The sequence below is a fragment of the Novosphingobium sp. UBA6272 genome (assembly GCF_002440635.1).
Taxonomy (GTDB): domain Bacteria; phylum Pseudomonadota; class Alphaproteobacteria; order Sphingomonadales; family Sphingomonadaceae; genus Novosphingobium.
Map to the genome: position 1 here is coordinate 1 of NZ_DJUW01000031.1, position 41,608 is coordinate 41,608.

Below are 41,608 nucleotides of genomic sequence, written 5' to 3' on the forward strand. Positions count from 1 at the left end.
CTATGCCTACAACATGGGTCCGGTGCTGTTCAAACCGACCCTGACGGTTGCCCCGCAGACCTTTCGCACCACGCGTGAAGGCGCGCTGGCCTATTTCGTCGGCGGCGACGCGGCCTATCCCAGCGACACCGGTTTCGCGCTCAAGGGCTGGCGCCAGTGCAAGAGCGAGAACGCCGGGATCGTGATCACTGGCAACAGCGCGATCTCGATGGGCAATGTCACGATGTGGGATGCCAAGGGCAACTTGACCAAGGTCGACAAGACCTGGGGCTATGTCCGCGATGGTGACGGCAAGCTGCGCATCGTTCTGCACCACTCATCGCTGCCCTACACGGCCAAGTAAGTTCCTTCGCGTCGCACAGTCCCTCTGGCGCGAAACACGCGGCGGGCGGTTTCAGAACCGCTCGCCGCGTACCACTTCCACGTCGTAGACCGCGATCACCAGGCCGTAGCGCTCGATATCGGGGGCCAACCGCTCCAGCAGCGCCGCCACCTTCTGCTTGTTTGACAGCGCCACGAACATCCGTTTGGCCACTGTGCCAAAACCCTCATCGCGCCAGGCCCCGGTTCTCCCCAGGCCGGACTCGACCGGCAGGATCGAATGGTGAACTATTTCAGCAGCAGCTGCCTGCTCGATCAGCCAATCGCACAGCGGGGCATCGATCAGAATGTCGATCCGCTTGCGGGTGTGAGTCGTGATCATCGTGCTTGCTCCTAAGTCAGGACCAGCGGGGCCAGCTGGATCACCAGCGGAATTCCCAGCAGGATGTTGAACGGGAAAGTGACCGCCAGCGACATTGACAGGTAAATCCCCGGGTCGGCATCGGGCAAGGCCAGGCGGACCGCAGCGGGCACCGCAATGTAGGACGCACTGGCCGCCAGCATGGCCAGCGCCGCGCCGGTCCCGGGATCAAGCCCGAGCAGTGCAGCCACGCCCAGCCCGATCGCGCCGTTGACCAGCGGCAGGGCAATCCCCAAGGCTGCCATTCGCCAGTTCAGCGCCCGGCTTTCGCGCAGCCGCCGCATCGCGATCAGCCCCATGTCGAGCAGGAACAGGCAGAGCAGACCGGTGAAGCCGGTGACGAAGACCGGGGCGATCGGCTCAAACCGCGTCTTGCCGATCGCCAGGCCGATCAGGAACGAGCCAAGCAGCAGCACGACCGAGCCGTTGAGCAGCACTTCGCGCAGCAGCTTGCCGCGCTGTCCTCTTGACAGGGTGCCGCTGCCGCGTGCCAGCAAAAGGCCGGTGATGACCGCCGGGGTTTCCATCAGCGCCATGACTGCGACCATGTAGCCGGCCGGCGCAATCCCGCTGCGGGTGAGCGCGTCGGAAGCGGTCACGAAGGTGACGATCGAGACCGAACCATAGTGTGCCGCGACCGCCCCGGCATTCAACCGGTCAAGCCGGGCAAAGCCGCGCAGCAGTGCGAAGGCCATTAGCGGCAACGCGAAGCTCAGCGCCATGCCTGCGGCGGATACCTGCAGCAGTTGCGGGGTGAACCCGGCCTGGGATACCTGGACCCCGCCTTTCAGTCCGATCGCCGCCATCAGGTACAGCGACAGGCTCTTGGCGAGCGGTTCTGGTACCGACAGATCGGATCGCGCCGCCGCAGCAAGTGCGCCGAGCACGAAAAACAGGATGACGGGGGATAGCAGGGTCTCGAAGGCGGGCACGGCAGGTTCCTTGTCCGGTTTCGAGACCGGGCCCAGACCTTATCCGTGCCTGCCTGTCAACACCCGGCTTCCCCAAAGTGCAGGTCAGTGCTGCCGGATCACGGCCAGAAAGGCCTCGCCATAGGCCTCCAGCTTGCGCGCGCCGACACCGCCCAGTTCGCCCAGCGCGGAGAGCGTCGCGGGGCGGCTTGTGGCCATTTCGCGCAGAGTGGAATCGTGGAAGATCACATAGGGCGGCAGTCCGGCTTCGGCGGCCAGATCGCGGCGCAATGCACGCAGGGCCTCGAACAGCGGATCGCCCGCCGGATTGACCCCGCCCGGCCGTTCACGCCGGCTCTTGCGGCTGCGTTCGGCTTTGGGGGCGAGTGCGATCAGCACCGCCGCATCGCCCTTCAGCACGGCCTTGGCATCGCCGCCCAGCGCCAGCCCGCCGTGTTCGGTCGGCACCAGGCTGCCGCGCGCCTGCAAGGCCCTGGCAAGCGGCCGCAGCAGATGCGCCTCCTCGCTCGCTACGATCCCGAACACGCTGAGCTGATCATGCCCGCGCTGGCTGATCCGCTCGTCGCCCGCGCCGGTCAGAACTTTTTCGATATGGCCAAAGCCATAGGTCTGCCCGGTGCGATAGACTGCCGAAAGCAGCTTTTGCGCCAAGGTGGTGGCATCGACTACCCCCGGTGCCTCAAGGCAGTTGTCGCAGTTTCCGCAAGTTTGCGGCGGATCCTCGCCGAAGTGGCGCAGCAGCAGCGCACGGCGGCAGCCGGCGGTCTCGACCAGCTGGGCCATCGCGTCGATCCGCTTGCGCTCGCCCTCGCGGCGGACCTCTTCCACTTCGCCGAGCCGGTGGCGGGCGCGGGCGAAATCTTCCGCCGCCCACAGCAGCAGCGCGACCGAGGCATCGCCGTCGCGCCCGGCGCGGCCGGTTTCCTGGTAATAGCTTTCGATCGACTTAGGCACACCGGCATGGGCAACGAAGCGCACGTCCGGCTTGTCGATCCCCATCCCGAAAGCAACCGTCGCAACCATCACCATGTCTTCCGAGGCGACGAATGCGGCCTGGTTGACGGCGCGGACCTCAGCCGGGAGACCCGCGTGATAGGGCAGCACCTGGCGTCCGGTCGCAGCGCTGAGCTTTTCGGCGAGGTCTTCGGTCTTCTTGCGGGTCGGGGCATAGACGATCCCCGGCCCCGGCTGCTCGGCCATCAGCGCGGTCAGCTGGCGGGTGATCGTGTCGCGGTGGCGGACGATGTAGCGGATGTTGGGCCGGTCGAACCCGGCGACGATCAGGCCTTCCTCGGCAATGCCAAGCTGGGCCAGGATATCGGCGCGGGTCGCGGCGTCGGCGGTGGCGGTCAGCGCCAGCCGCGGCACATCGGGGTGCGCGTCCATCAAAGGGCGGAGCAGGCGGTAGTCGGGGCGGAAATCGTGACCCCATTCCGAGACGCAGTGCGCCTCGTCGATCGCGAACAGGCTGACCGGGGCCTTGGACAGCAGCTCGCGGAAATGGCCCTGACTGGCCCGTTCGGGGGCCACGTAGAGCAGATCGAGCTCGCCCGCGCGGAACGCATCGATCGCCGCTTCGCGGTATTCTTCGCTATCGGCGCTGGTCAGGCTGGCGGCGCGGATCCCGTTGGCCTGGGCGCTGCGCAGCTGATCGTGCATCAGCGCGATCAGCGGGCTGATCACCACGCAGGTTCCCGGCAAGGCGACGGCGGGCAGCTGGTAGGTCAGGCTCTTGCCCGCCCCGGTCGGCATTACTGCCAGCGTGCTCTGCCCGGCCATGACCCGCGCAACGACCTGATCCTGCACCCCGCGAAAGGTTGAGAAGCCGAAGGTGGTGTGAAGCTGATCGAGGAGATCGGGCGCGGTCATTGCCCTCTCGCCTAGCGGGCTATCGCCGGACGGGGAAGGGCGCGGACCGCGTTCTCTCCACAACGGACTCTTCGGCAGCGGTAAAGGCGCTGCGTCCGCTTGGCGCATCGGCAGCAACCGCGCTGGTGAAAAAGGCCAGTCCCTTGCCGGTCTTCGGATCCCACCACAGCCCGGCTTTCAGGCCATAGGCATCGCCGGAATGGCCAATCCGGAGCCGCCCATCGCCGAACAGGTCATCGTGGCAGCCCGGGCCGCCTGCGCCAATCGTGTGGAAGGCCAGGCCATAACCGCAGAAGAAGCCGCTGGCGGTGCCGTCTTCGCCCAAACCGTTGCTGCCGGTAAAGCGCCAGGCCGGGCGGGTCAGTTCGGCCATGCTCTTGCGGCTGAGAAAGCCCGGTGCGCCGCGTGCCAGCACCTGGCCAAGCCGGGCGAGATCGCGCATCGAAATTCTGAGGCCGCCCTGAGGTGAATAGAGCGCGCCATTCTCACCCGGGCGGTAGTCGGTCAGGCGGCAGAGCGACCCCGGCGCGGTGAACACCGGGCAGGCCGGCGGCAGCCCGTGCAGATCGTCGCGCGCCACTTCGCCGCTGGCCCGGTAGAGCACCACCGCGCGTCTGTAGGCCCCGTCCGAACAGCCCGCTCCCCAGTTGAAACAGGCATCGAGTTTCAGCGGCTTCAGCACCAGCCGATGCATCGCCACGTCGAACCGCTCGCCGGTGACCTTTTCGATCACGCTGCCCACCACCGGAAAGTTGAGGTTGGTATAGTGGAACCAGTCCGATCCGGGCGCATGGTTCTGGTCCCAGACCCGCGGATCGGCCAGCCGCTCCTTCAGCGTCGCGCCCAGCGGGATCAGGTAGAGATCGTCGCCATCGATCAGGCTCGACCGGTGCGAAAGCAGCAGGCGCAGGGTGATGACCCGCTCGGGGAAGGCCGGATTGCGGACGGGGTAGCCAAGGTAATCCGACACGTCGCGATCGAGATCGAGCTGGCCCGCCTCGACCAGCCGCATCACCCCCAGCGCGGTGACCAGCTTGGAGATCGAGGCGATCCGGACCGGATCGTCGGCGCTGACCAGCCGTTCGGCCGCCCGGTCGGCAAAGCCTTCGGCCAGAACGGGCGTGATTTTGGCGCGGTCAAATCGCACGGCAACCGAAGCGGGCTTGTAGTCCAGCCGTTCAGCCATAACGCTGGCATTTACCGGCGCGGCCAGGGCTGCCAGTATCAGGAAGAACCGCGTCGATTTCATGCAAGCAGGCTATGGAGCTTTGGCTTAGCTGTCGAGCCGGTATCGGGGAGAATTGCGCAATGCGTCTGGCTACCGTCCTGCTTTTGAGTGCTGCTGTTCTGGCCTTTCCTGCCCATGCCAATGACAGCGAGGCTGCGATCAACCTTGGCGGGATCGAGCTGGTCCAGAACCGCGATGTGTCGATGGATTCCGAAGATCTCTATATCGCCAAGGACGAGGTCCGGGTTCGCTATCGCTATACCAATCATTCGGCCAGGGACCTTGAGCTGACGATCTCCTTCCCGCTGCCGCCAATCAAAGCCGCCGACGAGGAGCTCTATGGTGACCAGGCAGTGCCCGATTTCACCAAGCTGGAATTCCACACCGCGGTCGATGGCAAGCCGGTCAAGTTCCAGGTGATGAAGCGTGCCGAGATCAAGGGCCGCGACGTGACCCAGCGGCTGGCTCAGCTCGGCTGGCCGCTGGAATGGATCACCGGCAGCGGCGATCAGCCGCGCTTCGTCGGCAAACTGACCGCAGCCGAAAAGGCCGCCCGGGTGGCCGATGGCCTGCTCCGCAAGACCGAGAATGGCGATCACTTCCCGACCTGGGATGTGGTCACCCATGTCACCCGCAAGCAGGTATTTCCGGCCGGGCGTACGGTTGAAGTGACGCACCGCTATGCGCCGATGATCGGCGGCTCGGTTGCAGGCAGCCTGCTTCCCGGGGTGCGCGAGGAATTCCCCGGCAACATCAGGCAATACTGCATCGACAAGGCCTTCCTCGCCGCCTTCGACAAGAAGCTCGCCGCCCGCAAGGGCGATGACAGCGTGCCGATGGCCTACAGCGAAACCTGGATCGGCTACGTTCTCTCCTCGGGCCGCAACTGGCGCGGGCCGATCAAGGACTTCCGGCTGGTGGTCGACAAGGGCAAGCCTGAGAACATGGTCAGCTTCTGCATGAACGGGGTGAAAAAGATCAGTCCCACCCAGTTCGAAGTGCGCCGCAAGAATTTCGAGCCCAAGGGCGATCTGGAAGTGCTGATCGTGGAGTGGCCGAGTATTGAGGATTGAGGCAAACGATCGGCAAGATCCTCCCCATTTGTGCCATTCGCCAAAATCGGGGAGGATCTTGCAAGGTCAATCCAGATTGGGCCGCAGCCACCGCTCCGCCACGCTCAGTTCGATCCCGCGCCTTTTGGCATAGTCTTCCACCTGATCGCGGCCGATCCGCGCGACTCCGAAGTACGAGCTTTCGGGGTGGGCGAAGTAGAAGCCGCTTACCGCCGCGGTCGGCAGCATGGCCTGGCTTTCGGTCAGTGTGATCCCGGTCTTCTCGGTCGCGCCGAGCAGGTCGAACAGGATCGGCTTGAGCGAGTGGTCGGGGCAGGCCGGATAGCCGGGGGCGGGGCGGATGCCGCGATATTGTTCGCGGATCAGCGCCTCGTTGGTCAGCTGCTCGCCCGGGGCATAGCCCCACAACGTGGTCCGCACGTGCTGATGCAGCCGCTCGGCAAAGGCTTCGGCGAAGCGATCGGCCAAGGCCTTCAGCAGGATATCCGAATAGTCGTCGTGCGCGGCCTGGAACCGCGCCAGGTGCGGCTCGATCCCGTGGATGCCTACCGCGAAGCCGCCGATCCAGTCGCCATCGGGGTCGATGAAATCGGCCAGACAATAGTTCGCCCGGTCGCGGCTCTTGCGGATCTGCTGGCGCAGGAAGGGCAGGCGGACCTGGCGCTCCTCTTCGGTCAGATAGACCATCACGTCGTCCTCTTCGCGGGCGCAGGGCCAGAAGCCCGCCACACCGCGCGCGGTCAGCCACTTTTCGCTGACGATCTTGTCGAGCATCGCCAGGGCATCGGCATGGAGCGAGCGGGCGCTTTCGCCGACCACTTCATCGGACAGGATCGCCGGATAGGTCCCGGCCAGTTCCCAGGCGCGGAAGAACGGGGTCCAGTCGAACACCGCGACCAGATCGGCCAGGTCCCAGTCCTCGAACACGTGCAGGCCGGGCTGCTCGGGCGGCGGAGCCTTCTCGCTGAGGTCGGCCTTGAACATGTTGGCGCGGGCATCGGCCAGGCTGAGCAGGACCGAGGCGTCCTTGCCCGAGCGGACATCGCGGACATGCTGGTATTCGTCGGCCGTGGCCTTGATGAAAGGCTCGGCCTGGGTATCGGACAGCAGCTGGCTGGCCACCCCGACCGCGCGGCTGGCATCGAGAACGTGAATCACCGGCCCGTCATAGGCCGGGTCGATCTTCAGCGCGGTGTGGACCTTGCTGGTGGTCGCCCCGCCGATCAGCAGCGGAATGGTGAACCCGGCGCGCTGCATTTCCTCGGCGACGGTGACCATCTCGTCTAGGCTCGGGGTGATCAGGCCGGATAGCCCGATCATGTCGGCCTTCTCGGTCCTGGCGGTGTCGAGAATCTTGGACCAGGGCACCATCACGCCAAGATCGATCACTTCGTAGCCATTGCACTGCAGCACGACCCCGACGATGTTCTTGCCGATATCGTGGACGTCGCCCTTCACGGTCGCCATCACGATCTTGCCCTTGGGCTTGGAGGCTGCGGTCTTCTCCGCCTCGATGAACGGGATCAGGTGAGCGACCGCCTTCTTCATCACGCGGGCCGATTTGACCACCTGCGGCAGGAACATTTTCCCAGCCCCGAACAGGTCGCCAACGGTGTTCATGCCATCCATCAGCGGGCCTTCGATCACCTCGATCGGGCGGCCGCCGCGGGCGAAGATTTCCTGCCGGGCCAGCTCGGTGTCATCGACGATGTGGGCGTCGATCCCCTTGACCAGGGCATGTTCGATCCGCCGCACGACCTCCCAGCCGCGCCATTCCTCGGCCTCCTTTTCGGCCTTGGCATCGGTCCCGCGAAAGCTTTCGGCCATCGCGATCAGGCGTTCGGTTGCGCTTTTTGTCTGGTCCCCACCCACCCCGCGGGCCAGGATCACGTCCTCGCAGGCTTCGCGCAGCGCAGGGTCGATCGTATCGTAGATGTCGATCTGGCCGGCGTTGACGATCGCCATATCCAGCCCGGCGCGGATCGCGTGGTACAGGAACACGCTGTGCATCGCCCGGCGGACCGGCTCGTTGCCGCGGAAGCTGAACGACAGGTTGGACAGCCCGCCGGAAGTATGAACATGCGGGCAGCGCTGCTTGATTTCGGCCACCGCCTCGATGAAGTCGAGCGCGTAGCGATCATGCTCTTCCATACCGGTCGCAACCGCGAAGATGTTCGGGTCGAATATGATGTCTTCGGCCGGGAAGCCGATCCCGGTCAGCAGCTTGTAAGCGCGTTCGCAGATCTCGACCTTGCGCTCCTTCGTGTCGGCCTGGCCCTTCTCGTCGAAAGCCATGACCACCACTGCCGCACCATAGGCCATGCATTTGCGGGCGTGTTCGAGGAACTGCTCCTCGCCTTCCTTCATCGAGATCGAGTTGACCACCGGCTTGCCCGAAACGCATTTCAGCCCGGCCTCGATCACTTCCCACTTCGAGCTGTCGATCATCACCGGCACGCGGGCGATGTCGGGCTCGGCGGCGATCAGCTTGAGGAAGGTGGTCATCGCATCGACCGCGTCGAGCAGACCCTCGTCCATGTTTACGTCGATGATCTGCGCGCCGTTCTCGACCTGTTGGCGTGCGACCTCGACCGCCTTGGGATAGTCGCCGGCGAGGATCAGTTTCTTGAACGCGGCCGAGCCGGTGACGTTGGTGCGTTCGCCGATGTTGACGAAGGAGGCTACTTGCTGGGTCATGGTAATCAGGCCGCCATTACGAAGGGTTCGAGCCCGGCCAGGCGAGTGACTGGTGGGGGTGTGGGCAGGGCGCGCGGGGGCAGGGCCTGGGCTGAGCGGGCGATCGCCGCGATATGCTCTGGGGTCGATCCGCAGCAGCCGCCCAGCACGTTGACCTGCCCCGCCTCGGCCCATTCGCGGACCAGCGCGGCGGTGGTTTCGGGCTGCTCGTCATACTGCCCCAGCTCGTTGGGCAGGCCGGCATTCGGATAGACCATGATCAGCGTGTCGGCGATTCCGCTCAGCGCGCGGACGTGCGGGCGCAGCTGGGTCGCGCCGAAGCTGCAGTTGAGGCCAATCGTGACCGGGCGGGCGTGGCGCACCGCGTACCAGAAGGCCTCGACCGTATGGCCCGACAGGTTGCGACCGGACAGGTCGGTCAGCGTCATCGACAGCATCAGCGGCACCTCGCGGCCCAGCTCGGCCTCGAGCTGCTTGACCGCCATGATCCCGGCCTTGGCGTTGAGCGTATCGAACACCGTCTCGATCAGGATGAAGTCGGCGCCGCCTTCGACCAGCGCGCGGGCCTGTTCCAGATAGACGTCGACCAGGAAGTCCCAGTCGATCTCGCGGAAGCCGGGATCGTTGACATCGGGGCTGAGCGACAGGGTCTTGTTGGTCGGCCCGATCGCGCCGGCGACAAAGCGGGGGCGGCCGTCGCGGGCGGTGAACTCGTCGGCAACGCGGCGGGCCAGCTGCGCGCTGGCCAGGTTGATTTCGCGGACCAGATGTTCGGCGCCGTAATCGGCCTGGCTGATCCGGTTGGCCGAAAAGGTGTTGGTTTCGGCGATATCGGCCCCGGCTTCGAAATAGGCGCGGTGGATCGATTCGGGCACTTCGGGCTTGGTCAGCGCCAGGATGTCGTTGTTGCCCTTCTGGTCCTTGCTCAGGCCCAGGCTGCCGGCATAGTCGGCCTCGGACAGCTTCCAGCGCTGGATTTCGGTTCCGAAGGCGCCGTCAACGATCAGGATGCGCTTGGCCGCTTCGGCCAGCAGGGTTTCACGCGGGCTCATGCTTGGGCTTCCTTGGGACGCAGGCCGAGCAGGTGGCAGATCGCATAGCTCAGCTCGGCGCGGTTGAGGGTGTAGAAATGGAAATCACGCACGCCCCCGGCATAGAGCCGGCGGCAGAATTCGGCGCAGACTGTGGCGGCGACCAGCTGGCGGCTGGCAGGACGGGCGTCGAGTCCTTCGAACAGGCCGTCCATCCAGCCCGGAATACTCGCCCCGCAGGCCCGGGCGAACTTGCGGGCCTGGGCGACATTGGTGACAGGGAGGATCCCCGGGTAGACCGGGGCATCAATCCCGGCTGCCACCAATCGATCACGGAACCGGAAGAATACCTCCGGCTCGAAGAAGAACTGCGTTATCGCGCTTGAGGCACCGGCATCGAATTTGCGCTTCAGGTTGTCGATATCGGCAGCGGCACTGGCCGAATCCGGGTGTGCTTCGGGATAGGCAGCGACCGAAATTTCAAACGGAGCGATTGCTTTGAGCCCGGCGACCAGCTCGGCGGCATTGGCATAGCCTTGGGGATGCGGCGTGAAGGGTACACCCGGTGCACCCATGTCGCCGCGCAGCGCGACGATATGCCGCACTCCCGCCTGCCAATAGGCCTCTGCCACGGCGCGTATCTCATCCCTGCTGGAATCGACACAGGTCAGGTGCGCGGCAGCGGGAAGGTGTGCCTCGGCGATGATCCGCGAGACTGTGGCATGCGTCCGGTCACGGGTCGATCCGCCAGCACCATAGGTGACCGAAACGAAGCGCGGCTCAAGCGGGGCCAGGGTCTGGACCACCTTCCACAGCTGCTCGCGCAGCTCGTCGGTAGCGGGCGGAAAGAATTCGAACGACACCCCGATATCGCCGGGAAGCCCGGCAAACAGCGGCGTATCAAGCGCGGTGCGCGCCTCACGCAGGGCATCGAAACTGGGGGTCATTTGTCGGCAGCCTTGGCTTGAGTGGGGGCGTTGCGCTTGGCGGGAGGGCGGTCCGTGCGCGATCCGGTCCAGATTTTGACCGTTAGCGGCTTGCCGGGCAAGGCGAGCGGCGGCGCAGCGCGGAAACCGGCTTCGGCCAGCAGGCCAAGCATCTGTTCGTCGGAAAAGCCAAGGCGGGCATGGGCGTGCTGGCTGCGCAGTTCCTCGCGGTCGTGCGCCGCGAAATCGACGATCGCGATGGTCCCGCCGGGGCGGCAGACCCGGGCCGCTTCGCTCAGCGCCGGGGCCGGTTCCTGCGCATAGTGCAGCACCTGGTGGAACACCACGGTGTCAAAGCTTTGCGCAGCGAATGGCAGCGCGGTGAAATCACCCTGGACCAGATCGAGCCGGTCGGCTGGCAGGTCCTGCAAGCGGGTCCGGGCCAGGCGGAGCATTTCGGGGCTCTTGTCGAGCCCGGTCACCCGCGCGGCGCGGGGGCTGAGCAGTTCGGCGATCCGTCCGGTGCCGGTGCCGACATCGAGCAGCGCGCCAAGCCTGTCTCCACCGAGCGCCTCAAGCAGTGCGGCCTCAACCGGGCCGTCGGGCGAATGCAGCCCGCGCAGTTCGTCCCATTCGGCAGCATAGCGCGCGAAATAGGCCTGGGCAGCGCTCTCGCGCGCCGCACGGATCGCGGCGAGGTGGCGGCGGTCTTCGGCGCAGCGTGCGGCAAATTGGGCATCGTCCTGTTCGGCCGTGGCAAGCAGGCGGGCGGCGGCAGCGCCGAGGGGCGGCGCGCGGTCTTCCCCGATCGCGCTGCGCAGGAACACCCAGGCGCCTTCCTTGCGCCGTTCGGCAAGGCCGGCATCGCACAGGATCCGGATATGGCGCGATACGCGCGGCTGGCTTTGCCCCAGCACCAGCGCCAGTTCACCCACCGCCAGCTCCATCGCTGCCAGCAGGCGCATGATCCTGAGCCGCGTCGGGTCGGCCAGGGCGCGAAGGGTGGGTTCGATCCGCATTTGGACATCATATAAAGAAATCTTTATATCCGATCAACAGGCGATCGTGGAAATCGCGTTTTGCGCGATTTTGCGGGCTTGGCAGGCGATTCCGCTGGGGCTAGACTCGCGGGATTGCGGCAATGGTGCCGCTGGGCCGCACAGTCTTGAAAGGTCGTTTCCATGAAGAAGTTTGTTGCCCTGGCTTTCGCTACCACTGCGGCGCTCGCGCTGGCCGCCTGCGGTCAGTCGGAAACGGCCAAGGAAGATGCCCAGGCTGACAATGTCGAAATGCCCGCCGAAGAAGCGGTCGGCGATGTCGCGGCGACCCCGGTGGCCGATGCCTCGGCCGCAGCCGGCGCAGAAGCGGCGACCAGCAGCGCCGCTGCTGAACCCGCCAAGCAGTAAGCGCAGTTCAGCGCATAGATGGGCGGGCGAACAGCTGGGGCTGTTCGCCCGCTATTTGAATGCTCCGCTTCGGCTCTGCCTCGGCGACCGCAGCGCTTTTCCTTTGCGCAGGCGGCGCTATGGTGAGGCCATGCGCTGGATCATACCCCTTTCGCTGGCCCTGGCCCTTGCCGCCTGCGGCGATGACAACCGTCAGGCCGGCGGCGTGACCAAGAGCGAGGCCGAGGCGCTCGACGATGCCGCCGAAATGGTCGAGCAGTCGCGCCCGCCGCTCGAATCCCCTGCGCCGCAGCCGAGTGCTGAGCCGAGCGGTTGATTTTGCCGCTTGGCCCCGTAATGGAGCTTAAGCGATCGATTAAACTGGCGGAGGATTCGCGGAAACCATGGGCATGCTCGAAGGCAAGGTGGTCGCCGTAACCGGCGCCGGGCGCGGGGTCGGACGGGAAATCGCGCTGCTCTGCGCCAAGCACGGCGCGGCGGTGGTGGTCAACGATCCGGGTGTCGGCGGCGGGGGTGAAGGCGGCGATGCCGGTCCGGCCCAGGAAACCGCGAACGATATCCTGGCAGCAGGCGGCAAGGCGCACGCCAACCTGGCCTCGGTCGCCGACCCGGTCGGCGCGACCAGCATTGTCGAGGACGCAGTCCAGCGGTTCGGCCGGATCGATGCGGTGGTCAACAACGCCGGGATCCTGCGCGATGCGATCTGGCACAAGATGAGTTTCGAAGACTGGCGCGCAGTGATCGACGTGCACCTCAACGGTGCTTTCCTGGTTTCCAAAGCGGCCACGCCCTATTTCCGCGAGCAGCAGAGCGGCAGCTTCATCCACTTCACCAGCACCAGCGGGCTGATCGGCAATATCGGACAGGCCAACTACAGCGCCGCCAAGCTGGGCATTGTCGGCTTGTCGCAGTCGATCGCGCTCGACATGGCCCGCGCCGGGGTGCGCTCGAACTGCATCGCACCCTTCGCCTGGAGCCGGATGACCGCCTCGATCCCTGCGGAGACGCCCGAGCAGAAGGAACGGGTCGAGCGGCTCAAGACGATGAGCGCCGACAAGATCGCGCCCTTGGTGGTCTATCTCGCCTCCGATGCGAGTCAGGACGTGACCAACCAGATCTTCTCGGTCCGCAAGAACGAGATCACGCTCTACAACAAACCGCGACCGATCCGTTCGATGGCCAAGCTGGAAGGCTGGACCCCCGAGGCGATCGCTGCCGAGCTGATCCCCAGCTTCAAGCCCAGCATGGCCCGCGGCGACGAGGTTTCTGCGCACGTCTTCCCCTACGATCCGATCTGAGGCGAACCCAATGGACCAGGATATCTTCGATCAGTTCATCGAACAGCTGCGCCGCTATGTCCGTGAGCGGCTGATCCCGGCCGAAGAGCAGGTCATCGCCGAGGACCGCATCCCCGACGATATCCTGACCGAAATGCGCGAGATGGGCCTGTTTGGCATCACCATCCCTGAAGAGTTTGGCGGCGCGGGGATGAATATCAGCCAGTATATCGAAACGGTGAAGCAGCTGAGCTATGCCTCGCCGGCCTACCGCTCGACCGTGTCGATCAACATCGGGATGACCGGCAGTGCGATCAAGAATTTCGGCACGCCAGAGCAGAAAGCCGAATGGTTGCCGCGCATCGCCAGCGGCGAGATTGCCTGCTTCGGCCTGACCGAGCCCGGCTCCGGATCGGACAGCGCGGCGATGCAGACGACTGCTGTCAGGGATGGCAACGGCTACAAGCTCAACGGCACCAAGCGTTACATCACCAACAGTCCGCATGCCCGCATTGGCCTGATCATGGCGCGCACCAACAAGGAAGCGCTGCCCAAGAACGCCCACGTCTCGGCCTTCATCGTCGACATGACCACGCCGGGAATCACCATCGGCAAGCCCGACAAGAAGATGGGCCAGTCCGGCGCGCATATCGCCGATGTGATCATGGAAGACGTGGTCATTCCCGGCTCGGCGCTGGTCGGCGGTGAGGAAGGGCGCGGTTTCCAGATCGCGATGCAGAGCCTCGACAACGGGCGGCTGTCGGTTGCGGGGATGAGCGTGGGCATGGGCCGCCGCGCGCTCGATACCGCGATCCGCTATGCCACCGAACGCAAGGCCTTTGGTGAACCGATTGCCAATTTCCAGCTGATCCAGGCCATGCTGGCGGACAGCGAGGCCGAGCTTTACGCCGCCGAATGCATGGTCGCCGATGCCTGCGCGCGCGCCGACCGGGGCGAAAACGTGATGCGCAAGGCCGCCGCGGCCAAGCTGTTCGCCAGCGAAACCTGCGGGCGCGTGGTCGATCGCTGCGTTCAGGTGTTCGGCGGGGCCGGCTATCTGGCCGAATACCCGGCGGAACGCTTCTTCCGCGATGCCCGGATCCTGCGAATCTACGAAGGCACCAGCCAGATCATGCAGTTGCAGATCGCCAAGCACCTGCTGCGCGAATTTGCGGCCGAAGGAGCAGTGTGGTGATCCTCCCCGGCACGGGGAGGGGGACCGCCGCCGCAGGCGGGGGTGGAGGGGTACGCGCGAGTGATCCTGACCTGCCCGGCACCCTCGGGATCACCTGCCCGTACCCCTCCACCATGCTTCGCATGGTCCCCCTCCCCATGCTGGGGAGGAACTGATGTACGATCTCCTCTCCGGCCTCAAAATCGTCGAGGTTTCCAGCTTCGTCGCCTCGCCCACCGCCGGGCTTTACTGCGCGCAGATGGGTGCAGAGGTGGTGCGGATCGATCACAAGGCCGGCGGGCTCGACTACGATCGCTACATGATGACGGCTGAGGGCCGCTCGCTATCGTGGGAGAACCTAAACCGCGCCAAGAAGAGCCTCGCGCTTGATCTGAACAGCGGTGAAGGACGCGAGCTGGCGGCGGACATGGTCCGCAAGACCGGGCAGATGATCACCAACCTGCCGGTCAGCAGTTTCCTCAGCCACGAGAAGCTGGCCGAAGGCCGCGAAGACCTGGTTTCGGTGCGGATCATGGGCTGGCACGATGGTCGTCAGGCAATGGACTTCACCGTCAACGCTGCCTCGGGCTATCCGCTGATGACCGGACCGGAAGACTGGGACCCGGCGACCGCGCCGCCGGTCAACCAGGTGCTGCCAGCGTGGGATTTCATCACCGGGGCCTACTGCGCTTTCGCACTGCTGGCCGGGCTGCGCCACCGCGATGCGACGGGCAAGGGTGCGGAAATGCGCGTGCCTTTGGGCGATGTCGCGATCGGGACCATGTTCAACGCCGGTGCAGGGGCGGAAATGCTCTATCGCGGGGCCGACCGCGAGCGGCTCGGCAATGCCATCTGGGGTGCCTTCGGGCGCGATTTCCTGAGCAAGGACGGCAAGCGCTTCATGGTCGCCGCGCTGACGCCAAAGCAATGGAAGGCGACGGTCGAGGCCTTTGGTCTCGCAGCCGAAGTCGCTGCGCTCGAAACCGAACTCGGCGTCGATTTTGCCGCCAGCGACCATGCCCGCTTCGTCAATCGCCACCGCCTGTTCGCGCTGTTCCAGCAGGCCGCGGACCGGTTCGACTATGCCGATCTGGCCGAACGGCTGGGCAAGGCCGGGGCCACTTTCGAACGCTATCGCACCATGTTCGAAGCCGCGCAGGACCCGGAGCTTGTCATGAACAATCCGCTGTTCGGCCCTTCCCCCGCCAATCCCAGTGGTTTCGCTTATCCCGCCACCCGCTCCTTCGCCAACCTGCCGAGCGAGGTGGTCGGCGACCCCAAGCCGGCGCCATACCTGGGCGAGCACAGCGAAGAGGTGCTGGCCGAACGGCTCGGCCTCTCCTCGGGCGAGATCGCCAGGCTGATCGATCGCGGGATTGTTGCGACATCGGATAAAGACAAGAAATGACCCACACACAAAGCCCGCTCAGCCTGAGCCTGTCGAATGCCGCACACAGCGCTTGCCCATTGCGGGGCCTTCGACAGGCTCAGGCTGAGCGGGATATTGAGGTTAGGAAATCAGCATGACCCAGCTTCGCCGCGCCGCCATTGTCGCTCCGATCCGCACTGCCGTCGGCAAGTTCGGCGGAGCGCTGTCTTCGCTGACCGCCGGTCAGCTGGGTGCGACGATCCTGAAGGCGCTCATGGAGCGCACAAAGATCGATCCCGGCCGCGTCGACGACGTGGTGTTCAGCCAGGGCTATGGCAATGGCGAGGCACCGTGCATCGGCCACTGGTCGTGGCTGCTGGCCGGCCTGCCCGAACATGTTCCCGGCTATCAGCTGGATCGCCGCTGCGGATCGGGGCTGCAAGCCATCGTCAACGCGGCGATGATGGTCCAGACCGGGCACAGCGACGTGGTGGTCGCGGGCGGCTGCGAAAGCATGTCCAACGTCGAGCATTACAGCACCGATGTGCGCAAGGGCGTGCGCGCTGGCAACCTGACGCTGCACGACCGGCTGACCCGCGGCCGGGTGATGAGCCAGCCGATCGAACGTTACGGCGTAATTTCGGGCATGATCGAAACCGCCGAGAACCTGGCCAAGGACTGGAACATCAGCCGCGAAGCCTGCGATGCTTATGCCGCGCGCAGCCACCAGCGCGCCGCCGCAGCCTGGGCCGAGGGCAAGTTCGCCGACGAGCTCGTCCCGGTCGAGATCCCGCAGAAGAAGGGCGAGTCCGTAATCTTCGCGCACGACGAAGGCTACCGCGCCGATGCCACCGCCGAATCGCTCGGCAAGCTGCGCGCGCTGGAAAACGGCGTGGTTACCGCCGGCAACGCCAGCCAGCAGAACGACGCCGCCGCCGCTTGCCTGGTGGTGGCCGAGGACAAGCTTGAAGAGCTGGGGCTGGAACCGATCGCGTGGTTCCACTCGTGGGCGGCGGCGGGCTGCGATCCCAGCCGGATGGGCTTTGGCCCGGTGCCGGCGACCGAGCGGCTGTTTGCCCGCAATGGCCTGTCGTGGAACGACATTGGCCTGATCGAGCTCAACGAGGCTTTCGCGCCGCAAGTCCTCGCCTGCCTCAAGGGCTGGGGCTGGTCGGACGATGACAGCCGCCACCACATGCTCAACGTCAACGGCTCGGGCATTTCACTGGGTCATCCGATCGGTGCCACCGGAGGCCGGATCCTGGCCAACCTGACCCGCGAGATGCAGCGCCGCGACGTGAAATACGGGCTGGAGACGATGTGCATCGGTGGCGGGCAGGGGATCGCCGCGGTGTTTGAAAAGGCATGAGGCCACGGGGCCGGTTTTCCTACTCCGCGGGACTATGCCACAGTCGCGCAATGGCCCGCTGCCCCGACCGTCCCTGCCGCCCGCCACGATCACGCAAGGTGACCAGCGGTGACAGTGGGTGTCACAGGGTGACACAGGGTGACACAGGGTGACGCACAGTGAGCGAAGGTGATTTCAACTCCATGGACCCTGTCATGAATGTGAACTTCCAGCTCGATGCGGCACGAACCTATCGCGATGCGGCGCGGGCTGCGGCCGGACGAATCGACCCGGCCAACCAGCGCGCGCACCACGGCTTTGCCTGGATCGCAACCAGCGTCGCCGCGCTCGAGGCGGTGGTCGGCTGGCTCGAATCAAACGGCGGCGGAACCGCGCTTGACCGGCAGGTGGCGGTGCTGGCCTTCGCCGAAACGCTGGGGCAACTGGTCGGCGGGTTGCCGATGGGCCAGAACGAGCTGCTCCGTCCGGCCGACCTTGGCCTGGGCCAGAGCGCCCGCGACCTGGCCCAGGCCTGCGCGGAGCTGGTCGAAGCCGATCACGCCGAAGTCCGCGATGCGGTGGCCGCGGCGCTGGCCGAAGGGCAGTGGCCAAGCGAAGGCCTGAACGATGCCGAGCTCGACACGATCCGCGACCAGTTCCGCCGCTTCACCGATGCCGAAATCCTCCCGCACGCGCACAAGTGGCACCTCGCCAACGACCTGATCCCCGATTCCACCGTCCAGGCCATGGCCGATCTCGGCACCTTCGGCGCCACGATCCCGGAGGAGTTCGGCGGGCTGGGCCTGAGCAAACTGGTGATGTGCCTGATCACCGAGGAACTGTCGCGCGGGTGGATCGGGGCGGGCTCGCTCGGCACCCGCAGCGAGATTGCCGGCGAACTGATCGCGATGGGCGGCACGCCGGAGCAGCAGGCCCATTGGCTCCCCCGGATCGCCAGCGGAGAGATCCTGCCCACAGCCGTCTTCACCGAGCCCGACACCGGCTCCGACCTCGGCTCGCTGCAAACCCGCGCGCGGCTGGTGGACGGCGAATGGGTGATCGACGGGGCCAAGACCTGGATTACCCACGCCAGCCGCTCTGACCTGATGACATTGCTGTGCCGCACACTGCCTGACGCCAAGGGCTATGCCGGCCTCTCCATGTTGCTGGTCCCCAAACCGCGCGGGGCCGATGGCGATCCGTTCCCGGCCGAAGGGATGAGCGGGAGCGAGATCGAGGTGCTCGGCTATCGCGGAATGCGCGAATATGCGCTGCAGTTCGATGGCATGCGCGCGCCCGGCGATGCGCTGCTCGGCGGCGAACAGGGGCAGGGCTTCAAGCAGCTGATGCGGACCTTCGAGGCCGCCCGGATCCAGACCGCCGCTCGCGCGGTCGGCGTCGCCAGGCGCGCGCTGGAACTGGGGCTTGGCTATGCGCTGAGCCGCAAGCAGTTCGGCAGGGCGATCGTCCAGTTCCCGCGCGTGGCCGACAAGCTGGCGATGAGCCTCGCCGATTTCGTCGCCTCGCGCGAGCTGACCTATGCCGCCGCCCGCGCCAAGGACACCGGCAAGCGCTGTGATATCGAAGCCGGCATGGCCAAGCTGCTCGCCGCCCGCGCGGCCTGGTCCAATGCCGATGCGGCGCTGCAGATCCATGGCGGCAACGGCTATGCGATGGAGTACGAGATCAGCCGCGTGCTGTGCGACGCGCGGATCCTCAACATCTTCGAAGGCGCAGCGGAAATACAGGCCCAGGTGATCGCGCGCGGCCTGCTGGAAGGCCGCAATTGAGCGGCCCCTGGCAGGCCTGGATCGGGCGTGAGGAGCGCCGCGAGGACCGGGTCGATCCCGGTCACTTCGCCCGCTGGTGCGCTACGCTCGATCGCATCGCACCGGCTGACGGCACGGTGCCGCAAGGCTTTCACTGGTGCCTGTGCCTGCCCGATGCCCCCACCGCCGCGCTTGGGCCGGATGGGCATCCTCTACGCGATGACGGCCCGGCCAGCTTTCTGCCGCCCTTGCCAGAGCTGCCACGGCGAATGTGGGCGTCGAGCAAGCTCGCTTTCCATCAGCCCCTGCGGGTTGGCGAAGCTGTCAGCCGCCGCTCACGGGTGCTGTCGATCACCGCCAAAAGCGGCGGCAGCGGAGAGCTGGTGTTCGTCGAGATCGAGCATGAGACCGAAGGTGAGCGGGGCCTGGCGGTGCGGGAACAGCAGACCCTGGTTTATCGCGCCCCGCCAGGGCCGGGCACGCCGCCCAGTCCGCCTGCCCTGGGTGACGGCGCATTCGATCCGGGCGTTTGCCGGGCGCACCGCGCGCTGGTCCCCAGCGAGACCTTGCTGTTTCGCTATTCGGCGCTGACTTTCAACAGCCACCGGATCCATTACGATCTGCCCTATGCTGCAGGCGCAGAGAACTATCGCGGGCTGGTGGTGCATGGCCCGCTGACCGCTAGTCTACTGCTCGATCTGGCGCAGCGCGAGCTGGGCGATAATGCGCTCAAATCGTTTGCTTTTCGCGGCGTGTCTCCGGCGATCTGCGGAGAAATGCTGCACCTGATGCTGCGCAGCAAAGATGCAGCATTCGAGCTTGGGGCGTTTGCGGCAGACGGCCGTCAGGTGATGAGCGCCTCGGCATCTGTTTGACGCTCGCAAAGGCGCAAAGGCGCAAAGAGGTTTCGTCCGCGGCGAAGCCGCCTTTCAAGGGAAGCGTTGTGTCCAGCCGAAGGGTGGGAATGACAGGGGCCTGGCGGCCAGCCAAAAATCTCTTCGCGCCTTTGCGCCTTGGCGAGCGCCCCTTCAGTCCAGCCGCACTTTCCCACGCCCTGCCTTCACCGCGCCGCGGATCTTCTTGCCCGCCAGCCGCTCGGTCTTGCCCACCCGGTTGAGCCGGGTCTTGGCGCGCTTTTCGGGCAAGTCGAAGGCTTCCTCGATCAGCTTGGTCATGCGGTCGCGGGCGTCGGCGCGATTGGCCTCCTGGGTGCGAAAGCGCTGGGCCGAGAGCAGCAGCTCGCCCTTGGCGGTCATCCGGCTACCGGCCAGCTGCCGGAACCGCGCAAACACTTCGGGCGGCAAGCGCAGCGCATAGATATCGAGCCGCAACTGCACCGCAGTCGCCACCTTGTTGACGTTCTGCCCGCCGGGCCCGGAGGCGGCGATGAAGCTTTCGCTTACCAGCGCCAGCGCGCGCTGGACGGTATCATGCGCCGAGGTCGTCATCGCTGAAACCCAGGGCGATGAAATCGGCCGGGATCGGCGCCACTGCGGTGACGGGCTCCTTGCCTTCGCGGGGAATGGTCAGGGCACGGGCGTGGAGCATTGTCCGCGCGGCCTTGCCCCCCTTCTTGCCGTCGCCATAGACCGGATCGCCAACCAGGGCGTGGCCGAGCCCGTGTTCGGCATGGACCCGGATCTGGTGGGTGCGCCCGGTCTCCGGGCGGAACTCGACCAGTGTCATCCCGTCCCGCTCGGCCAGCTTGCGCCAGTGGGTGACGGCCTCCTTGCCCTTCTTCGCGGCGATCATCCGCCAGCCCTTTTCGGCGCTGGAGATCTTGCTGAGCGACAGCGCGATCGTGCCTTCCTCGCCCTCGACTGGTCCGGAAACGATCCCGAGGTAGACCTTCTCCACTCCGCGCGCCTCGAAAGCAGCGTTGAAGCGCTTCAGCGCCTTGGGGTTGCGCGCAAACAGCAGGCAGCCAGAGGTATCGGTATCGAGCCGGTGGACCGGAACCGGGGACCGGGCAAAGCCCAGCCGCAGTTCGGCGGCGCGGTCTTCCAGGCAAGCGCCACCGGCGCGCGGTTTTTCGATCGGCAGCCCGGCGGGCTTGTCGATAACCAAAGCTTCGCCGTCTTCAAACAGGATCGACAGGGGTTTCATTGCAGGGCCTCCGCTATGCGGCGCACCGCTTCTGATAATCTGGCCTCGTCGGCCGCGAAACTGATCCGGAATCCGTCCCGGCCGCCGAATGCCGATGCCGGAACCACGGCTATGCCATGCTCCAGCAAGTGCAGGCACAGCGCCTCGTCATCCCCGAACCGCGCCATCAGCGGGGCGGCATCGACCATGCAATAGAACGCGCCGTCGGGGACCGGAGTGGACAGGCCGGGCACCGCATTGATCGCCGCAACCACCATGTCGCGCCGCGCCCGGAACCGCTCGCACCAGTCGCGCAGGAAGTCCTGCGGGCCTTCGAAAGCGGCGACGGCGGCGGCCTGGCTGATCGAGGCGGCATTGCCGGAAGAGTGCGATTGCAGCCGGCCCATGGCCTTGATCAGCCATTCCGGCCCGGCGGCGACCCCGATCCGGAAGCCGGTCATCGCATGGCTCTTGGAGACGCCGGACACGGTCAGGATACGATCGGCGAGGTCCGGGCACTCCGCCGCCAGAGTGGCGTGGGTGCCGGGCGTGTAGCGCAGCGGCGCGTAGATATCGTCGCTCATCACCAGCACCTGGGGATGGCGGCACAGCACTTCGCCTAGCGCGCGCAGCTCTTCGGCACGATAGGTCGCGCCGGTCGGGTTGCCGGGACTGTTGAGCAGCAGCCAACGGGTCTGCGGAGTGATCGCCGCTTCAAGCTGCGCCGGGGTGATGCGAAAGCCGCCAGCAGCCGTGGTCGGCAAATCGAACACTTGAGCTCCGGCGAAACGGACGATCTCGGGATAGGAGACCCACCACGGACTGGGGATCAGCACGGCATCGCCCGGATCGAGCGTCGCCAGCAGCGCATGGAAGATTGCCTGCTTGCCCCCGGCGCTGACAATCACCTGACTGGGAGGAACTTCGATCCCCAGATCGCGCTTGAAGTGCAGCGCGGCGGCGCTGCGCAGGGCAGCGGTGCCCGGTACGGCGGTATATTTGGTATCCCCGGCATCGAGTGCGGCCTTGGCCGCCGCGATGACATGCGGCGGGGTGGCGAAATCAGGCTCGCCGACCGACAGCGAGATCACGTCTTTGCCCGCCGCGCGAAGTTTGATCGCCCGGTCGGTGATAGCGGTGGTCCGCGATGCAGCGATGCGCGACAGCGCCTGGCTCAGCGTCACAGCAATACCGCCGGGATCAGGCCGCGCAGCGCATTGCCGATCAGGAACCCGTCCTTCAGGTCATCGAGAGTCAGCTCTGCCTCGATCGCCCGGCCGCTTTCCAGCAGCGAGCGGCGCAACACGCCGGGCAGCAGGCCGAGCTGCGCGGGCGGGGTCAGCAAGTGGCCGTCGCGCTCGACGAACAGGTTGGTGAAGCAGCCCTCGGTCAGCCGGCCATCGTCGCGCAGCAGCAGCGCCTCGTCCGCCCCGGCAGCCTTGGCCGCGGCCAGCCCGACATCGTAGAAACCACGGTCGCTGCTCTTGTGGCGCAAGCGCCAGTCGCCCGCATCGATCGGCAGCGGCAGCACCGCGCAGCGCGCCGGCAGATTCAGCTCTGCGGGGAGCGGCCCCAGCTCCAGCGAATAGGCCCCGCTGCGCGAAGCCAGCAGCCGCAGCCGTGCCGGATCCTCGGCATCGAAGCACAGTGCCTGGATCGCGTTGCGCACCGCATGGCGATCGAAGGCAAAGCCCAATTCCGCAGCGCTGGCCATGATCCGCTCGAGATGCAGCTCAAGCAGCGGCACGCCTTCGTCGGGGGTAAAGCGCATCGTCTCGATCAGGTCAGCCCCGGCGGCGTGGAGCCGGACGAATCCGCCCTTGATCAGGCATTCGCGCCATTCGGACAGCGCCTCGCTATCCGCAACGATCGCGCCGCCGACGCCCAGCACCGCCCGGCCGCGGCCGTTCTCGCCCGGGGTCAGCCGCAGGGTGCGGATCGCGACATTGAAAGCGGCGTCGCCATTGGCGTCGATCCGCCCGATCGCCCCGCAATAGGGACCGCGCGCATCGCGTTCGATCTGGTCGATCAGCTCCATCGCCCGGATCTTGGGCGCACCGGTGATCGATCCGCAGGGAAACAGCGCGCGGACCATGTCGATCGGTCCCTTGCCGGGCAACAGGTGGGCGCGGACCGTGGTGGTCATGGTGTGGACGGTGGGATAGCTCTCAACCGCAAAGGGCCGCTCGACCTTGACCGTCCCCGCTTCGGCCACCCGCGACAAGTCGTTGCGGAGCAGGTCGACGATCATCAGGTTCTCGGCCCGGTCCTTGTCCGATGCTGAAAGCTCCGCTGCCAGCGCGGCATCTTCCGCCGCGTCGCGGCCGCGCGGGCGGGTGCCCTTCATCGGCTTGGCGGTGACGGCGCCGTCCTTCTCGGCGAAGAACAGTTCGGGCGAGCAGGACAGCAGCCAGTGCGACCCGTCATAAACCACCCCGCCATAGCCGGCCCGTGCCGCCGGGCGCAGTGCGGCATAAAGCGCCAGCGGATCGCCGCGAAACGATCCGGCGAGGTGGAAGGTAAGGTTGGCCTGATAGATGTCCCCCGCCGAGATCGCTTCCTGCAAAGCGGCGAAGGCGGCCATGTAGCCCCCGGGCGAGATCTGCGGCTCGAGCGGGCCAATCTGCGCAATTCCGGGTTCGGCGCGGGCGGCGAGCCAGTCCGGCATCGCCTCGGCGGGAACGGTCTCGTAGTGCTTGAATGCCCCGAACCAGACCAGCGGCCCCATCGCGCCGGAGCGGGCGTCGGCCAGCGGCATCAGCCGTTCTTCCAGCGCCAGCCCGGCTTCGTAAGCGATGTATCCGGCCAGTTCGAAGCCCTGATCGCGCAGTTCGGCGAGGCGTTCCAGCGCCGGGACAACCTCGGCCGCGCGGCGCGCCACCACCACTTCGGACGGCGTGCGATAGACGCGGGCGGAACTGGCCCCGCTGGGCCGGGCATCGTCAAGCAGGATGAAGGGTTCGGTCATGATCGGGGCGCTTCTAGCCGCCTATCGCCGCTCATGCAAAAAGCCACTCGCACAAGGGGCTAGGCCGTTCTATCTGTGGCGCAAAGCTGAATCACACCCCGGAGCACATCCCCTATGGACGACATCTTCATCGGCCTTGCTGCCAACGGCGAACGCCAGAACCTGCGCCTTGGCCGCGCCAACCGCCATGGCCTGATCGCGGGGGCAACCGGCACCGGCAAGACCGTGACGTTGCAGACCCTGGCCGAACAATTCTCGGCCGCCGGGGTGCCGGTGTTCATGGCCGACGTCAAAGGCGACCTTGCCGGGGTTGCGATGGCCGGCAGCCACGATTTCAAGCATGCCGACAAGATCGAGGGCCGCGCCAAGGAACTGGGCATCGACCCGTTCGAATATCATGACAATCCGGCGGTGTTCTGGGACCTCTATGGCGAGAGCGGTCACCCGATCCGGACCACCATTTCGGAAATGGGCCCGCTTTTGCTCGGGCGCCTGCTGGGCCTCAACGAGACCCAGGAAGGCGTGCTCAACATCGCGTTCAAGTGGGCCGACGACAACGGCCTGCTGCTGCTCGACATGGATGACTTGCAGCAGACCCTGATCCATTGCGCGGAAAACGCGGGTGAACTGGCCACGACCTATGGCAACATCTCGAAGGCTTCGGTCGGGACGATCCAGCGCCAGTTGCTGGCTTTCGAAAGCCAGGGCGCGGACCGCTTCTTTGGCGAGCCGGCGTTCGAGATCAACGATTTCATCCGCTGCGACGAGAGCGGCAAGGGCGTGATCAACGTGCTCGCCGCCGACAAGCTGATGCAGAGCCCCAAGCTCTACGCAACCTTCCTGCTGTGGCTGCTGTCCGAACTGTTCGAGGCGCTGCCCGAAGTCGGCGATCCCGAAAAGCCGGTGCTGGTGTTCTTCTTCGACGAAGCGCACCTGCTGTTCGAGGACGCACCCGAGGCGCTGTTCGACAAGGTCGAGCAGGTGGTCCGCCTGATCCGCTCGAAGGGCGTCGGGGTCTATTTCATCAGCCAGAACCCGATCGATATCCCGGAAAAGATCGCCGGCCAGCTTGGCAACCGGGTCCAGCACGCGCTGCGCGCCTTTACCCCACGTGACCAGAAGGCAATCAAGGCGGCGGCCGAGACGTTCCGGATCAATCCCGAACTCGACGTCGAAACCGCGATTACCGAGCTCAAGACCGGCGAGGCGCTGGTCTCCACGCTTGACGAGGAGGGCGCGCCGACGATCGTCCAGCGCACGCTGATCGCTCCGCCGCGCTCGCGCCTGGGCCCGATCACGCCCAAGGAGCGCGCGATCATCCAGTCGATCAGTCCGTTTGACGGCAAATACGATGCCGCGGTCAACCGCGAGAGTGCGGCCGAAGTGCTCGCCCAGAAGGCGCAGGATGCCGCCGCCGCCGCCCAGGTGGTTGAAGAGCAGGGCGAGGAAGCCCAGCGCGCCCAGCCCCGCGCGACCCCGTCGATGTGGGAAAAGGCCGGCAAGGCGGCGTTCGGTGCCGCCGCTGCCTCGGCCGGGACCATGGTTGCGCGCAAGATCAGCGGCCGCAAATCGAGCAGCTCGCCGATGGCATCGGCAGCCAGCGCAGCGGCCGGTTCGCTAGGCACCGCGCTGGGCGGGCAGATGCTGGGCCGGTTCGCGCGCGGGCTGCTGGGGGCGCTGCTGCGCTGACCAAGGGTGCCATTGGGCGCGCGTGACCGTCGCTGGTCGAACCGGCTCGGCACTTGGTCGAGCCGGACGGTTGCATTCGCGAGCGAAGTGAGGTCTGGAACCGGCCATAACGGTCGCTTTTCCGGAGAATCCATTGCGTACCCTTCTGCTCGCCGCTTCGGCGTTGACGCTGGCGCTTGCCGCCGCTGCCCCTGCCACGATCGCTGCCGCCGATGCCGAAACCCAGGCCGCGCTGGCCCTGGCTCCGGTTCCGCCGGGCAAGCTGACCGACGCGGCGCGGCCGACCGCCTACCGCATCGATCTGACCATCGATCCCAATAAGGAGCGCTTCTCCGGCAAGGTCGAGATCGACGCGGTGCTGAAGGATTCGGCGCGGTTCATCGATCTGCATGGCCGCGATCTCAAGATGGGCAGCGCCGTCGCTCTGGCCGGGGGCAAGCGCTATCCGGCGCGCTATTTCGAGCTTGATCCGAGCGGCGTGGCCCGGCTGACTTTTTCCGAAGCACTGCCGGCGGGGCCGGTGACGCTGCAATTCGACTATGACGCGCCATTCAACAGTGGCCCGGCCGGCATGTTCCGGGTCAAGGTCGGCGAAGACTGGTACAGCTGGACCCAGTTCCAGTCGATCGATGCCCGCGCCGCCTTTCCGGGCTTCGATGAACCGGGCTTCAAGGTGCCCTTCACGGTAACCCTGCGGACCCTTCCGGGACAGATGGCGGTGAGCAATGCGCCGCAGGTATCGACCACGCGCGAGGGCGGGATGGACGTTCACCGATTCGCCCCGACCCTGCCGATGCCGACCTATCTGATGGCCTTCATGGTCGGCCCCTTCGCTTCGGTTTCGGGGACCGTCCCGGCCACGCCGCAGCGCCAGGCCCCGCTGCCGATCCGGATCGTCACGACCAAGCAGAACGCAGCCAAGATGGACTTCGCGCTGCAGGGCACCAAGGGGATCGTCAAGCACCTTGAGGCCTATTTTGGCCAGGCCTTCCCCTATCCCAAGCTCGACCAGATCACCACGCCGATCCTGCCGGGGGCGATGGAGAATGCCGGGGCGGACCTTTACAACGATTCGATCCTGATCATGGACGAAAAGGCCTCCACTTCGCAGAAGCGGACCTTTGGCATGGTCGTGGCGCATGAACTGGCACACCAGTGGTTCGGCGATCTCGTCACGCCGGCCTGGTGGGACGACATCTGGCTCAACGAGAGCTTTGCCAATTGGATGGGCTTTAGAATCGGGCACGAATGGCGGCCCAACCTCAACATCCGGGCCGGGGCGCTGGCCGAAGGCTTCAATGCGATGGGTACTGACGCGCTGGTCGCCGGCCGCGCGATCCATCAGCCGATCCCGACCAATGCCCAGATCGACGAAGCGTTCGATTCGATCACCTATGGCAAGGGTGGCCACGTGGTGGCGATGATCGCCGGCTACATGGGCGATACCAAGTTCCGTGACGGGGTGCGCCGCTACATGGCCGCACACAAATATGGCAATGCCACCAGCGCCGATTTCTTCCGCGCCATGGCCGAGGTTTCGGGCGATCCCCGAATCCTGCCGGCAATGCAGAGCTTCACTGACCAGCAGGGCGTGCCGCTGGTGACCTTCGCCGCCGATGGCAAGGGCGGCTATTCGGTCAGCCAAAGCCGCTATGCCCGGCTCGGTGCGCAGGCTCCGGCGATCCGCTGGGGCATTCCGCTCTGCGTCCGCCGCGCCGCTTCCAAGCAACAATGCCAGTTGCTTGATCAGGCCAGTGGCAGCGTCAGGGTAGCCGGGCGCGGGGCGCTGATCCCCAATGCCGGGGGCACCGGCTATTACCGCTTCGAACTGCCAGCTGCGGAATGGAACGCGCTGATCGCGGTGGCCGACAAGCTGCCGGGTGGAGAGGCGCTGGCGCTCGACGATTCGCTGTTCGCCAGCTTCCAGGCCGGCCGCGCCAGCCCCGATCAGCTTATCGCCGGGGCGGTCAAGCTGGCCGCAAATCCGGATAGCTACGCCAGCGAAGCCGGGGTCGGCAGCCTTGAATGGTTCTACCGCAACGGGCTGCTCGATGCGGATGGAGAGCAGGGCTATCGCCGCCTGATCCGGCAGCTGTTCGCACCCAAGGTTGCGGCGATGGGCTTCGATCCGCGGGCAGGCGCTTACGCCGCCGAGGATCCGGAAAAGTCGCAGAAGCGGATTCAGGCCGTCGGAAAGCTGGCCGGCGCGGGCCACGATGCGGCGTTGCGCAAGAAGATCGGCGATGCGGCGCGGGCCTATCTGGCCGGCGATACCAAGGCGCTCGACCCGTCATGGTTCGGGATCGGCTTCGAAATCGTGGTTGAAGAAGGCGGCCTTGCCGCCGCCAAGCAACTGGCCGAGGCCGGCCTCGCTTCACAGGACCCGCTGTTCCGGCCCAATGCGCTGGGCGCAGTCGCCACCTCAGGCAAGGAAGATATCGGGCGCTGGGTGCTCGATTCCTTCACCGACAGCCGCCTGCGCCGCAGCGAACGGCTCGGCATGATCCGCGGCGTTGTTGCCAACAAGGGCACCCGCGACATGGGCTTTGCCTGGCTTCAGGCGAATTATCAGGACCTTGTTGCGGGCGGCGGCGGGATTTTCTTCGCATCGCGCCTGCCGGGCATGGTCGGCGGCTACTGTTCGGCCGCCAAGGCCGACGAGATTGCCGCGTTCCTGCGCCCCAAGCTGGCCGGCAAGACCGGCGCGCTCGAGCTGGAACGCACGATCGAGCGGGTCCGTTCATGCGGCGTGCTCAAGGATGCGCGCGGGGCCGAGCTTTCGGCGGCGTTCAAGAAGGTAAAGTAAGCGGCGGGATCAAAGCGGCAGCGCGAGAGTGGCGGTCAGCCCCCTCACCGCGCCGTCATCGCCCCGGCGGTTGGCCAGGGTCAGCCCTCCGCCATGTTGTTCTGCGATCGCGCGGGCGAGGGTCAGGCCTAGTCCCGCCCCGCCGGTTTCGCTGTTGCGCGATGGTTCGCCGCGGGTGAAAGGCTGCAGCATCGCCGCGATCCGGTCATCGGGGATTCCGGGGCCGTCGTCGTCAATCCGGATCAGCACTTCGCTACCCGAGCGGTCGATGGCGATCCGCGCCGTCTGGCCATAGCGCAGCGCGTTGACGACAAGATTGCGGATCGCGCGCCGCACCCAGGTGGCGCGCAGCGGCAGGACCAGCCGTTCGGCCGGCTCGAAGCTGACCGCTTCGCCCATGTCCTCGAATTCCTCGGCGATCTGGCCGACCAGGGCATTGAGCTCGGTCTGCTCGAGCGGGTCGCTCGGCCGGCCGACCCGGGCCAGACTCAGGATATCGTCGAGGCTGCGGGTGATGTCCTCGATCGTCGCCGCCATCTTGCTGCGCTCGGTATCGTCTTCCACGCTTTCGATCCGCACCCGCAGAGCGGACAGCGGGGTCTTGAGGTCGTGCCCGATCGCGCCGAGCATCACGTCCTTTTCATCGAGCAACGCGGCGATCCGTTGTTCCATCGCGTTGTGCGCCACGATCAGGCGGCGCACGTCATCAGGCCCTTGCGGGACGAGCAGCCCCGCGCCTTCGCGGTTGGCGCCGAATTGCTCAAGTCGATGAGTCAGCGCGGCCAGCGGCTTGGTCATCCGGCTGACAATCAGCGCAATCGCGCCGACCATCAGGCCGTAGAGCAGCAGGGTCTGGGCGAGCAGCGAGAAAACCAGTGCCGGTTCGCCCCTGGGCACCGGAACCCGCACCGTCAGCCAGCGCCGCGCCTGTGGCAATTCCAGCGCCACGGCCATCAGGTGGTGCGGCCGGCCCGGATCGCGGCCGAGAATTCTGGAGCGCCGCTCTAGCCGGGAAAGCAGGCGCGGATCGTCGCTCAACGGACGGTCGATCACCACGACCTGGCCGAGATCAAGCCCCTGGCTTTCGACGATTTCGCGCAGCTCTTCCTCGGCGTCCGGGTGGCGGCGACCGTTGCCCAGCGCAGGCGCGGCGGCGCTGCTTTCGACCCGCAACTGGCGTTCCCCTTGCGGCCGGCGCGGGCCTTCGCCCTGATGGCGGAATGGTCCGCCGATGAGGCCTTCGTCGCGGGCGGCCCCGAACAGGCGCAGCGCGGCGGTGTGGATCAGCGCCGCCTCGCGCCGCTCGGCCTGGGCGCGGTAGAGCAGCACTGCGCTGATCCCCTGGGCCAGCAGCAGCGCCAGTGCGATGGCCAGCAGCAGCTGCCCCTGCAGGCTGCGCGGCCAGATGAGCCCCCTGATCCGCCGCATCATTCCCTCCGCGTCGGCTCGCGGCGGACATCGGCGGCCAGCATGTAGCCGCCGCCCCAGACGGTCTGGATCAGGGCGGGATTGCGGCTGTCGACCTCGATCTTGCGGCGCAGACGGCTGACCTGATTGTCGACCGCGCGGTCGAACAGGTGCGCCTCGCGGCCCTGGACCATGTCGAGCAGGCGGTCGCGATCGAGCACCTGGCGGGGGTGTTCGACGAAGGCCAGCAGCAGGCGGAACTCGACCGAGGAAATCGCCACCACCGCTCCTTCGGGATCGGTCAGCTTGCGCTTAAGCGGATCGAGCCGCCAGCCATCGAACAGGAAATCCTCCTCCTCGGCCGGCGCCTGCGCGCCTTTGCTGGCGCGGCGCAGCACCGAGCGGATCCGCGCGACCAGCTCGCGCGGCTCGAACGGCTTAGTGACATAGTCGTCGGCGCCGATTTCGAGGCCCACGATCCGGTCGGTGGCTTCGGTCCGGGCGGTCAGCAGGATGGTCGGGATCGCCTGGCTTTCAGCCAGGTGGCGGCACAGCGAAAGGCCGTCCTCGCCGGGCATCATGATGTCGAGCAGGACCAGATCGGGCGGTTCGTCGCGCAGCCGGGTGCGCGCTTCGGCGGCGCTGGCGGCCTGGTCGACGACAAACCCCTGGCGAGCAAGATACTCGGCCAGGGGTTCGCGCAGGGTCCGCTCGTCATCGACAAGGAGCAGGCGGGTTGCGGCGCTCTGATCCATGTTAACTGGTCGGTTCCGGGGTTCGGGTCAGTTGGCTGGCGGCGGAGGCGGGGGCATGTCGCCATGGCCGGCGTGCGCACCCGGGCCGCGCTTGCCGCCCATCTTCTGGCGCATCTGCGCATGATGCGCCTTGCGCTCTTCGGGGGTCAGCTTGCCGTCCTTGTTGGCATCGGCATGATCGAACATCATGGCGTGCCCGGCGACGAATTCGTCCTTGCTGACTGCGCCGTCCTTGTTGGTATCGGCCATCCGCATCATCATCATGCCGCGCTTGCCGCCATGTTCACCGCGCTTGCCCATCCGGCCTTCGCCGCCCTTGCGCTCACGCGCGGCGGAGAATTCGGCGCGGCTGACCGAACCATCCTTATTAGTATCGAGCCGGTCGAACATTGCAGTCTGCTTGGTGGCCTGATGCGCGGCGCGGTCAGCCTCGTCGAGCTTGCCGTCCTTGTTGGCGTCCATCATGGCAAACATTTCGCCGGCCTTGGCCTGGGCTTCGGCCTTGGTCACGGTCTTGTCACCCATCGGATCGCCCATCGGGCCCTGACCCTGGGCAATCGCGGTACCGGCAAGGCCGGTGGTCAGCAGGGCCAGGCCCAGAATGGTCTTCTTCATGTCGCGAACTCCTTGTCGCAGGAAAAGCAGGAGAAGCCACGGGGCGGGCAAGGGGAGGGGGAGAACCCGGCCCCATGGCTTCCTGTATTCCGTCTAGACCCGGGATGTCGCGCATTTATGCCGCGGGGCAAGCACTTTGTGTCAAATTGTCGCAGACTGCGGCACCCGTTCATCCGGGGGCAAGCGGTTCAGCGCGGGCGGTGCTGCGTGCCCATGCCGGCAGTTATGAACAGTGCGCTTGCCTTGCCGGAGATATCGGCGGTGTGCCACACGCCCGGAGGGTTGATCGCATAGTCCCCCGAACCGATCGTCACCGTGTCGGCAGTGCCGTCGGGAAATTCGCGGTGAAGTGTCATGGTCCCCGATAGGCACAGCACCACTTCATCCCCGACCGGGTGCATTTCCCAGCTGTCCCAGCTCTCCGCAAATTCGGAAAAGCTGACCAGCCGACCCTCCGCGCCGTCGGACGCGTTGCGTTCGGCATAGGCCTGATACCAATCCATGCCGGTGAAGGGCGGCTGCGGTACGGCCTTGGCACCAAGGCCAAGGTGCAATGGCCTGCTGGCGATCGCAATTCCAGTCACTGATTCAGCCCATCACAAATGCATTGAGCTTGTTCCCATCGGGATCGCGAAAATAGCCGGCGTAGAACCCGTCGCCGCGTGGGCCCGGGGCGCCTTCGTCGCTGCCGCCGTTGGCCAGCGCGATCGCGTAAAGCCGGTCGACCTGGGCATTGTCGCGCGCTTCGATCGCGACCATCACCCCGTTGCCGACGCTGGCTGCCTGTCCGTCAAAGGGCTTGGTTGCGGCAATCCCGCAGCCGCCGCCGGGCGTGCCCCAGGCGATGAAGCTATCGAATTCCATCATCCGCCCGGTGCCCATCTCGGCAGCGATCGCATCATAGAACTTCGCAGCGCGGGGCAGGTCATTGGTGCCCACGGTTACATATCCGATCATCGAATCGACTCCTCTGTTCGCAATGAGAACATGATAGGAACATCAACCATGAGTCAAGCGCGACCTAGCCCCGGCTGAGCGGCGCGCAGGCCTCTTTCAACCAGGCCAGCGCCGCACCTTCCAGCTGCGGGGCGAGGATCGTCTCGACCTGGGCGTGGTAATCGTCCCACCACTTGAGCTCTTCGCGGGTCAGCAGGGCGGTTTCGACCAGTGTCTTGTCGATCGGGGCCCAGGTCAGGTTCTCGAACCCGAAGTATTCGCCTTCCGCTCCGGCAATCTCGCGGCGTTCGACCAGCACCAGATTCTCGATCCGGATTCCGAAATCGCCGGCCTTGTAATAGCCGGGCTCGTTCGAAAGGATCATGCCGGGGAGCAGCTCGGTGCCGGTTCCGGCCTGGCCGCCGCTGGCCTTGGCGATCCGCTGCGGACCTTCGTGGACCGAAAGGAAGCTGCCGACCCCATGGCCGGTGCCGTGGGCATAGTCGACCCCGGCCTGCCACAGCGCATAGCGCGCGCAGGTATCGAGCTGGGCGCCGACCGTGCCTTTGGGGAACACCGCCAGCGCCAGCATGATGTGGCCCTTGAGCACGCGGGTGAAGCGGTCCTTGTGCTCGGCGGTCGGCTCACCCGGCCCGACCCAGACGGTGCGGGTGATATCGGTGGTCCCGTCGAGGTACTGCCCGCCCGAGTCGACCAGGTAGATCGAATTGGGGGCGATGGTCAGGTTGGATTCCTCATCGACCCGGTAATGCGGGCTGGCGGCGTGCGGCCCCGCGGCCGAGATCGTATCGAACGACAGATCGCGCAGCAGGTCGCTCTCATCGCGGAAGGCGCGCAGCTTGGCCGCAGCGGAAAGTTCGGTCTCGCCGCCCTTGGGAGCTTCGACGCTCAGCCAATGGAGGAATTTCGCAATCGCCGCGCCGTCGCGGGACTGGGCGGCGCGCTGGCCGGCCTGCTCGACCGGGTTCTTCTGCGCCTTGGGCAGCACGGTCGGGTCGGTGATCTCGACTACCTGCGCTCCGGCTCCGCTCAGCACGCCGAATACGGCCTGGACCGAGCGTTCCGGATCGACCGCGACCTTCTTTCCGGCGAGCGCCTGCAATTGCGGCACGAAGGCTTCGCGCGGGCGGATGGTGACCGCATTGCCCAGGTGGGCGCGCAGTTCGGGCGTGACCTTTTCCTCGGCGATGAACAGCTCGGCCGTGCCGTCGGCATGGGCCAGCACGAACGACAGCGCCACGGGGGTGCGATCGACATCGGTGCCGCGCAGGTTGAGCAGCCATGCCACCCCGTCCAGTGCCGAGACGACCGCGGCATCAAGGCCCTTGGCGCTCAGCCATTCGGCCACCTGGCTGCGTTTGGCCTCGCTCGACTGGCCGGCATATTCGTTGCCGTGGACCAGCGCCGGGGCCGGCGAGGGCGCGGGCTGGTCGGCCCAGATCGCGTCGATCGGATTTCCGTCGACCGGTTCGAGCGTGGCGCCTTTGGCCTGCAGCGCCCTGGCGGTTGCTTCGGCCCAGGGCTTGCCATGGAGCCAAGGGTCGAACCCGATCTTCATTCCCGAAGCGGCATTGTCCGCCAGCCAGGCCGCCACCGTGGTTTCCAGCGAGGACTGGTATTCGAACAGGCGTCCATCGACCTGCTCGCGCACTTGCAGCGTATAGCGACCGTCAACAAAGATCGCCGCCTTGTCGCCCAGTACCGCCGCGGTTCCGGCCGATCCGCCAAAGCCGGTCAGCCAGGCCAGCCGCTGGGCATAGGCGCCGACATATTCGCTCATATGCTCGTCAGAGATCGGGATCACGAACCCATCGAGCCCGCGGGTCTTCAGTTCCTTGCGCAGTGCATCGAGGCGCGCTTCATGGGTATTCATCAGCATGGCTTGCAGTCCTTCTGACCCCACCATAGAGCGAGGGCATGAGCATTGCCACACCCCCTGTTGCCGCAAAGAAATCCCACAGCGTGACCCATCACGGGATCACCGTGACCGACGATTACGCCTGGCTGCGCGATCCGAACTATCCGGAGGTGACCGATCCCGCGATCCTTGCGCACCTCAATGCCGAAAACGCCTGGTTCGAAAGCCGCATGGCCGGGCAGCAGGGGCGGATCGACGCATTGTTCAAGGAAATGCGCGCGCGGATCAAGGAGGCTGACAAGTCGGTCCCGCAGAAGGACGGCGATCATCTCTACTGGATCGAGTTCGAGGAAGGCGCCGAATACAAGAAGTGGTGGCGCCGCCCGGTAACTGGCGGACCCGACGAGCTTGTGCTCGACGAGGTCGCCCTGGCCGAGGGCCACGAATACTTCCGGCTCGGTGCGATCTCGGTCTCGATGGACGGCAAAATGCTGGCCTGGTCGGTTGACGATAATGGGTCCGAGCGGTTTACAGCGCGGTTCAAGAACCTTGAGACCGGGGAAATCCTGCCCGACGAGATTCCGGGAACCCTGTCCAGCCTGGTCTGGGTCGCCGGGGATAAGGCTGTGGTCTATTCGCTCGCCAACGAGCAGTGGCGGACCGACAATGCCAGGCTGCACTGGCTGGGCCAGCCGCCAAGCAGCGATATCGAGCTGTATCACGAAGACGACGAAGGCTTTCGCGTTGGTGCTTCGCTGTCAGCCAACGAGGAATGGCTGATCATCTCAACCTCGGACCACGAAACCAGCGAAGTGCGGGTGGTGCCGGCGAACGACCCGCTGGGCGCCCAGCGGCTGATCTGGCCGCGTCAGACCGGGGTGGAATACGATGTGGATCTGATCGAAGACATCGTCTTCATCCATTCGAACAAGACTCACGAGAATTTCAGCATCGTCTTTGGCCCGCTGGCCGAACCGGAAACCACCGCGCCACTGGTTGAAGGCAGCGATGACGTCTACCTGACCGGATTCGACCTGTTTGAGCAATTCTGGGTGGTCGAAAGCCGGGTCCGCGGGCTCGACCGGGTCGAGGTGCGCTATTACGGCGAGCCGGAGCGGGTCGAGCCAATCGAATTTCCCGAAGCGAGTTATTCGGCAGGCCTGGGCGACAATCCCGAATGGGCGGTGGACAAGCTGCGGCTGTCCTATGAATCGATGGTCAGCCCGGCTTCGGTGCTGGAATACGATGTAGCCGCCCGGACCATGACCACCCTCAAGGTCCAGGAAATCCCCTCGGGCTACGATGCCTCGCTCTATGCCACCGAACGATTGGAGATTGCGGCACGTGATGGCACGGCGATCCCGGTTTCGATCGTCTATCGCAAGGATCGCGCGGCGGGCGGACCGCTCCATCTCTATGGCTACGGCGCCTATGGCATCGCCATCGATCCGGGTTTCTCGACCACGCGCCTCAGCCTGGTCGATCGCGGTTTTGCCTATGCCATCGCCCACATCCGCGGCGGCGACGATCTGGGTCGGGCCTGGTACAAGGCGGGCAAGCTGGAAGCGCGCACCAACACCTTCACCGATTTCGTCGACGTCGCGCAGGGCCTGATCGAGCGCGGCTATACCCAGGCCGGGCGGATCAGCATTTCGGGCGGATCGGCCGGGGGCGAGCTGATGGGCGCGGTGATCAATTCCGATCCCCAGCTGTGGGGCGCGGTTGTGGCGCATGTGCCGTTTGTCGACGTGCTGGCGACCATGCTCGATCCCACCCTGCCGCTGACCCCGGGCGAATGGCCCGAATGGGGAAATCCGATCGAGGACCAGGCGGCGTTCGAACTGATCCGCTCGTACTCGCCCTACGATCAGGTCAAGCCTCAGGCTTATCCGCCGCTGTTGGTCACCGCCGGGCTCAACGACCCGCGGGTGACCTATTGGGAACCGGCCAAATGGGTCGCAAAGCTGCGCGAGCTCAAGACTGATGACAACGAGTTGCTGCTCAAGACCAACATGGGCGCCGGGCATGGCGGCAAGTCGGGCCGGTTCGAAAGCCTGAAGGAGACGGCCGAGGAGTTTGCCTTCATCCTGTGGCAGCTGGGGGTGGAGGGTTGATGGGGCTCACCCGAAGAACCGAAGAGGTTGCCTGGTGCCGAAGGCTCGGCGATTCGAAAGTGCCCTGCCTTGGCGGCGAGGCTGGATTGCGACCGCGGCATCGCCGCAAGCCGAACGTCTTCGGTTCTTCGGGTGAATCCAAATGACCAACCGCCACACAATCACCTTCACTGCCCAGCCCGAGCACATCGACGAGCTTGGCCATGTCAACAACGCGGTCTGGGTCGACTGGATCCAGCAGATCGCCACCGCGCACTGGTCGGCCGTCGCCGCGCCGGAGCACCAGGCGGCCTACATCTGGGTCGTGACCCGGCACGAGATCGACTATCGCGGCAATGTCGGTCCGGGCGAAACGGTGACGGCGGAGACCTTTATCCCGCGCGCGCCGAGCGGGGCACGGTTCGACCGGCGGGTCGATTTTCGCGATGGGGCGGGCAAGGTGATCGTCAGCGCCAATACCACCTGGGCGATGATCGACCGGGCCAGCGGGCGGCTCGCCCGGGTCCGCGAGGATGTTACGGCTCCGTTCCGGCCGTTTGCCGAGGAAACTGATCCGGCCTAGGCCGCGGCAGGACGGCGCAGTTCGCGGTGGCGGTCGAAGATCTGCAGCCGCTCGCAGACCATCCGGTTCCGCCCGGCCCGTTTGGCCTGATAAAGCAACCCGTCGGCCCTGGCATAGATCGCGGCGAAGCTGGCGTCGGGCATCACCTGCGCCGGGATTTCGACAATCCCCATCGATGCCGTAACCGGGCGATCGAGCCCCGGGACTTCCTGGGCGATCCGCGCGGTGATCGCCTGGCGGATCCGCTCGGCGCGCTGGACCATGTCGGGTCCGCGCAAGACCAGCATGAATTCCTCGCCGCCCATTCGCATCGGCAGGATGTCATCGTCCTCTGGTAAGGCGGCGGCGACCACCTTGAGCACCGTATCGCCCACCGCATGGCCGAAGCGATCATTGACCGCCTTGAAATGGTCGAGATCGAGCAGCGCCAGCGTCTCGAAGCCGTCGCTGCGCAGTGCGGCAAAACGGCTTTCGATGGTGCGGCGGTTGAGCAGCCCGGTCAGCGGATCGCGTTCGGCGAGACGCGCCATTTCACCCGCGCGCAGGCGGTGCGTATCACGATCGCGGCGCAGCTGGATGAAACGGTCGGCGATGGCAATCGAACCGATCAGCACTTCGAGCCCGATTGCAATGCGCTGGGCGATGAACAGTTCCATTGGTTCGTTTTGGAGGCCAAAAGCTCCGGCGGTGATCTGCCAGATACCGGTTGCAACCAGCGGCAGCCACGATGCGATCAGGAATTTGACCGCGCGGCTGCCGCGTTTCAGCGCTGCGCCCATGGCCCAGATCATGACGCCAATTACCACCAGCCAATTGGCGAAGTAGATGGCAAGACCGCGGCTCTGCAGCCAGTCGATCGTCGCAACGAAAAAGCCGCCGTTGAACACTAGCCATAGCGCGGTCTGGCGCAGGGCGCGGCGATGCGCATCATCCAGCTTGTCACGCTCGATGAAGTCGCTGGCCATCATCAGTGCCGACGCCGCTCCGCCGCAAAATGTGAGCGCGATCAACAACGAAATGGAGCCAACCGGCAGAGGGGCGACCAGCGGAGTCAGGCCTGAAGTTATCGTGGCGTGCAGCAGCATGAAGCCGACAACACTGACATGCCACAGCAGGAACCGGTCCCGCAGCGCGCGGTACAGTGCCAGGTTGAAAAACAGCGGAACCAGCAGCACCCCGCACAGGATCGCAATCCAGATCTGTTCGCCGCGCAGCAGCGACTGCACCTTGGCGTGAAGGCGGGTTTCGCTAACCAGCGTGGTGACGGTTGGACCGACATATTCGAGCGTCAGCCGCCGCGCGCGCTCGCCTCCTTCGGGCAGAACCATGGCCTGGCCCATGTGCCCCTTCGGGCTGAAATCATGCATCGAGCGCTGATGGCGCCCGATACTGCCGTCGGATCGCTCGATCTCGATCTGCAAGGCTTCGAAGCGGGCCAGCCGGGTCGTAAGCTCGGCCGGAACCTGCCCGTCAATGCCAAGATCGAAGCGCAGCAGGACGTGGCGCTGCGCCGCGCTCCAGTCACGGTCGCCGCAGGTCCAGCCCTGGTTCGAATTGCGCAAGAGATCGGCCTGCGTCCGGGTATCGGCTGCGGCATGGCATGCTGGCGGCAGTCCGCCTTCGCCAGCCTTGGCCATTGCCGGTTCGGTCATGCCGAACAGGGCCACCATAACGACGGCCAGAAACCACAGGGCGCCACGGGTCAACGTGGGTGAAAAGGTGCGGCCGGCATCCATGCGCAAGGGTATAGGATGCCGGCCATGCCAATTGGTGACATGAACTGGTTAACGGCAGGCCAAGGATTGGCCGTGCCCTTGTTTAGCTTTCGCGCGTTAGGCCAGAATTTCGCTTAGCGGAACATGGTCATAACCCAGGTCGCGGGCCACGGCTTCGTAGGTCACCTTGCCCTCGTGGACGTTAAGGCCCGCAGCCAGATGCGGGTTGGCGCGCAGCGCCTCCTTCCAGCCCAGATCGGCGATCCGCAGGGCGTGCGGCAGGGTCACGTTGTTGAGCGCATAGGTGCTGGTCCGCGCCACCGCGCCGGGCATATTGGCGACACAGTAATGGACGATCCCGTCGACGACATAGGTCGGGTCGGCATGGGTGGTGGCATGACTGGTTTCAAAGCAGCCGCCCTGATCGATCGCGACGTCCACAAGGACCGCACCCGGCTTCATCGTGCCGAGCATGTCGCGGGTCACCAGCTTGGGTGCCGAAGCGCCGGGAACCAGCACTGCACCGATCACCAGGTCAGCCTCCGAGACTTCGCTGGCGAGCGCAGCACGGCCCGAATAGAGCGTGCGCGCGCGGCCTTCGAAATGGCTGTCGAGCCGCTCCAGTACGCCAGGATCGCGATCAAGGATCGTCACATCGGCGCCCAGCCCGACCGCCATCTGCGCGGCGTTGAAGCCGACCACGCCGCCTCCGATCACCACGACCTTGGCCGGCAGCACGCCCGGAACCCCGCCCAGCAGCACGCCGCGACCGCCATTGGCCTTTTCCAGCGCGGTCGCTCCGGCCTGGATGCTCATCCGCCCGGCGACCTGGCTCATCGGCTTGAGCAGCGGCAGCGAATTGTCCGCACCGGTCACGGTTTCATAGGCGATCGCGGTGACGCCCGACTTGACGAGGTCGGCGGTCTGTTCGGGATCAGGGGCGAGGTGCAGGTAGGTGTAGAGGATCTGGCCCTTGCGCAGCTGCGCGCGCTCGACCGCCTGCGGTTCCTTGACCTTCACCACCATTTCGCATTCCGCGAACACTTCGGCGGCAGTGGCCTTGATCACGGCCCCGGCGGCTACGTAGCCGGCATCGCTGGCACCAATGCCATTGCCGGCGCCGGTTTCGACCCAGACTTCGTGACCATGGGCGACCAGTTCGCGGGCGCTTTCCGGGGTCAGACCGACCCGGTATTCGTGGTTCTTGATTTCCTTGACGGTACCGACGCGCATCGGGCCTCTCCTTGACATAGTCTGACGGAAGGATACGCCGCAATTGCGCGAATGTTTCACCAAAGTTTGGCTATGAATTTCGTCGTGACGGTGATAATTTCCGATTTTGCGAGGCAATACGGAATTATATCCCATGGACCGCAACGATATCCTGATTCTGGAAGCGCTGCAGAAGGATTCGTCGCGTTCGATTGCCGAACTGGCCGAGCTCGCGGGGGTTTCGGCCTCGGCCTGCCACCGCCGGATCAAGGCGCTGGAAGCGGCGGGGATCGTCACCGGCTATGCCGCGCAGCTCGACCCGCAGGCGCTCGGGCTCAAGCTGCAGGCCTTCGTCGAGATCACCCTGACCAGCCAGAGCCGCGAGGCGATGGAGCGGTTCGAACGGGCCGTGGCCGATTTCGACGAGATCCTCGATTGCCACCTGATGGCCGGCCACGCCGACTATCTGCTGCGGGTCGCCGCGCGCGATCTGGAACAGTATGACCGGATCCACCGCGATTGCCTCGCCGCACTGCCCGGAGTTTCCTCGATGCGCTCAGCCTTCGCGATCCGCCGGATCAAGCGCTGGCAGGGGTATCCGGTGCGGGGTTAGTCTGCCACCGGCAAGGCTAGCACAAAACACGCTCCGCCATCGCTTTCCAACAGCTCCAGATCGCCACCGCAGCCCTGGGCCAGCGCGCGGGCGATGGGCAGGCCAAGGCCTGTGCCGCCGGCCTCACGCTTGGAGGTGAAGAACGGGTCGAACACCTGGATCCGATCAGCCTCGGGCACCCCCGGGCCATTGTCGTGCAGCGCAATGCGGGCTGTGCCATCGGTCAGTTCGGCGGAGATCGCCAGCTCCGTTGCGCCAGCCTGTCGGGCGTTCTCAATCAGGGTCGCAAGCACGGTTTCGAGCGCGCCTTCCTCCATCGCCAGGGGCGGTAGCGCTTCGGGCAGCCCGGTGCGGATCGCGAACGCGGCGCTGCCGTGGGCATCGGCCAGCCGGGCCAGCACCGGCTCCAGCGCGGTGCGGGCATCGCCGCTGGCCTTGCCCATATCGGCCTTGGCCAGTTCCATCAGCCGGCTGACCAGGCGCGAGAGGCGATCGGCATCGCCTTCCATGTTAGAGAGGAACCGGGTCCGCTCGGCGTCCTTCATGCTGCTCCCATGATCCTGCAGCAGTTCGATCCCGCCGCGGATGCCGGCCAGCGGGGTCTTGAATTCGTGGCTGAGGCTGGCGGCGAAATCGCGCAGATAGCGCCCGCGCCGCTCGATCGCCTCGGCCATCACGGTGAAATCGGTGTAGAGCCCTTGGACCTCCTGCACTTCCAGCGTCGGTCGGCGCAGCCAGGCGCTGCGTCCTTCGGCCAGCGCGCGGGTCGCGGCGGACAGGCGTTCGAGCGGGGCAACGATCGTCCGTGCCAGGATCGCAGCGATCAGCACCAGCAGCGTGAAGATCACCGCCACCCCAATCGCGATCTTGCCCCAGTCCTCCCACATCCCTCGGAACAGCGCACTGGGCGAGCGCGAGACGAGCACCACACCGACCACTTGTCCATTGACCGTGATCGCGCGGGCATGGTGCAGCCGCAGGTCGGTCGCCCGGCTCAGCCAGTTGACGAAATAGCCGTGCGCGAACGAGGAGTTGGCCCGCAGCACGGTCTGCGATCCCCCGGCCAGGGCAGCGCGAACCTCGGGCAGCATGCCCAGCGACAGGCCGATCTGGCGGCCGCTGACCATTTTCCCGTCGCGGTCGAGCAGGACGATCGAGGCCAGCGTCGCGGCCTTGGTTTCGGCGATGGCCGGGGCGATCCGCCGCGCCGCTTCCAGCGCGGCCGGATCGGGCGGGGCAGAGGCGGGCTCGGCAGGGGGGCGCTCGGGCAGGATCACGCTGGAGCGCAGGTCGATCCCGGTGGTCAGCGCGGCTTCATAGGGATCGAGCCGGCTCGCCTCGGCCGGGGCCGGTTCGGGCAGAGCGGCGGCGGGCTGCGCGCCGGGCCAGACCAGCGCGGTCGCGGCGGCCA

The 41,608-nt window shown here is 66.0% G+C and carries 35 protein-coding genes and 1 pseudogene; 15 read left to right on the plus strand and 21 right to left on the minus strand.

Annotated elements, in window-relative coordinates; genetic code table 11:
* Positions 1-343: pseudogene (locus B2V17_RS14615) on the plus strand (hypothetical protein); the annotation flags it as partial.
* Between the two features lie 51 nt (positions 344-394).
* On the opposite strand, the gene B2V17_RS14620 reads toward B2V17_RS14615, so the two are convergent.
* From B2V17_RS14620 to B2V17_RS14635, 4 genes are all read right to left on the minus strand, one after another.
* Positions 395-703, minus strand: a complete 309-nt coding sequence (locus B2V17_RS14620) for a P-II family nitrogen regulator (protein WP_292998906.1) — start codon at positions 701-703, stop codon at positions 395-397.
* A gap of 11 nt (positions 704-714) precedes the next feature.
* Entirely contained in the window at positions 715-1,674 is a 960-nt protein-coding gene (locus tag B2V17_RS14625) for a sodium-dependent bicarbonate transport family permease (RefSeq protein ID WP_292998908.1), read from the minus strand.
* 84 nt (positions 1,675-1,758) lie between these two features.
* Positions 1,759-3,543, minus strand: coding sequence for a DNA helicase RecQ (gene recQ / locus B2V17_RS14630; RefSeq protein WP_292998910.1), 1,785 nt, complete (start codon positions 3,541-3,543; stop codon positions 1,759-1,761).
* 19 nt (positions 3,544-3,562) lie between these two features.
* Positions 3,563-4,792 (minus strand): serine hydrolase domain-containing protein, encoded by a 1,230-nt coding sequence (locus B2V17_RS14635; RefSeq protein ID WP_292998912.1) that lies wholly within the window; start codon positions 4,790-4,792, stop codon positions 3,563-3,565.
* Between the two features lie 59 nt (positions 4,793-4,851).
* On the opposite strand from B2V17_RS14635, the gene B2V17_RS14640 reads away from it, so the two are divergent.
* Positions 4,852-5,844 (plus strand): DUF4424 family protein, encoded by a 993-nt coding sequence (locus tag B2V17_RS14640; RefSeq protein WP_292998914.1) that lies wholly within the window; start codon positions 4,852-4,854, stop codon positions 5,842-5,844.
* Between the two features lie 66 nt (positions 5,845-5,910).
* Here B2V17_RS14640 and metH read toward each other — a convergent pair whose 3' ends face one another.
* The 4 genes from metH to B2V17_RS14660 are packed head-to-tail and all read right to left on the minus strand — an operon-like array spanning position 5,911 to position 11,517.
* Positions 5,911-8,541, minus strand: a complete 2,631-nt coding sequence (gene metH, locus B2V17_RS14645) for a methionine synthase (protein ID WP_292998916.1) — start codon at positions 8,539-8,541, stop codon at positions 5,911-5,913.
* 5 nt (positions 8,542-8,546) lie between these two features.
* Positions 8,547-9,593: a homocysteine S-methyltransferase family protein gene (locus B2V17_RS14650; protein WP_292998918.1), complete on the minus strand. Its 1,047-nt coding sequence runs from the start codon at positions 9,591-9,593 to the stop codon at positions 8,547-8,549.
* A complete protein-coding gene (gene metF, locus B2V17_RS14655; RefSeq protein WP_292998920.1) occupies positions 9,590-10,519 on the minus strand; it encodes a methylenetetrahydrofolate reductase [NAD(P)H] in 930 nt (309 codons plus the stop codon). Before metF ends, B2V17_RS14650 begins: the two co-directional genes overlap by 4 nt.
* The gene (locus tag B2V17_RS14660; protein ID WP_292998922.1) at positions 10,516-11,517 is read right to left on the minus strand and encodes an ArsR/SmtB family transcription factor; all 1,002 of its coding nucleotides are present in this window, start codon (positions 11,515-11,517) and stop codon (positions 10,516-10,518) included. Before B2V17_RS14660 ends, metF begins: the two co-directional genes overlap by 4 nt.
* 162 nt (positions 11,518-11,679) lie before the next feature.
* Here B2V17_RS14660 and B2V17_RS14665 point away from each other — a divergent pair, with 162 nt between their 5' ends.
* The 8 genes from B2V17_RS14665 to B2V17_RS14700 all read left to right on the plus strand — a co-directional run bounded on the left by B2V17_RS14665 (position 11,680) and on the right by B2V17_RS14700 (position 19,716).
* The gene (locus tag B2V17_RS14665; RefSeq protein ID WP_292998924.1) at positions 11,680-11,904 is read left to right on the plus strand and encodes a hypothetical protein; all 225 of its coding nucleotides are present in this window, start codon (positions 11,680-11,682) and stop codon (positions 11,902-11,904) included.
* A gap of 130 nt (positions 11,905-12,034) precedes the next feature.
* Entirely contained in the window at positions 12,035-12,220 is a 186-nt protein-coding gene (locus B2V17_RS14670; protein WP_292998926.1) for a hypothetical protein, read from the plus strand.
* 73 nt (positions 12,221-12,293) lie between these two features.
* Positions 12,294-13,202, plus strand: a complete 909-nt coding sequence (locus B2V17_RS14675; RefSeq protein ID WP_292998974.1) for an SDR family NAD(P)-dependent oxidoreductase — start codon at positions 12,294-12,296, stop codon at positions 13,200-13,202.
* 10 nt (positions 13,203-13,212) lie between these two features.
* Positions 13,213-14,376 carry an acyl-CoA dehydrogenase family protein gene (locus B2V17_RS14680; RefSeq protein ID WP_292998928.1) on the plus strand — a complete coding sequence of 388 codons (1,164 nt, stop codon included), beginning with the start codon at positions 13,213-13,215 and terminating at the stop codon, positions 14,374-14,376.
* A 154-nt stretch (positions 14,377-14,530) separates the two neighbouring features.
* The gene (locus B2V17_RS14685) at positions 14,531-15,763 is read left to right on the plus strand and encodes a CoA transferase (RefSeq protein WP_292998930.1); all 1,233 of its coding nucleotides are present in this window, start codon (positions 14,531-14,533) and stop codon (positions 15,761-15,763) included.
* 115 nt (positions 15,764-15,878) lie between these two features.
* Positions 15,879-17,093 carry an acetyl-CoA C-acetyltransferase gene (locus B2V17_RS14690; protein WP_292998932.1) on the plus strand — a complete coding sequence of 405 codons (1,215 nt, stop codon included), beginning with the start codon at positions 15,879-15,881 and terminating at the stop codon, positions 17,091-17,093.
* Positions 17,094-17,275: 182 nt separating this feature from the next.
* A complete protein-coding gene (locus B2V17_RS14695) occupies positions 17,276-18,862 on the plus strand; it encodes an acyl-CoA dehydrogenase family protein (protein ID WP_292998934.1) in 1,587 nt (528 codons plus the stop codon).
* A complete protein-coding gene (locus B2V17_RS14700; RefSeq protein WP_292998936.1) occupies positions 18,859-19,716 on the plus strand; it encodes an FAS1-like dehydratase domain-containing protein in 858 nt (285 codons plus the stop codon). Before B2V17_RS14695 ends, B2V17_RS14700 begins: the two co-directional genes overlap by 4 nt.
* Positions 19,717-19,869: 153 nt before the next feature.
* On the opposite strand, the gene arfB is transcribed toward B2V17_RS14700, so the two are convergent.
* Genes arfB through pabB form a run of 4 tightly spaced genes read right to left on the minus strand, consistent with a single transcriptional unit; the run spans position 19,870 to position 23,894 of the window.
* Complete coding sequence (gene arfB / locus B2V17_RS14705; protein ID WP_292998938.1) at positions 19,870-20,289, minus strand: alternative ribosome rescue aminoacyl-tRNA hydrolase ArfB; 420 nt, start codon at positions 20,287-20,289, stop codon at positions 19,870-19,872.
* Positions 20,270-20,947 carry an RluA family pseudouridine synthase gene (locus B2V17_RS14710; RefSeq protein WP_292998940.1) on the minus strand — a complete coding sequence of 226 codons (678 nt, stop codon included), beginning with the start codon at positions 20,945-20,947 and terminating at the stop codon, positions 20,270-20,272. The genes arfB and B2V17_RS14710 overlap by 20 nt, the downstream gene beginning before the upstream one ends.
* Entirely contained in the window at positions 20,944-22,110 is a 1,167-nt protein-coding gene (locus tag B2V17_RS14715; protein WP_292998942.1) for a pyridoxal phosphate-dependent aminotransferase, read from the minus strand. Before B2V17_RS14715 ends, B2V17_RS14710 begins: the two co-directional genes overlap by 4 nt.
* Entirely contained in the window at positions 22,107-23,894 is a 1,788-nt protein-coding gene (pabB, locus tag B2V17_RS14720) for an aminodeoxychorismate synthase component I (RefSeq protein WP_292998944.1), read from the minus strand. The genes B2V17_RS14715 and pabB overlap by 4 nt, the downstream gene beginning before the upstream one ends.
* Before the next feature lie 114 nt (positions 23,895-24,008).
* On the opposite strand from pabB, the gene B2V17_RS14725 reads away from it, so the two are divergent.
* Entirely contained in the window at positions 24,009-25,583 is a 1,575-nt protein-coding gene (locus B2V17_RS14725; protein WP_292998946.1) for a helicase HerA-like domain-containing protein, read from the plus strand.
* A gap of 133 nt (positions 25,584-25,716) precedes the next feature.
* Positions 25,717-28,389 (plus strand): M1 family metallopeptidase, encoded by a 2,673-nt coding sequence (locus tag B2V17_RS14730; RefSeq protein WP_292998948.1) that lies wholly within the window; start codon positions 25,717-25,719, stop codon positions 28,387-28,389.
* 9 nt (positions 28,390-28,398) lie between these two features.
* Here the strand turns inward: B2V17_RS14730 and B2V17_RS14735 are convergent, their stop codons facing one another.
* From B2V17_RS14735 to B2V17_RS14760, 6 genes are all read right to left on the minus strand, one after another.
* The gene (locus B2V17_RS14735; RefSeq protein ID WP_292998950.1) at positions 28,399-29,817 is read right to left on the minus strand and encodes a sensor histidine kinase; all 1,419 of its coding nucleotides are present in this window, start codon (positions 29,815-29,817) and stop codon (positions 28,399-28,401) included.
* Positions 29,817-30,551: a response regulator gene (locus B2V17_RS14740; protein ID WP_292998952.1), complete on the minus strand. Its 735-nt coding sequence runs from the start codon at positions 30,549-30,551 to the stop codon at positions 29,817-29,819. Before B2V17_RS14740 ends, B2V17_RS14735 begins: the two co-directional genes overlap by 1 nt.
* Positions 30,552-30,578: 27 nt before the next feature.
* Complete coding sequence (locus B2V17_RS14745; RefSeq protein WP_292998954.1) at positions 30,579-31,166, minus strand: EF-hand domain-containing protein; 588 nt, start codon at positions 31,164-31,166, stop codon at positions 30,579-30,581.
* Positions 31,167-31,354: 188 nt separating this feature from the next.
* Positions 31,355-31,750 (minus strand): cupin domain-containing protein, encoded by a 396-nt coding sequence (locus B2V17_RS14750; RefSeq protein WP_292998956.1) that lies wholly within the window; start codon positions 31,748-31,750, stop codon positions 31,355-31,357.
* A 4-nt stretch (positions 31,751-31,754) separates the two neighbouring features.
* Positions 31,755-32,123: a VOC family protein gene (locus B2V17_RS14755; RefSeq protein ID WP_292998958.1), complete on the minus strand. Its 369-nt coding sequence runs from the start codon at positions 32,121-32,123 to the stop codon at positions 31,755-31,757.
* Positions 32,124-32,187: 64 nt separating this feature from the next.
* The gene (locus B2V17_RS14760) at positions 32,188-34,002 is read right to left on the minus strand and encodes an aminopeptidase P family protein (RefSeq protein ID WP_292998960.1); all 1,815 of its coding nucleotides are present in this window, start codon (positions 34,000-34,002) and stop codon (positions 32,188-32,190) included.
* 38 nt (positions 34,003-34,040) lie between these two features.
* On the opposite strand from B2V17_RS14760, the gene B2V17_RS14765 reads away from it, so the two are divergent.
* Entirely contained in the window at positions 34,041-36,095 is a 2,055-nt protein-coding gene (locus B2V17_RS14765; RefSeq protein ID WP_292998962.1) for a S9 family peptidase, read from the plus strand.
* 142 nt (positions 36,096-36,237) lie between these two features.
* Positions 36,238-36,657, plus strand: coding sequence for an acyl-CoA thioesterase (locus tag B2V17_RS14770; protein ID WP_292998964.1), 420 nt, complete (start codon positions 36,238-36,240; stop codon positions 36,655-36,657).
* Here the strand turns inward: B2V17_RS14770 and B2V17_RS14775 are convergent.
* Together B2V17_RS14775 and ald are read right to left on the minus strand one after the other, a co-directional pair.
* Positions 36,654-38,363, minus strand: coding sequence for a sensor domain-containing diguanylate cyclase (locus B2V17_RS14775; protein ID WP_292998966.1), 1,710 nt, complete (start codon positions 38,361-38,363; stop codon positions 36,654-36,656). The genes B2V17_RS14770 and B2V17_RS14775 overlap by 4 nt on opposite strands.
* Positions 38,364-38,489: 126 nt before the next feature.
* Entirely contained in the window at positions 38,490-39,605 is a 1,116-nt protein-coding gene (ald, locus tag B2V17_RS14780) for an alanine dehydrogenase (protein ID WP_292998968.1), read from the minus strand.
* Positions 39,606-39,738: 133 nt separating this feature from the next.
* On the opposite strand from ald, the gene B2V17_RS14785 reads away from it, so the two are divergent.
* Complete coding sequence (locus B2V17_RS14785) at positions 39,739-40,197, plus strand: Lrp/AsnC family transcriptional regulator (RefSeq protein WP_292998970.1); 459 nt, start codon at positions 39,739-39,741, stop codon at positions 40,195-40,197.
* Here the strand turns inward: B2V17_RS14785 and B2V17_RS14790 are convergent.
* On the minus strand, positions 40,194-41,608 hold a 1,415-nt coding region (locus B2V17_RS14790), incomplete at its 5' end, for a sensor histidine kinase (protein ID WP_292998972.1). The two genes, B2V17_RS14785 and B2V17_RS14790, sit on opposite strands and share 4 nt — an antisense overlap.

What these genes read in the sequence shown, in the direction of transcription:
- B2V17_RS14620 (WP_292998906.1), bottom strand. Translation starts at nt 703, where the DNA reads ATGATCACGACTCACACCCGCAAGCGGATCGACATTCTGATCGATGCC.
- recQ (WP_292998910.1), bottom strand. Translation starts at nt 3,543, where the DNA reads ATGACCGCGCCCGATCTCCTCGATCAGCTTCACACCACCTTCGGCTTC.
- B2V17_RS14635 (WP_292998912.1), bottom strand. Translation starts at nt 4,792, where the DNA reads ATGAAATCGACGCGGTTCTTCCTGATACTGGCAGCCCTGGCCGCGCCG.
- B2V17_RS14640 (WP_292998914.1), top strand. Translation starts at nt 4,852, where the DNA reads ATGCGTCTGGCTACCGTCCTGCTTTTGAGTGCTGCTGTTCTGGCCTTT.
- metH (WP_292998916.1), bottom strand. Translation starts at nt 8,541, where the DNA reads ATGACCCAGCAAGTAGCCTCCTTCGTCAACATCGGCGAACGCACCAAC.
- B2V17_RS14650 (WP_292998918.1), bottom strand. Translation starts at nt 9,593, where the DNA reads ATGAGCCCGCGTGAAACCCTGCTGGCCGAAGCGGCCAAGCGCATCCTG.
- metF (WP_292998920.1), bottom strand. Translation starts at nt 10,519, where the DNA reads ATGACCCCCAGTTTCGATGCCCTGCGTGAGGCGCGCACCGCGCTTGAT.
- B2V17_RS14660 (WP_292998922.1), bottom strand. Translation starts at nt 11,517, where the DNA reads ATGCGGATCGAACCCACCCTTCGCGCCCTGGCCGACCCGACGCGGCTC.
- B2V17_RS14665 (WP_292998924.1), top strand. Translation starts at nt 11,680, where the DNA reads ATGAAGAAGTTTGTTGCCCTGGCTTTCGCTACCACTGCGGCGCTCGCG.
- B2V17_RS14670 (WP_292998926.1), top strand. Translation starts at nt 12,035, where the DNA reads ATGCGCTGGATCATACCCCTTTCGCTGGCCCTGGCCCTTGCCGCCTGC.
- B2V17_RS14675 (WP_292998974.1), top strand. Translation starts at nt 12,294, where the DNA reads ATGCTCGAAGGCAAGGTGGTCGCCGTAACCGGCGCCGGGCGCGGGGTC.
- B2V17_RS14680 (WP_292998928.1), top strand. Translation starts at nt 13,213, where the DNA reads ATGGACCAGGATATCTTCGATCAGTTCATCGAACAGCTGCGCCGCTAT.
- B2V17_RS14685 (WP_292998930.1), top strand. Translation starts at nt 14,531, where the DNA reads ATGTACGATCTCCTCTCCGGCCTCAAAATCGTCGAGGTTTCCAGCTTC.
- B2V17_RS14690 (WP_292998932.1), top strand. Translation starts at nt 15,879, where the DNA reads ATGACCCAGCTTCGCCGCGCCGCCATTGTCGCTCCGATCCGCACTGCC.
- B2V17_RS14695 (WP_292998934.1), top strand. Translation starts at nt 17,276, where the DNA reads ATGGACCCTGTCATGAATGTGAACTTCCAGCTCGATGCGGCACGAACC.
- arfB (WP_292998938.1), bottom strand. Translation starts at nt 20,289, where the DNA reads ATGACGACCTCGGCGCATGATACCGTCCAGCGCGCGCTGGCGCTGGTA.
- B2V17_RS14710 (WP_292998940.1), bottom strand. Translation starts at nt 20,947, where the DNA reads ATGAAACCCCTGTCGATCCTGTTTGAAGACGGCGAAGCTTTGGTTATC.
- pabB (WP_292998944.1), bottom strand. Translation starts at nt 23,894, where the DNA reads ATGACCGAACCCTTCATCCTGCTTGACGATGCCCGGCCCAGCGGGGCC.
- B2V17_RS14725 (WP_292998946.1), top strand. Translation starts at nt 24,009, where the DNA reads ATGGACGACATCTTCATCGGCCTTGCTGCCAACGGCGAACGCCAGAAC.
- B2V17_RS14735 (WP_292998950.1), bottom strand. Translation starts at nt 29,817, where the DNA reads ATGCGGCGGATCAGGGGGCTCATCTGGCCGCGCAGCCTGCAGGGGCAG.
- B2V17_RS14740 (WP_292998952.1), bottom strand. Translation starts at nt 30,551, where the DNA reads ATGGATCAGAGCGCCGCAACCCGCCTGCTCCTTGTCGATGACGAGCGG.
- B2V17_RS14745 (WP_292998954.1), bottom strand. Translation starts at nt 31,166, where the DNA reads ATGAAGAAGACCATTCTGGGCCTGGCCCTGCTGACCACCGGCCTTGCC.
- B2V17_RS14755 (WP_292998958.1), bottom strand. Translation starts at nt 32,123, where the DNA reads ATGATCGGATATGTAACCGTGGGCACCAATGACCTGCCCCGCGCTGCG.
- B2V17_RS14760 (WP_292998960.1), bottom strand. Translation starts at nt 34,002, where the DNA reads ATGCTGATGAATACCCATGAAGCGCGCCTCGATGCACTGCGCAAGGAA.
- B2V17_RS14765 (WP_292998962.1), top strand. Translation starts at nt 34,041, where the DNA reads ATGAGCATTGCCACACCCCCTGTTGCCGCAAAGAAATCCCACAGCGTG.
- B2V17_RS14770 (WP_292998964.1), top strand. Translation starts at nt 36,238, where the DNA reads ATGACCAACCGCCACACAATCACCTTCACTGCCCAGCCCGAGCACATC.
- ald (WP_292998968.1), bottom strand. Translation starts at nt 39,605, where the DNA reads ATGCGCGTCGGTACCGTCAAGGAAATCAAGAACCACGAATACCGGGTC.
- B2V17_RS14785 (WP_292998970.1), top strand. Translation starts at nt 39,739, where the DNA reads ATGGACCGCAACGATATCCTGATTCTGGAAGCGCTGCAGAAGGATTCG.